We start from the raw sequence: 55,920 nt of genomic DNA, 5'->3' as shown, positions 1-55,920 counted from the left end.
CCTCATCACCGCCAATGATTTTGCCGGCGCCTGGGCTGTCGACGAGAATGGCGACCCGTTGCTGCCGACTGTGCCGTCGGACCCGATGCAGCGCATCTATGCGCTGCGCGCCGGCGTCAACATCATGATGTACATGCTGACCGGCAACTACAAATCCGACCAGGTGCACGTGCCGATCCTGCTCGAACGGTTGGGGCAGTGAGATCATGAACTGGTCGATCTCCTTCGAACCGCTGCTGTCTTGGCCGTTGCTGGCTTTGGTGCTCGTGCCGCTGCTGCTGCTCGCGGCTGTCGGCCTGTGGTTTCGCCAGCGCGGCGCGATCTTCCGCTTCGCCGCGCTGATTGCGCTGGGCGCCGCCTTGCTCAATCCGGTCTTCCTCGACGAGGAGCGCGAGGCGTTGAAGAGTGTGGTTGCCGTCATCGTCGACCGCAGCCAGAGCCAGGACATAGGCGACCGAACCAAACAGACAGACGAAGCGCTGGCCGGGTTGCAGCAGCGCCTTGGCCGCTTCAAGCAGTTCGACGTCCGCGTCGTCGAGGCCGGCAAATCGGAAGCCGCGGAGGAGCGCACCGAAACCAGGCTTTTTGCAGCCCTCGAAGGCGCTTTCCGCGACGTGCCGCCATCGCGCATCGGTGGCGCCATCATGATCACCGATGGTGAGGTGCATGACGCACCGCCCGCCGCCTCCGACTTCAACGCGCCGCTGCACGCGCTGATCACCGGCAATGAGCACGAGAAGGACCGCCGCATCCGCTTCGAGAACGCGCCGCGCTTCGGCCTGGTCGGCAAGCCTCTCGACATGACCTACCGTGTCATCGCCACCGACGGCGAAACCGGCCCGGTCGATGTGCGCGTCTCGGTCAATGGCGAGCAGGTGGCGGTCGAAGAGGCCACCATCGGCCAGGCCATGCCGCTGCAGGTGACCATTCCCGGCGCCGGCCGCAACATCGTCGAACTCTCCATCGACCGCGAGCCGGGCGAACTAACCGACGCCAACAACCGCGCCCTCGCGCTGATCGACGGCATCCGCGAGAATTTGCGCGTGCTGCTGGTCTCCGGCGAGCCGCATGCCGGCGAGCGCACCTGGCGCAATCTGCTGAAATCCGACGCTTCGGTCGATCTCGTCCACTTCACCATTCTGCGGCCGCCGGAAAAGCAGGACGGCACGCCGATCAACGAATTGTCGCTGATCGCCTTCCCGACGCGCGAATTGTTCGTCGAGAAGATCAAAGATTTCGATCTCATCATCTTCGATCGTTACCAGCACCGCGATGTGCTGCCGATCCTCTATTACGACTACATTTCTGAATATGTCGAAAAGGGCGGCGCGCTTTTGATCGCAGCCGGGCCGGAATATGCCGGCGACTCCTCGATTGCCCGCACACCGCTGATGTCGTCGCTGCCGGCGATGCCGACCGGCGAAGTCATCGACAAGGCCTTCTATCCGCGCCTCACCGATGTTGGCCAGCGCCATCCGGTGACGCGCGGCCTCGACGGTTCGGCCACAGAGCCGCCGCACTGGAGCCGCTGGTTCCGTACCATCGGCGTGCAGAACCCTGAAGGCGAAGTGGTGATGAAGGGCGCCGACAACCGTCCCCTGCTTTTGCTCGACCACAAGGGCGAAGGCCGCGTCGGCATGCTGCTGTCCGATCAGGGCTGGCTGTGGGCGCGCGGCTTCGAGGGCGGCGGCCCGCATGTCCAGCTCTATCGCCGCATCGCCCACTGGCTGATGAAGGAGCCAGAGCTCGAGGAAGAGCGGCTGACCGCCGACGGACGCGGCATGGTGCTTGAAATCCGCCGCCAGACAATGAGCGACGATCCCGGCCCGGCGCAGGTCATCACCCCATCTGGCAAGGCCCTGATCGTCAAGCTGGAGAAATCCGAACCTGGCGTTTTCCTGGGCAGCGTCGAGACCAAGGAGATCGGCCTCTACCAGATCGGCAATGGCGACCTGACCGCACTTGCCCATGTCGGTCCGGTCAACGCGCCGGAATTCTCCGACGTCATCTCCACCGAGAACCGGCTGAAGGCGCCGGCGGAAGCCACTGGCGGCAGCGTGCGCCGGCTGGCGGCGTCGTCGACCCTTGGCCAGCTTACCGGCAGTGTCGCCCTGCCCTCCATCGTCCCGGTCCGCGCCTCCGGCGCCGCCTCGGGCGCCGACTGGATCGGCCTGCGCACCACCGACGACAGCGTGCTGAAAGCCGTCTCGCGCGTGCCGCTGTTCGGCGGCTTCCTCGGCCTCGGCCTGCTGCTGCTCGCAATGGGCGCGATGTGGTATCGCGAGGGAAGGTAGCGCCACCTCTTCCTTCTCCCCCTGTGGGAGATGGTGTCGCCGAAGGCGACGGATGAGGGGGGGTTCCAGCGGAGTGAGACGTTGGCATTCCCTGGAACACCCCTCATCCGTCTCGGCGCTGCGCGCCGATCCACCTTCCCCCACAAGGGGGGGAAGGGAAAGGCTCCTACTCCTCCGGCTCCGTCGTAAACAGCAGCGGATAGCCCTTGGCCTTGCCGGCATCGGTGGCCCGCGTCGCCTTGGTCTCGGCGACGTCCCGGGTGAAGACCGCGACGACGCAGACGCCGCGCTGATGCGCGGTGATCATCACCCGGTGCGCCTGGTCTTCGCTGAGCTTGAACTCACCCTTCAGCACCGTCACCACGAATTCACGCGGCGTGAAATCGTCATTGATGAGGATGACCTTGTAGAGCTTCGGGCGCTCGGTCTGCGGCTTGGTCTTGGTGCGGGGCTTCGAGGTGATTTCAGGCATCGGGAACCGGCATTGCTAGTGCATGATGCCGAAAAGTGTGACGCGGTTTTCGGACGGCATCATGCTCTATTCCTTGATTTAGAGCCGGATTCAGATTTCAGGTCGAACAGATCTGAAATCATCCGGCTCTGGGTCGCTCTCACTTTGTCATGGGGGAAAGCGGTCGTCCATTTTGATCGGCGCGCGAAACCGGCCTCCCGGGAGTGCTACCGTTCACAAATTTAGGAACTGTCTGCTGCGGTTCAACGGCCCTGACGGTCGATGACGCGACGGGTATGGAATTGCCGGGCGGTGGATGCCGCATCCGGCCTGGATCCGGCCGCCTTGCGCTCCATCCAGGCGACCGCGAGCCAGCCGGCAAAACAGGCCAGCGCCGAGCCGGTGAGCACGGCAAGCAGCAGGCTCTGCCATGGTGCGATGTATTGCCAGTTGCTGGAGACGGCCGGCGCAAACAGCGAAGGCTCGGTGCGCCCGCTCACCGGATCGGGCACCGGGCTGGCGGAAAACTGAATCAGCACCCTGACCACAGCCGAGGCCACAAGGCCGCCAATGGCCATCGAGCGCAGAATGGATGAAAGCCGCTTCTTCATGCTGGCTGTCCTATCGGACCGGCATTGCAAACGGGTTAAAGGCGGTCGGACCCATCGATGCGAGAATCGCGCTCGCCGGATATGAGAAGGCCGCTCCAGCCGGGGGGACTGGAGCGGCCTTGTTATCAGATAGGGCTGTTGGCCCGCTCTGATCAGGCCTTCTTCGCGGCCTTCTTGGGGGCCTTCTTGACCGGGCACTGGTGCGTCTTGGTCACTTTGCAGGCCTTGACGACCTTCTTCATCGCGACCTTCTTCGGAGCAGCCTTCATCGGCGCGGCAGCCGGAGCGGTCGTGGCGGTCGTAGCAGCCGGAGCAGCGGTCGTGGTGGCAGCAGCGTTGCTGACAACCGGCATCGAGAAGGCCAGAGCGACTGCGAGACCGAGAGCGGAGAGGATGGACTTGTTCATGGCTTCGTTTCCTTTTTTGTGCGGGTCGGTTTGAGTGTCACTGAACCGGGTCGATCGGTGTCACTCCAAGCAGCTTCAAAGCGTTCGCGAGCATCCGGATACCCTGTGCCTGTTTCTTGTTGGCGCAGAACCGGTTTCCCTTTCTTTGCAGTGCTTTCGCCGCGGTGACCTGCGTTGCCGCGGCATGGGTTTCGAGGGCTTCGTCTACCTGGCGATTGAGATCGATGCAGCGCTCGCTCCTTGTGATCGGCGTCACCTTTGCGCTGGAGGCTGCGATCGCGGCCGTGACGAGCGAAATGCTGAATAGCGCACCCATCAAGCTGATCGTGAACCTGTGCATTGGTAATGTCCGTTACTCCGGAGACTAGCGTCGCAGCCGATGACCTGACCGCCACGGCACCCTTTATGCCTTTGATTTTTTTCGGAAGTTTTTCCGGAATATAGAATTTTGTTTCTGAATTGTTTCTGGCAAATCGGCTCTGCAGGCGATCGTCGCCGCTGGCCAACATGTGGCCAGAATTCTATCGTGTGGGTGACGTCGCTAAAGCAGACTCGAAGGGCGGCCCCCCGACTGGCCGCCAAGAATGACAGGATCGCCGTGAAATCCGATGCACACATACTGATCGTCGATGACGACAAGGGCATTCGCGACCTGCTTCAGGAATTTTTCCAGAAGCGCGGCCTGCGCACCACGGTTGCCGCCGACGGCATCGAGATGGAGGACGTACTGCGCCGCACGCAGGTCGACCTGATCGTTCTCGATGTGATGCTACCCGGGAAAAGCGGGCTGGAGCTCTGCCGCGACCTGCGCGCCAGCTACTCCACGCCCATCATCATGCTGACGGCAGTCACCGAGACCACCGACCGTGTGGTGGGGCTGGAGATGGGCGCCGACGATTATGTGCCGAAGCCCTTCGATCCGCGCGAGCTTCTGGCCCGCATCCGTGCCGTGTTGAGACGTAATGGTGCTGCCGAGCCGAAGCGCCCCACCACCAAGCAGATCTACCATTTCGCCGGCTGGACGATGGACTGTTCGCGCCGCCGGCTGATGGCGCCGGGCGACGTCAGGGTCGAGCTGACCATGGCTGAGTTCAACCTCTTGCAGACCTTCGTCAAAAGCGCGCAGCGCGTGCTTACGCGAGACCAGCTCATCGAACTTTCCGGCGGCGACAGCGACTATTCCTTCGACCGCAGCATCGACATTCTGGTCAGCCGTCTCAGGCGCAAGATGGAAGACGACCCCAAGACGCCCAAGCTGATCCTGACCGTGCGCAGCGGCGGCTACCAGTTCCTGCCCGAGACCACCTCCGAATGAGACGCCTGCTGCCGCAAACCCTGCCGGTCTGGGTTTTGCTCATTGTCATTGCCGGCCTGCTGATCAGCCAGGTCGCCACCCTCTATATCGTCTCGCGCGACCGTGCCGTCGCCAATGATGAGGTCGATCTCTACCGGCTGAACGACCGCGCCTATTCGCTGGTGCAGCTGATGCATGACGACACGCCAGAGCAGCGCAAGCTGACGGCATCCGGCTTGTTCAACGCCACCTATGCGCTCACCGTTTCGGACACGCCCGCCGTCACCTCATCGATCGCCGGCGACGACGAACTGGCCGAGCTCGAGGACATCCTGGTCGGGCGGCTGTCGAAATTCGGCATCACCGACGCACGCGTCCGGCGCGATCCGGCATCGCAGGCAGCCAGCGCGCCTGGCGGCGTGGTGCTCACCAAGGATGTCGGCGCGGTGGAGCGTGATCTCCTGGGACTGGCGGCAAGCTTTGCCCAGAGCGACAAGCTGACGGCATCGGTCCGCTTCGCCGACGGCCAATGGCTGAACTTCACCGAGCCCAACACGCCGGTCGGACCGATACTGAGCTTCGACAGCCTGCCGCTCTATTCGCTGATCGCCGGGCTGGTGGTGATCATGTCGATCTGGTCGCTGCGCCGGCTGACGGCGCCCTACCGGATGATGGAAACGGCGGTCAACCGGATCGGCACCGATCTGAAGAGCCCGCCGATAGCCGAGACCGGCAGCCGCGAAATCCGCGCCGCGGCCAAAGCCGTCAACGCCATGCAGGTCCGGCTGCGCGACTATGTCGAGGACCGCGAGCATCTTGCGGCGGCACTCGCCCACGATCTGCGCACGCCGCTGACCCGCATGCGGCTGCGCCTCGAACTCTTGCGTAAATCGACAGCGCGCGAGGCGCTGGCCCACGACCTCGCCGACATCGAGAGCATTGCCAGCTCGGTCATCGATTTCGCCACTTTCGAAGTCACCGAGGAAAAGAGCGAGCGGATCGATTTCTGGTCGCTGGTGGAATCGATCGCCGACGGTTTCGAGGACGTCTCGTTCGACCATGACGGCGCAAGGCCGCGTGGCATGATCTGCATGGCCCGGCCGGTGGCGCTCAAGCGCTGCGTCAACAATCTGGTCCAGAATGCCGTGACCTACGGCAAGAAGGCGCATCTGAGCCTGCGCCAGTCCGACGGCACGATCACGCTGGTCATCCGCGACGAGGGGCCGGGCATACCGCAGGCGCAGCTCGACCAGGTGTTCGGCTCCTTTGTGCGGCTGGAACAGTCGCGCAACCGGCAGACCGGCGGGCTTGGCCTTGGCCTGACCATTGCCCGCAACATTGCGCGTGCCGCCGGCGGCGAAGTCAACCTGTCCAACCACCCCGGCGGTGGCCTGCTGACGGAACTCAGCCTGCCGCTGGCGGCATAAGGCAACAGACTACCGTCTCGATAGGCACTGGGGCTGGATCAGCCAACCCAACCTTGCAATAGTGCGGCGGCTCGAACAGGAGGAGATCGCCGCATGTTTTACGCCATCCTGGCCTATCACGTCGAACAGACCATCCAGTCCCTGACGCCGCAGCAGGATGCGGCGCTGATGCACGACCTGCTCGAGGTCAATGCCAGGCTGACCCGCGAGGGCAAGCTTGGACCGGCGGCAAGGCTGGGCGCGACGGCTGACGCCGTGACGCTGCGCGGCCCGGGCGACGGCATGGTGATCGACGGTCCGTTTGCCGAGACCAAGGAGCAATTGCTGGGTCTTTATGTCCTCAATTGCGCCAGCCAGGACGAGGCCATCGCGGCTGCGCGCGACCTCAGGCGCGTCAACCCTTCAGCTGTCTACGAAATCCGCTCGATCACATTCTACCTTCCCGGCGTGACATTTCCCGTCGCGGAAGGATCAGGCAGGGGCGATGTCAAGGAGGCCGCCAGCGGCTGAGAGCCGCCTGGCCGACCCATGGCCGGTCAGGCAGAAGCGATCTCATTGCCCAGGCGAACCGTTGCGCCGACCAGAAGCTTGAGATCCTCGCGCCGGGTGCGATGGTTGTTGATCGCCACCCTGAGGCAATGCCGGCCCTGCACCGTCGTGTCGGAAATGGCGGCGATGCCGTCTTCCTGCAGCCGCAGCATGATCTCGGTGTTGAGCGCCTTCGAGCGCTCGCCATCGAGCCCTTCCGCGCGATAGCGGAAGCAGACGATGTTGATGCTGGTCGGCGCCGTCAGTTCCAGCGCCGGTTCGGCCTCGATCAGGCTCGAGAGGTAGTGCCCTTGCGCAATGTTCTGGTCGATCAGGCGGCCGAATTTCTCGACGCCATGTTCCCGCAGCGCCATCCACACTTTGAGCGCCTTGAAGCCGCGCGACGTCTGCAGGCCGTAGTCGTGCAGCCATTCTCCCGAGGCAAGGCCGCGCGGCGTCGATTCCAGAAATTCCGGCGTCACCGCGAAGGTCTTGCGATGCGCCGAAGCATCCCTTACCAGCGCGCAGCCGGCCTCGAACGGCGCATGCAGCCATTTGTGCGGATCGAGCGCGATAGAATCGGCCCATTCGAGGCCGCCGACGCGGTGGGCGTTCTCAGGCGCAATCGCGATCAACGCACCTATGCAGCCGTCGACGTGGAACCACATGTCTTCCTCATGCGCCAGCTTGGCCAGCGCCCGCAGATCGTCGATCGCGCCGGTGTTCACCGTGCCGGCATTGCCGATGACGCATGCCGGCTTGAACCCGGCCGCGCGGTCTTCGGCAATCGCCGCCCGCAATGCCCTAATGTCGATGCGCAGGCTGGCATCGCTGGCAATGCGGCGCAGCGCCTTGTTGCCGAGGCCGAGCGCTTCCATCCCCTTGCGATGACAGGAATGGATCTGGTCCGAGCCATAGAAGCGCAACGGCTTTTCGATGGCCGCAACGCCGTGCTCGCGCACGTCGATGCCGGCCTTGGTGTTGCGCGCCACGGTCAGCCCGATGATGTTGGCCATCGAGCCGCCGCTGACCAATGTGCCGCTGGCCGAGGCCGGCATGCCCGTCATCTGCTTGCACCAATCGACCACCTGGCTGTCCATCAGGGCGGCGGCATGGTTGCCGCCGCCGAGGTTGGAGCCCTGGATTGCCGCCAGGAAATCGCCGAGCGCGCCCGTAAAATTGCTCGACCCCATATACCAGGCCCAGAAGCGCGGATGGATGTTGCCCATCGGATAGGGCATCACCTTGTCCACGACATCGCCATAGATGTCGGCAAGCGGCGTCGGCGACTGCGGCAGGGAGCCGGTGAAGAAGTCCCTCACATCTCCGGGCATCTCCTGCCACACCGGCCGTTCCCTGACGTCGCGCAGGTAAGCGACGGCATCGTCAACGATCCGATGCGACAGGATCTGCACATCGGCCCAGTCCGAGGGGTCAAGCGTTTCCTCGGCAGCCGAGGTGAAAGGCATCGCATCCATGCAGATTGCTCCTGACGGGCCGTGATCATGCCGGGAACTGGCAGCCAGGCGTCGAGCGCGATAGAGCAAGCTCTTCCGCATTCATCTCGGCCTCGATGCCCTCGAACAGCGGCGTCGTCATGTAGCGTTCGCCGGTATCGGGAAGCATGCACAGGATCACCGAACCGGCCGGCGCCGTGCCGGCGATCTGGCGCGCGACGGCGAAAGCCGAGCCGCCGGAAATGCCGGTGAAGATGCCCTCCTGCTGCGCCAGCGCCTTGGCCCATTTCATGCCCTCCGGTCCGGCGATCGGCATCACCTCGTCATAGAAGTTGCCATCGATCGCTTCCTGCAGGACATCAGGGATGAAATCCGGCGTCCAGCCCTGGATCGGGTGCGGCTCGAAGGCCGGATGGCTGGCGGCCGGCGCACCGCCGGCGCCGCGCACCTGCGGCTTGCCGCTCCCGACAAGCTGCGCGTTGGCGGGCTCGGTGAGCACGATCTTGGTCTCAGGCCGCTCGCGGCGCAGCACACGCGCCACGCCGGCGACGGTGCCGCCGGTGCCATAACCGGTGACGAAATAGTCGAGCCGCGAGCCGGCGAAATCGTTGACGATCTCGCGTCCCGTCGTCGCTTCATGAATGTCGGCGTTGGCCTTGGTCTCGAACTGGCGGGCCAGGAACCAGCCATTGGCTTCGGCCAATTCCACCGCCTTCTTGTACATGCCGAAGCCTTTTTCGGCGCGCGGGGTCAGCACCACCTTGGCGCCCAGCATGCGCATCAGCTTGCGGCGCTCGACCGAAAAACTGTCGGCCATCGTCACCACCAGCGGATAACCCTTCTGCCCGCAGACCATGGCAAGGCCGATGCCGGTGTTGCCGCTGGTCGCCTCGATGACGGTCTGTCCCGGCTTGAGCGCGCCGGTGCGCTCGCCTTCCTCGATGATGTTGAGCGCCAGCCGGTCCTTCACCGACGACGCCGGATTGAAGAACTCGGCCTTGACGTAGATGGTGGCGTGCCCCGGGCCGAGATTGTTGACACGGATGACCGGCGTGTCGCCGACCGTGTCCAGAATGCTGTCGAACAGGCGGCCGCGGCCGGCCGTGGTTCTGATTTTCTGCTTGTGCAACATGGATGAACTCCTGGTTTGCTCACGGGCCGGTTACACACCGGCGGTTTGGGCGGCGAGGTTTCGACACCTTGCCGCACTACAGGTCTTTGACGTGCCGCAATGTGGTGAACCCCACATCCGGCGCGCAAATTTTGCAAGCCGGGTGCACTCTGTCGTGTTCGGTGATAAAGCAGGGGCCGGCGGGCCGGCGTGGGAGAAGGCGTGGTATCCGACGTGGAATCGACCGTGGAGAGCATCCGTCAAGGTCTTAGCGTGCGCCTGTTTGGGGCGCCGGCGATTGCGCGCGACGGCGTCCCGGTGGTCCTGCCGGCATCGCGCAAGCTGCGCGCGCTGCTGGCCTATCTGGTGCTGGCGCCCCACCCGGTCGGACGTGGCAAGCTGTGCGAATTGCTGTGGGATGTCCCAAATGACCCCAGAGGTGAGTTGCGCTGGTGCCTCAGCAAATTGCGGGCTGCTTTCGACGAGCCGGGGCGACGCACGATCGAAACCGCTGATGATACAATCGCGCTTGATCTCGACGGCATTTCGGTCGACGTGCTGGATGTCGCGGCGGGGACTGCCGCAGGCATAGAAACTCTCGACCCCGAGCGACTGCAGGCGCTGTCAAAGCTCTTCGTCGGTGATTTTCTGGAGGGGCTGGAGATCGACCGCAGCCCGCTCTTCAACAGCTGGCTGACCGCGCAACGCCGTCGTTTCGGATCCTGCCACGCAGCCATACTGGAACATCTGGTCAAGACGCTCCCGGCCGATTCCGAAGACGTCTCCTCTCATCTCGAAAAATGGCTGGAATTGACCCCGTTCGACAGCTGCGCCCACATCGCGCTTCTGGCAAGGTTGGCGCGGCGCGGCCAGTTCGGCGCCTGCGAGGACCATCTGGTAGCAGCAGCGCAGCTGTTTCAGTCGGAAGAGCTGGATTTCGGCCCGGTGCGCCAGGCGTGGCTGGCCATTCGCACGGAACGTCACTGCGCGACTCTGCCGGCACAGCCGGTAACGGCGCCGGCTGCGAAACCGGCGCCGATCATGCTTGCCGGTGCCGAGCCTTCGACACCGCACAAAGCTTCGCTTGCCGTGATGCCGTTCGCCGAAGACGCCGGCAGCGGCATTCGCGGGGGAATGGCCGACGGCTTTACCCACGACATCATCACCCGCCTGGCCAAGCTCCGGGATTTCTTCGTCATCGCCCGTGGCTCGGTCTTCGCGCTGGCCGAGAAAAACATCGCGCCGGAAGATGCCGGTCGCCGGCTGAATGTCGACTATGTCGCCACCGGTACGGTGCGCAGCGTGACAGGGCGCCTGATCGTCACCGTCGAGCTTGTCGAGGTGCGCACGGCCAGGATCGTCTGGGCCGAGACCTTCGAGCGCAGGCCCGACGACATCTTCGCGATCCTCGACGATATCGGCAACAGCATCGTGGCCTCGATCTCATCCGAGATCGAGACGGTCGAGCGCAACCGCGCCATGCTGAAGGCGCCCAATTCACTCAACGCCTGGGACGCCTACCACCGCGGCCTCTGGCACATGTATCGCTTCACCCGCAGCGAAAACGACCTCGCCCGGCATTTCTTCGATATAGCCATACGGCAGGATCCGACCTTCGCCCGCGCCTATGCCGGCCTGTCCTTCACCCATTGGCAGAGCGCTTTTCAGCGCTGGGGCGACCGCGACCAGGACAGCGCGCTTGCCTATGAAGCGGCCGGCCAGAGCCTGTTGGTCGACGACCACAATCCGGCCGCGCACTGGGCGATGGGTCGGGCGCTATGGCTGCGCGGCGAAGGCAATGCATCGCTTGTCGAGCTGGAAAGAGCTGTCGACCTCAGCCCCAATTTCGCGCTTGGCCACTATGCGCTGTCCTTCGTCCAGTCGCAGTCGGGCGACCCGCAAGCCGCGATCGGATCGTCGGATCACTCGCGCCATCTGTCGCCGTTCGATCCGTTGTTGTTCGGCATGCTGGGTGCACGCGCCATGGCCCATGTCCGCCTCGGCCAGTTCGATGATGCGGCGCATTGGGCGCTCAAGGCCGCGGCCCGCCCCAATGCCCATGTCATCATCCTGTCGATCGCCGCCCATTGCCTGGCGCTGGCCGGACGGCTCGACGAGGCCAAGACCTTCGCCGCCGCCATCCGCAAGGCGCTTCCGGACTATAGCACCGACGACTTCATCGGCACCTTCCGCTTCGACCCAGACGCGACAGCCCTCTACAAGCTCGGCGCCAAGCGCATCGGGCTTAGCTGAACCTGCAAAGCAGCCAGCTTGGCCGCCTTATCAGCCTGTCAAGGAACGGCAACAATCTTCCAGGCCAGCAAGGCGATGATGACAATTGCCGCGAACAGCGTTGCCCAGCGATGTTGTCCGAACGCATGCAAGGCAAGAGCAACAAGTGCGGCGATGGATGCAGCAAGCGAGCCTTCGATGTAAAAGACTTCCTCATTGCCCTGCGGCGACCCGGTCGCGCCTCCGAGGCGGAAGAACTCCAGGTTCGAGCGGATCGCAATCACGATCAGCAAACCGAGCGCCGCTTGCGCCGCCCGCGGCATCGACAGCCAGGTCAAAATCCGTTTCATCGGTGATGTTGCCGGCCTAACGCCGCAACACCGCGCTCAGCACGTCCCGTATGCCGATGGAGCCGACAAAGCGCGACTGGTCGTCGAACAGCGCCACCGGTGCCGTCTGCGAGCGGTGCATGGCCAGCATCACCGTCTTCAGCGACGTGCCGGGATTGGCCCAGAACACCTGCGCCGTCTCTTCCTTCTGCGCCTCGACATCGGCGCATGACACCCACACTGCCGGCTTGCCGTCGCGCTCGGCCGCCGTCACCAGCCCGTGCTCGTCGATCTTGAAGCGCGTCGTCTTGCGCCGGTCGAGCCACACCCAGCCGTTATCGCCGTGCTCGAGATCGCGACGGTCGCGCATGACATTCCAGGCGGTCAGCACCGACAACGGGTTCACATTGGCGATGAAGTCGCGGACGTAGTCGTTGGCGGGCCGCAGCACGATGTCTTCCGGCGCGCCGGTCTGCACGATGCGGCCACCCTCCATGATGGTGATGTGGCTGCCGATCTTCAGCGCCTCCTCCAGATCGTGGCTGACGAAGATGATGGTCTTCTTCAGCTCTGCCTGCAGCTGCAGCAACTCGTCCTGCAGCTTGGTGCGGATCAGCGGATCGAGCGCCGAGAACGGCTCGTCCATCAGCAGGATCGGCGCCTCGGTAGCGAAGGCGCGCGCCAGGCCGACACGCTGCTGCATGCCGCCGGACAGCTCATGCGCATATTTCTTCGCCCACTGGTCGAGATTGACCAGCTTGAGCTGGCGATGCACACGCTCCTTGCGCTCCTGCTCCGGCACGCCGGCGAGTTCGAGGCCGAGGCCGACATTCTCCTCCACCGTGCGCCATGGCAGCAGGCCGAACTGCTGGAATACCATCGCCACCTGCTTCTGGCGCAGCCGCCGCAGCGTCGCCTGATCGCAGGTTACGACATCGACAGTGTTGTCGCCGTCCTTGACCAGCACCTGGCCGCGCGACACCACGTTAAGCCGGTTGACGGCCCGCAGCAGGGTCGACTTGCCGGAGCCCGACAGGCCCATCAGGACAGATATCTCGCCCTCATGCACGGTCAGGCTGGCGCCCGCACAGCCCAGCACGTTGCCGGTCTTTTCGAGGATTTCGGCGCGCGTGGCGCCGCCGTCGATCAGTGCAAGCGAACCGGCTTGATCGGATCCGAAGACGATATCGATATTCCTAAAGTCAACGGCGACGGTCATTTCTTGCCTCCAACGCCGATACGCGTCATCCGGTCGAGCACGATGGCGAGCACGACGATCGCCAGGCCCGCCTCGAGCCCGAGGTCGATGCGGCGCGAGCCGAGCGCGCGGTTGATTTCAGTGCCGAGGCCGCCGGCGCCGATGAGTGCTGCAAACACCACCATCGACAGCGACAGCATGATCGACTGGGTAAGCCCGGCCATGATGGTCGGCAGCGCCGAGGGCAGCTCGACCTTCCACAGCAGCTGCTGCTTGGTGGCGCCGAAGGCCTCGCCCGCCTCGATGATCGACTTCGGCACCGAGACGACGCCGAGATGGGTGAGCCGCACCGCGGTCGGGATGACGAAGATGATGGTGACGATGAGGCCGGGCGCGTTGCCGAGGCCGAACAGTGTCAGCACCGGGATCAGGTAAACGAAGGTCGGCAGCGTCTGCATCAGGTCGAGCACCGGCAGCATGATGCGGTAGACCTTCGGCTTGTGCGCGGCCCAGATGCCGAGCGGCACGCCGATGGCCATCGCCATGGCTGCGGCGGCCACGACCAGCACCAGCGTCTGCACCGTCTGCTTCCAGAGGTTCTGGTTGATGATGAAGATCAGGCCGAGGAAGACGCCTATGGCGAGCGGCCGCGAGCGCTGCAGCAGCCAGGCGATGATGGCGACGACCAGCGCCAGCAGCACCGGCGGCACCACCAGCAGGATGTCGACCAGCCCGTCGAGCAGGAAATTGAGGCCGTTCGAAAAAGCCCTGAACACAGTGTCGAAATTATCGGTGAGGAAACCGAAGAACGCCTTTCCCCAGGCGCCGATCGGTATCTTGTGATCGACCATGAATTTCGAAATCGGATCCATATCGCCCCTCTCATGCGCGAGACCGCCTGCCCCCGGCCTCTGCTGTCGTTACGTCATCTTCTCACAGGATATGAAAAAGGGCAGCCCTTTCTAAATTGGCTGCCCTTCCTGGTTCGGCTTTGCCGAATTCAGTCGGCTCAGCTACCGAGCGCGGTCTTCACCGCTGCCGCTGCATCGCCGCCATCGAAGGTGGTGACGCCGGCAATCCACGGCGCGACCGCGTCAGGGTGCTTCTTCAGCCAGTCGGCTGCAACCGTGTTGGCGTCGCCGCCCTTCAGGATCGCGTCCATCATCTCGCCTTCCATGTCCAGGTTGAACTTCAGGTTGGCGATGAACTTGCCGGCATTCGGGCACTCGGTGGTGTAGCCCTTGCGCACATTGGTGTAGACGGTGGCGGCGCCGAAGCCGCTGTCGCCCATGCCGTCGAGATAGGTGATCTTCATGGCGCCCATGACCGGATGCGGCGTCCAGCCGAGGAAGGCGATCCACTCATTGTTCTTCATCGACTGCTCGGCCTGCGTCAGCATGCCGGCTTCCGAGGACTCGACCAGTTCGAAACCTTCGAGATTGTCCTTCGGGTTCTTGATCATGTCGAGGATGATGCGGTTGCCGTCATTGCCGGCCTCGATGCCGTAGATCTTGCCGTTGAACTTGTCCTTGAACTTGCCGATATCGGTCAGCGACTTGACGCCGGCGTCAGCGACATAAGTCGGCACGACGATGCCGTAGCCGGCGCCCGTCAGGTTGGTGCTGATCGTCTCGACCGAACCGTCGGCGGTGTAGTCCTTGATGTCGTTGGTCATCGACGGCATCCAGTTGCCGAGGAACACGTCTAGATCCTTGTTTTTCAGCGACGCCATGGTCACCGGCACCGAAAGCTGGATCGTCTGCGGCTCGTAGCCGAGCGCGGTGAGCAGCACCGAAGCGACGCCGGTCGTCGCCTGGATGTCGGTCCAGCCGACATCGGAAAGGCGCACCGTCTTGCAGCTCTCCGGATCGCCGGCGAGAGCAGCGCTCGTGGACAGGAAAGTCGCCAGACCGAGGCCGGCGACGAAGGTGTTCATACGCGACATTGGTAGTCTCCCATTGTGATTCTTTGGCGAAGCGTCGTTACGGTTCTCTGCCCGCCTTGTTTCGTCAGCCAAACACCATTCTGGTGTGGTTTCAAGCATTAAGGCAATCACGATCAACGGCGCGGACTGGCCAAACAGCGACACGCTTGCCGCTTTTTCGATGGCAGATGGCTTTTCCCGTGAAATGCTGAGGTGCCCCCCTCCCCGCGCTGCGCCAACTCGGCTTAAAAGAGCGGCATGGCCAAGCTTTACTTCCACTATGCGACGATGAATGCCGGCAAGACGACGATGCTCTTGCAGGCGTCCTATAACTATCGCGAACGCGGCATGACGACGATGCTGTTCGTCGCCGGCCATTACAGAAAGGGCGACACCGGGCTGATCTCCTCGCGCATCGGCCTGGAGACCGAGGCCGAGATGTTCCGCGACGGCGACGATCTCTACGCCCGCGTCGCCGAGCACCATGAGCACACGACCGTGCATTGCATCTTCGTCGACGAGGCGCAGTTCCTCGAGGAAGAGCAGGTCTGGCAGCTTGCCCGTATCGCCGACCGGCTGAACATCCCGGTCATGTGCTACGGCCTGCGCACCGATTTCCAGGGCAATCTGTTTTCCGGCTCGCGTGCCCTTCTGGCGATCGCCGACGACCTGCGCGAAGTGCGCACTATCTGCCGCTGCGGCCGCAAGGCGACGATGGTCGTGCGTCTCGGCCCTGACGGCAAGGTGGCCAGACAGGGCGAACAGGTGGCGATCGGCAAGGACGTCTATGTCTCGCTCTGCCGCCGCCATTGGGAAGAGGAAATGGGCCGCGCCGCGCCCGACGACTTCATCGGCTTCACCAGAGGCTGAACGGCCGGGGCAACATGAAAATTCTCCAGTTCGCAGTCGATTGCCCGTTTCCGCCGGTGTCAGGCGCCGAGATCAGGAACGCCGCCAACGCGCGTGCCTTGGCATTGATGGGCGAGGTCCTGACGGTAAGCCTAAGTGGCGCCCCGGCGCCTTCCACGCCGCCGAACATCCGTCACCGGATCATCGAGACCGCGCGTGGCCGGGATCCCTGGTACAGGCGTAGCCCCCACCCGACCATGCACATCATGCCGGACGACGAATTGGCCGAGGCCGATGCCCTGTGGCGGCAATTCGACCCCGACCTCGTGGTTGTCGAGGAGATCATGCTTGCGCAGTTGCTGACGCTGGCGCGGAAGCATCGCGCGCGCACCGTCCTTGACCTGCATAACATCGATTCGCGGACGGTGGCGGACCGGATCGCCGGGCTGACTCTGTGGCAGCAAATTCGAGGCTGGCGCCAAAACAGGCGCAAGAAAGCGCAGGCGCGCGACGCCGACAGGCGTGCGGCGGCCGCCGCCGATCAGGTCTGGGTCTGTTCGCGGACCGACGCGATGCTGCTGTCTGCTCTCGGCCCTGTCGACGACGTCAGGCTCATCGCCAACCCAGTTCCGGACGAGAGCGTTCTCTCCCTGCCGATTGGCCCCGAGCGGTACCGTGAGCTCAGCCTGTGCTTCATCGGCCATCTCGGCTATTTCCCCAACATCGACGCCGTCAAGCAGATCGGCCGTAGAATGGTGCCGCGCCTCGCCGCTTCCGGTCAGCCATGGTCGATCACCGTCGCCGGCAGGAACCCGGGCAATGTCTTGCGCCAGACTTGCGCGAAAAACGGGCTGAGGCTCATCGAAAACCCGCCCTGTCTACCGGACCTGCTCGGCGCCGCCGGCTATGCGCCGATCCCGCTGCGCTTCGGCGGCGGAACCCGCATCAAGGTGCTGGAGGCGATGGCAGCGGGCCTTGTCGTCGCCGCCACCGAAAAAGCCGTCGAAGGGCTCGGCCTGCAGGCGGGCGGGCATTTCCTGTCCGACAGCGATGCCGGCGAACTGGCGTCGAAAATCATCGATCTCGCGAAACACCCGCAAGCGGCGGCTGAGATGGCGGAGAGCGGCCGCACCTTCGTGCGCGATAACCACTCATCGGCGGCAATTGAAAAAGCGATCGGGCAGGCAATCGCGGAAATGCCGCTCCACCGGACGGGATAAGACCCGTCTTGCAATCCATCCACCGTGCGGCGTTTGTTAAGGCTCTGCGGCCTATTTTGCCCGCAGCCAGAGCCAGCCGGGGACCGCCATGCTTAGAGCCATTTCGTCAGCACTTGTCATTTACTTAGCCGGCATCATCGCCGCGCAGGCCGACGGCGACGCGACACTCGGCAAGAAAGTGTTCTACCGGTGCATGGCCTGCCACGAGGCGGCAACCGACCGCGACAAGGTCGGACCGCATCTCCTCGGTGTCGTCGGCCGCACCGCAGGCACAGCCGAGAATTTCAACTATTCGCAGGCCATGAAGGATGCCGGCGCCGCCGGCCTCGTCTGGGACGAAGCCAACCTCAAGGCCTATCTCAGCGCGCCCAAGCTGAAAGTACCCGGCAACAAGATGGCGTTCTCCGGCCTGACCAGCGACGACGACATCGCAAACGTCATCGCCTATCTGAAGGCCGATCCGAAGCCCTGAACGGCTGGATGCTTAGCGTGACGGCGATGGTTTTCGCCAGCTGTCTCTCGCCTGTAACCGGTTGAGTTCTCTGCCGAATTTCAGGGCATCGACGCCAGCGGAGATCGGTTGCGTTGCCAGCATCAAAGTTCAATGACAGTTGAACAATGTGTGGCCGGTCAATTAATCACGCCATGACCCCGCCTTCATTGACTTTCAAGACGATGACGGATTTTTTTGTTTTCGGGGCGGGTCTTGTCTTGCGTCTTTCAATCCCCGGATGCCCCACATATATTCGCCGCTGTTCGCAGCCAGCGACCGGAAGCCGAAGCGGGAGGCCCCTATGGCGACATTGCAGAATTTCGATGCCGAAATTGCCAAGACCAGGCAAGTCGTGCAGGACATGCGCACCAAGATCGAGCAGTCCGGCACCGTGCTTGACACGCTGGCCACCGCCGACAAGAAGATCGGTGACGCCAATTTCGACATCGAGAATGCCCGCATCGAGGACGTGCTGAAGCAGCAGAAGGTGATGGAAGGCAACATCGCCGACCTGATCATCGGGCTGGAAGACGCCACCAACGTCTTCGGCACCGAATTCGAGAGCATGAAGAACTACACCGGCTGGGAAAGCTTCGTCGGCGTCTTCTCCGCGCAACGCAAGCAGCGCATGCGCACCGACCGTGTCCGCAACATGTCGCTGGCCGGCAATCTGCAGGAGCTTCTGGTAAAATCCGACACCATCGTCGGCATCCTGAAGGCGCAGAAAGAGGTCCTCGACCAGCGCTACAAGACCTCCGAAGCCAGCCTGTCGCAGGTGATCGAGCGCCGCAAGGTGACGATGACCAACCTCGAAGCGGTGCAGAAGCGCATCGAGGAGGTCAACCCGCTGCTGCTCGACATCGAGAACAAGATCGCGGCGTCAACCAGCCAGAAGGAGCGCACGCAGCTTGAGGGCGAGCGCTCGAAACTGGCCACCGAATACAATGAAAAGCAGGCCAAGGAGCAGGAGCTGCTGGCCGAGAGCCAGACGCTGGAGCGCTACACCTCGATGTTCCAGACCTTCGTCGATTCGCTCAACAACCAGATTGCCGCGCAGTCTACGCTGATCAACAAGCTGACCATCGATACCGAACAGCGCATCGTGCTCTACAAGGCCCTGGAAGATTCTTTGAAGACCGCCGCCCAGCAGGACGTCGCCCACAAGATCAACACGCTGGGCAGCCAGGTCGACAACACCGCCGAAGAGACCATGGCCGGCATTGGCGCCGCCGCGCAAAAGCACATTGGCGATCTCCTCGAAATGCACGAGAAGAACATGGTCGCCAGCGCCGACATCCAGCGCCGCAAGAAGCTTGCCGACGATGCCTTCGCCCGCCGTTTCGACGACGTGATGAAGAAGCACAATTCGGCGAACTACGTGCAGTCGTAAGGAGCGGCTGCACGCGGGCACACCGGCATGACTCCCGAAAATGAAGCGGCGGCGCGCTATTTTTCCGCCATCACGGCCGCACTCAGCGGCCTTGAAGTGTTCATGCGCGACGACCGCTCGCCGCTTTACCGGCACGGCATCGTCGCCAAGATCGTCGCCGAATACATTGCCCGGCTGGACAAGTCGTTCTCCTGCTGGCGCAACCGTCTCGGCTTCATGGACACGTTCCGCATTTCGCGCGCCGACAGCGGCTATCCCGTCTTCCAGAACCTGCTCGAACTGGAAAACGATCGCCGCCAGGCCGACGCACGGCTGGCCAACATTCCGCTGGCCGGCGAATTGCGCGAGGAAATGGCCGACTTCATCCTGCGCCACAAGGAATTCCCCGAAGCGCTGCAGAAGTCGATGGCCGAGCGGCTCTATCTCGAGGACGTCAAGAGCGAGCAGACTTTTGGCCCGTTCTCGCTGGCGCAGACGGCCAAGGTCTCGGTCAATCCAAAAACCTTCCGGCCCTATTACCTCGTCCACTGGGCGACATTCGACGGCAGCGCCAACCTGCCGCTGGTCTATATGGTGACGGTGGAGGATTCCTCCGAAGCCATGATCAGCCAGCTTGTCGACAGCAACGGCAAGCTCAACGAACGGGTCGACATTCCGCTCCCCGTCGACGGCCTGCTCAATCCCGAGCTCGCTCACCGCTTCGACGATTTCACCGAGAAGAATTCCGCCTACACGCTGTCGCCTGCGACGATTGCGGTTAATCTCGACAAGGATTTCGAGCCGCTGCACCCCAAGCAGTTGCGTCGTGTCGTGCTTGGCCCTTTCTATTCCGCTGGTATCACCGACAACAATTCGACGGTGACCGAGGTGCTGGCCAAGGTGCGCAAGCCCGAAAATGCCTGGCTGCTCACCTGGACTATCCAGGAGGTCTATTCCAAGGGCGAGAAACCTGGACGCAAAGGCCTGTTTTCAAGCGAGAAGACGACGCAGGAATTCTTCATCAACACCGACGATCTCGAAGCCGCACGCCAGGGCGTGTCGAGCTATGAGAACCACGCGCTGATCCCGCACGAGGCCTATCAGGCACTCTACGCGGCGGGGGAGGCACAGAAGATCTTTTCCGGCTACAAGGTCCACATCCTGTCCAACGGGCAGGTCATCTCAGACGTCTGACCGTCACACCACGGAGCATCCTTCATGGACACCGGCCTGACCACCATCCCGGAAGCGGCGATCGAAAAGCACCGCGCCACGGCGCAGAGCTTCATCACCCGCGTCGTCGTTCTGGAAGACCCTTCGCGCGAATCCGGCACCGCCCTTGCCGGCACCAACCGCCGCTTCGTCTCGACCGTCTCGGTCGGCTCGGTGCGTCGCACGCGCGAGGTCGAACTGACCAAGACCGTCGCCGCCATTCATCCCGACGATCAGCTGATGAGCATCCCGCAGCACACGCTGCTGTTTCGCGCCCGGCGCGGCCTGGCCATTGCGCTCGCCATCTCCGACGTTTTTGCAGAGGGCTCAGACCTTGAAGGCCTGCAGGCCAAGAACACCCGCGCGCCGCTGGAAGGCGACGATGCCGCCACCTTCAAGAAGCTTCTGTCAGCATCGGCTTACGTTTCAGCCTTCAGCCTTGCCTCCTATCTGTTCCAGCTGATCGACAGCGATGGCGAGGCGCCCAACGACATCCCCGAGCCGGACTTCCTGTTCGACACACCTCAGGATGCGGTGAAGTCGATCGTCGCCGGTCTCGACAAGGCGATTGCGGGCTCCAAGGATGATGGCGACCTGACGACGCGGGCGCGTGCTTTCGCGCGCGTTGCCATAGACGGGCTGCTGGCGCGCAAAGGCCGCTTCGACGGCATCGGTCCGTTCGAGAACGCCCATATCCGCATCGACGCCGACGATTTCACCCTCGACGGCTTCGACGTCGCGCCCGGCAAGCGCTCCAAGCCGCTGGTGATGACCTTCAAGAAGCCTGAAGAGGTCGTCGGCAACCACATTGCCAAATACCAGTCGGTCAAGCTCGCCAAGATGCTGATGGCCTATGATTTCGAGCGCGAGCTGAACCCGTTTGTCGAGCTCGGCGGATTCCTCTTCACCTTCATCGGCGACGGCGCGCCCGGCACCGGCAAGACGACGCTGATCCAGATGATCGCCGGCCTCGTCAACGGCTATTGCCAGGTCGCCGGCTATCCTTTCGCCTATGAGAATTTCGGCGTCGACCAGATCTCGTCCTACCAGGGCAAATCCGGCCAGAACTGCCGCCAGTTCATCAACAATGTCTTGAACCCGCGCGTCATCGGTTTCGGCACCGTCGACGATATCGACCAGGTGGCGGCACGCCGCTCCGACGACCGCGCTTCGGCCGGCCAGCAGGAAATCACCGGCGTGTTGATGGATGCCTTTGCTGGAGCCGGCACGGTGGTGCGCGGCAACTGCTCCTTCGGCATGTTTTCCAACTATCCCGAAAATGTCGACGACGCGCTGCGCCAGCGCGCCGGCGCCCGCTGGCTGGTCGACGGGCCGCAGAGCCGTGACGACTATGTCGACATCTTCGTGCTGCTCGCGGGCAAGAACCACAAGATCCCGCTTGGCGACCACAAGCTTTACGCCGCGCAGGAAATCCAGCGCGCCGTGACCGAAGCCTATGAGGAGCATGAGAAGCCGCAGGAAGACGGGCTGATGAAGGTCTATGAGCGCTACATGAAGGAAAATGGCGCGCCGAAATCGATGGCCGACATCGGCACCTATCTGCACCTGATCAAGGATGCCGAACCGCGCTTCACCGGCCGCGCCATCAAGAACGTCACCGACGCCATCAAGATGCGCGCCATGGACATCGAGCTTCCCGACGACTGGTTCGAGAAACCGGAAGCCTTCATGCACAAGGGCTACGATGAAAAGAAAGCCATGATCGAAGAACTGCGCGGGCCGTTCTCGATGGACATGGTGATGCAGGAGATCAACCGCTACGCCGATTCCGAGTTCCGCTATTCCGACAAGTCAGACGACGCCGCAGTGGAAAAACTGCTGCGCGACGCGAGGCTGCGTGAACGCGCAGGTCGTGAGATGGAGGAGATGAAGAAGAAGGGGCTCTGGAATGCGTGAGTTGCGCCGGCCTCCCCTTCTCCCCTTGTGGGAGAAGGTGGATCGGCGCGATAGCGCCGAGACGGATGAGGGGTGTTCCAGCGGAGTGAGACGCTGGCGTTCCCTGGAACACCCCTCATCCGTCGCCTTCGGCGACACCTTCTCCCACAAGGGGAGAAGGGAAGGCCGCGCTGCCCCTCATCCGCCCTTCGGGCACCTTCTCCCCGTGAACGGGGAGAAGGATAAGTGAGCGCCAAGAAACCCGACCTCCTGCGCGACAACGAGCTGATCTATGGCCGGCTGTTGACGGTCGACGAATCGCACCTCATCCAGCGCTACAACAAGGCGCTTCTCGCCTTCGGATTGAAGCCGACCAAGCTGAAGAGCTTCCAGATCGACCGCACCGGCTTCTCGCCCGAGATCGCCGAGGAATGCGGCGACTATAACTACCTCGATCCCAATGAGGTCAACCGCCGCTTCATCATCCTGACGCCGTCGCAGATCGACCTGCCGGTGGTGCACACCGCATTCTCCAACACCTCGCAGCTGATGTTCGAGTTCATGTCCAAGAACCAGCGCGCCATCGACGCGCTGACCATCAAGGACGTCATCTACGGCGAGATCGAGGATTCCGTTCCGCTGGTCAACGACATCGAGGACCTTCTCTCGATCAGCCAGGTCGAGTTCAAGGTGTTGTCGGCCGAGGATGTGCTGGGAAAGGCCGCCGAACTCGGCAAGCTCGTCGACCGGCTGAAGCAGGAGCCGGACGCCTGGCGCGACAATGCCATGCTGACCCGTATGGTCGATCTCGCCAAGGTCTGCGGCGACATCAGAGAGAACGCGCTGGTTCCCGACCAGGTGATCTTCCGCCACAACGCCTTCTGGACCAGCCATTTCGGCGGCGTCTACGTCTTCGTCGATTCCGAAATGACGACGGTCATCGGCGACCCGGCCGCACCCGGCTTTCGCCGCTCGCGGCCCTGGCAGGTCAGCTACCTCTCGATCAACGATGCCGACAAGGTGTTCAAGTTCCTGGCCTCGACCGGCCGCATCGAACTGCCGCGCGCGTCATGGGTCGAAAGCTCGGGCTATCTCGAGCATCGCGCCGAGATGGTGGTGCGATCGCTGATCCGCGACACCGAGCCGAACCGCAATCTGACCGACGTGGACAAGGTCTGGCTGCAGACCTGGATCCACGGCCATGCCGACCTGATCACCAGCGATGGCAATTTCCCCTTCCTCAACGCCGCCAAGCGCGAGATCGCCCAGCTCGGCCATCTCAAGATCGAGGATGTCGCGCCGCGCCAGCGCTTCCTGGTCGTGCGCGGCAAGCCCGACCATCCCGATGCATGGCTGACCAACCAGCTGATCTCGGATTTCGTGCCGCAGGACTTCGTCTCGCGCTACGTCTTCAACAAGCCCGGCTTCTACAAGGACTATGACGGCTACAGCGATGCCTGGCGATCGCATGTTGTGGACGTTCTGAAAACCACATATTTGAAGGACAAGGTGGCGTTTCGCACGCGCCTTTATGGCCTGACTGATTGAGGGGTGAAAACAGCCATGCTTGATCCGATCGTGAATTTCTTCACCCGCATCTTCCAATGGATCGGCCGCGGCATCGGCCTCGCCATCGGCGTGGTCCTGTGGCCGTTCATGTGGGCCGGGCGCTGGTACACGCAGCGCGGCTGGATCCTGAAGGCGGTGGTCGGCCTGGCTTTGCTTGTGCTGATCGGCCTCTACGCCAACTTCTTCTACGCCACCCAGTGGTGGAACAAGTTCGACCCCAACTACGTCGACAAATACACCTTCGAGAACCGCAACATTTCCGCCGGCGAACAGGTCGCGGCCGGCGCCGGCACCGACACCGCCAAGACCTGCGGCAATTCGGGCATCGCCCAGGTGGCGGCCGACCTCACTGACTTCAACGTCAACCAGAATGCCTGGGTCTCGTCGATGATCCTCTACAAGCTCGGGCTGTTCGGCGTCGACTGGGATCACACGCCGTTCATGGACAACAAGGCCTCGTTCCAGCGCGGCGTCAACCAGGCGGTGCGGCGCACCGCCACCGAGCTTGCCGACAATCTCGGTCGCGTGCGCACGACATCGCAGATCGACGCCGATCTGCAGGATGCGCGCGGCAATCTGCAGTTCGATGAGGAAACCTGGTATTTCGGCCTGAACCCGTTCGGACCGAAGACGCCGACGCCGAGCTACTATCGCGATGCCGTCAACAAGCTGCGCTCCTTCAACGCCCGCCTGGCCACCTGCCAGGCGACGTTCGACGCCCGTGCCGACAATCTGAAGCAGTATATAGACCGCATCTCCTCCGACATCGGTTCGACCTCGGCGATCCTCAAGGAGCGCGCCGAAAACCACAACAATGGCTGGTTCGACTTCCGCGCCGACGACCGCTTCTGGTTCGCCTATGGCCAGCTCTATGCCTATTACGGCCTGATGAAGGGCGCCCAGGCCGACTTCGAGGACGTGATCAAGGAAAAGCATCTCGGCAATCTGTGGGACACGATGGACGCCCAATTCGTCTCGGCGCTGCGCATCCAGCCCTTCATCATCGCCAATGGCCGCGAGGATGGCTGGATCATGCCGACCCATCTGACTACGATGGGTTTCTACGTGCTTCGCGTGCGCTCCAACATGGTCGAGATCAGCAACGTTCTGACCCAGTAGCGCTTATCGCAACGCCAGCAGCGATGGCAAATTTGCGTCGTCGCCTCTGTCGCATTCCGTGCATTGCGCGGCTGTTTTGAGACGGCGCAATGCCGCGTCCTCTGGCTTCTATACGGCGCGGCAACGGAGCCAGGAAGAACCGGCGACAGGTCGGCCCGGCCGCGGAGACACTTTCTTCATAGGAAACATAGTTGCATGCAAGTTGACGCCGCGGCAGCGACAGGGTTAAAACATGCCCGCGCCCGGGTTCAACATGCCTGCGAGTGATATCAAACCCGTCCCCTCCACCGTCCAATCCGAAGGAAAGCCGTCATGGCCGAAGTGAAGTCCGACATCGAGATCGCGCGTGGCGCCAAGAAAAAGCAGATCCAGGAGATCGGCCAGAAGATCGGCATCCCGACCGAGCATCTGCTGCCTTACGGCCACGACAAGGCGAAAATCTCGGCCGAGTTCATCAAGTCGGTGAAGGGCAACAAGGACGGCAGGCTGATCCTGGTGACCGCCATCAACCCGACGCCGGCCGGCGAAGGCAAGACGACGACCACCGTCGGCCTCGGCGATGGCTTGAACCGCATCGGCAAGAAGGCGATCGTCTGCATCCGCGAGGCTTCGCTCGGTCCGAATTTCGGCGTCAAGGGCGGCGCGGCCGGCGGCGGCTATGCGCAGGTCGTGCCGATGGAGGACATGAACCTCCACTTCACCGGCGACTTCCACGCCATCACCACGGCGCACAATCTTTTGTCGGCGCTGATCGACAACCACATCTACTGGGGCAATGAGCTCGGCATCGACACCCGCCGCGTCGTCTGGCGCCGCGTCATGGACATGAACGACCGCGCTCTGCGCGAAATCATCGCCTCGCTTGGCGGCGTCGCCAACGGTTTCCCGCGCGAGGCCGGCTTCGACATCACCGTCGCTTCCGAAGTCATGGCGATCCTGTGCCTCTCCAACGACCTGAAGGATCTTGAAAAGCGCCTCGGCGACATCATCGTCGCCTACCGCCGCGACAAGACGCCGGTCTATGCCCGCGACCTCAAGGCCGACGGCGCCATGGCGGTGCTGCTCAAGGACGCCATGCAGCCGAACCTGGTGCAGACGCTGGAGAACAACCCGGCCTTCGTGCATGGCGGCCCGTTCGCCAACATCGCGCATGGCTGCAACTCCGTGGTCGCAACCACAACGGCGCTGAAGCTCGCCGACTATGTCGTCACCGAAGCCGGCTTTGGCGCTGACTTGGGCGCCGAAAAATTCTTCGACATCAAGTGCCGCAAGGCGGGCCTCAAGCCGGCAGCGGCGGTTATCGTCGCCACCGTGCGCGCCATGAAGATGAATGGCGGCGTCAAGAAGGAAGACCTCGGCAAGGAAAACATCGAGGCGGTGAAGAAGGGCTGCGCCAACCTCGGACGCCACATCGAGAACATCAGGCAGTTCGGCGTGCCGGCGGTGGTTGCCATCAACCACTTCTATTCCGACACCGACGCCGAGATCCAGGCGATGAAGGACTATGTCGCCTCGATGGGAGAGGAAGCGATCCTGTGCAAGCACTGGGCCCATGGCTCCGCCGGCATCGAGGATCTCGCCAACAAAGTGGTGGCGCTGGCCGAATCCGGCGCCTCGCAGTTCGCCCCGCTCTATCCCGACGCCATGCCGCTGTTCGAGAAGATCAACACCATCGTCCAACGCATCTATCGCGGCTCGGAAGCGATTGCCGACAAGTCGGTGCGCGACCAACTGCATGCCTGGGAGCAGGCCGGCTATGGCCACCTGCCGGTCTGCATGGCCAAGACTCAATATTCCTTCTCGACCGACCCGAACCTGCGCGGCGCGCCGACCGGCCACACCGTGCCGGTGCGCGAGGTCAGGCTTTCGGCCGGCGCCGGCTTCGTCGTCGTCATCTGCGGCGAGGTCATGACCATGCCCGGCCTGCCCAAAGCGCCATCCTCGGAAAAGATCCTCCTCAACGAAGCCGGCCAGATCGAAGGCCTGTTCTAAGATCTTTCATCTCGACAATCAAAAGGCGCCGCAGCGATGCGGCGCCTTTTTGCTTCCTGAGAACTAAGCCGCATTACGCGCCAGCGCCCGCTGGTTGGACGCGTAGGGCGTGTCACGTTCGGACAGGGCACCTGTCTTCAGGCAATCGATCCATTCGGCGGTCTTGAGCACGGCCGCGAAGCGTGATTGCAGAATGATGCTTACCACGCGGTGGATCTCTTCGGCCGAGGCATAACCGGCGCTGTTGGCATAGGGCAGCGAGCCGGTGGCGTCGGACAGGAATTCCACCGCGAAGCCCATATGCACGGCGTGGATCACGGTAGACAGGTCGCAATTATGCGTCATGTAGCCGACAACGGTGATCATATCGATGGCGTTGGCGCGCAGCCAGATTTCAAGATCCGTACCGGTAAAGGCGCTTGGCAGGGTCTTTTCGACATAGTGGTCGCGCTTACGCCTGGCGATTTCGGGATGCAATTCGGCGCCATGGCTGCCCTTGGCGAAGACGGGCGAGGTCTCGGGCGCCATCTGCTTGATCACCACCACCTTCACGCCGGCGGCAGTAGCGGCGTCCATGGCCCGCGTCACATTGACGACGCTGTCGCGGAACGGCGGATACTGGATGGCGAGGTTGCCGCCATCATAATCATTCTGGACATCGATGACGATGAGTGCGCGGCGCAGCGTGGTGTTGGCGGACATGGTGTTTTCCTTTCGGGCTTGAATGGGACAGGTCGAAAATAGGCCGATCGCCCGGCTGTCAAAAGTGGCCCGATTGACATCATTCGAAAGAATTGGGACAATCCGGTTTCGCTTTGCTGGAAACGCCCATGACTGATCCGATCATTGCCGTCCTCGCCTTTGACGGCATCAGCCCGTTCCACCTCTCCGTGCCGTGCGTGGTTTTCGGCACCGACCGCACCAAGCTCGGCCTGCCGCGTTTCGACTTTCGCGTCTGCGCGCTCGACGATGGGCCCATCCACACCGATGCCGGGCTGACGATCGCGGTGCCGCATGGGCTCCCCGCGTTCGACGATGCCGACATCGTCATCATTCCGAGCTGGAAAGATCTCGACGCCCCGCTTCCCACCCCGCTCCTCGAAGCGCTTACGCGCGCAAACCGACGCGGCGCGCTGATCGTTGGCCTCTGTCTCGGCACCTTCGCCATCGCCGCCGCTGGGCTGCTCGCCGGCCGGCGGGCGGCGACGCATTGGTTCTCCACCGACCGGTTGCAGGCGTTGCATCCCGACATCGAAGTCGACGCCGACGTGCTCTATGTCGACGATGGCGACATCGTCACCTCGGCCGGTGTCGCCGCTGGGCTCGACTGCTGCCTGCACATCGTGCGCGCCCGCTATGGCGCGGAGATAGCGCTGCGGCTGGCCAGGCACATCGTGCTGTCGCCGCACCGGCAGGGCGGGCAGGCCCAGTTCATCGAGCGCCCGATGGCGAAGACCCCGGCAACCGACCGCTTCACCCAGGCGCTCGACACGGTGCGGGCAACGCTCGGCCAAACACACAGCCTCGACCGTGTCGCCGAGGCCGCCGGCCTGACCCGGCGCACCTTCACCCGCCGTTTCCAGAAATCGATCGGCACCAGCTTTGGCGAGTGGCTGGCCGGCCAGCGCATCCAACTCGCGCAACGGCTGCTGGAGGCGACGGAAAAATCGATGGACATGGTGGCTTTCGAGGCCGGCTTCGGCAGCGCCACCTCGCTGCGCCAGCATTTTTCAGCGCGGCTCAAGACGTCACCGGCGCAATACCGGCGTGAATTCTCGCGGCGAGCCGGTAGGGATGAAAGTGTGGCGCGCGTGGCTTCGCATTGACCGCCCTGCGAAGGATTCAGCCGCGCTTGACCGCCCGCGCCGGATTGCCAACCACCGTGGTATTTGCCGGCACGTCGCGCGTCACCACCGCGCCGGCGCCGACGATGGCGCCATCGCCGATGCTGATGCCGCCGAGGATGATGGCGCTGCCGCCAATCCAGGCGTTGCCGCCGATGGTGACCGGCCTGGCGATCTCCAGCCCCGCCTGCCGGCCCGCAGCCTCCTTATGGTGCTCGGCGCAGTAGATCTGCACATGAGGTCCAAGCAGCGTCCGCTTGCCGATGTGCACCGGCGCAGTGTCGAGGATGGTGCAGCCGGCATTGAGAAAGGTGCCTGCGCCGAGATGGATGTTGAGCCCGTAGGCGCAGTGGAAGGGCGCCTCTATGCGGGCGCCCTCGCCCACGCCGCCGAGCAGCGCCGATAGCGCTGGACCGATGTTGCCGCGCTGCCGGGGCGGCAGCGAATTGTGCTCGAACACCGCATCGCGCGCGACCACCCGCAGCGCCTCGAGTTCGTCATCGATGCAGGTGTACCATTGGCCTGCAATCATCTTCGCGCGTTCGCTTGCGGACATGGCCACGCCTCCGATTTGATCTCCTGCCAAAGCACAATCCTCATCCGGGGAAAAGCCCGCTGTCCAAATCCCCGGCCTATGCTAGCTTGCCGCGCGGACCGTCCGAGGTTCCGCACTGAGGGGATCGACCATGCTCTATCTGCTTGCACTTCTGATCGGCATCATTGCCGGTCTTCGCGCCATGACCGCGCCGGCTGCGGTCGCCTGGGGCGCTTATCTCGGCTGGCTCCCGGTCGCCGGCACCTGGGCAAGTTTCATGGGCCACTGGGCCGCCGTCGGCATCTTCACCATCCTCGCCATCGTTGAACTCATCACCGACCAGCTGCCCTCGACGCCGAGCCGCAAAGTGCCGCAGCAATTCGGCGCACGCATCATCATGGGCGCCTTCACCGGTGCGGTGATCGGCGCGACCGCCGGTTCCACCATTGGCGGCCTGATTGCCGGCGCCATCGGCGCCGTCATCGGCACGTATGGCGGCGCCGAGACGCGCGGCCGTTTGGCGGCCGCCTTCGGCAAGGATTTGCCTGCCGCCCTCATCGAGGACGCAGTCGCGATCATCGGAGGCCTGTTGATCGTGGCGGCTGTGGCATGACGGCAAAGACCTTCGACGCCATCGTCATCGGCGCCGGACAGGCCGGCACTCCGCTCGCAGGCCGGCTGAACGCGGCTGGCATGAAGGTGGCGCTGATCGAGCGCAAGCTCATCGGCGGTACCTGCGTCAACACCGGCTGCATTCCGACCAAAACGATGGTGGCAAGCGCCTATGCCGCGCATCTCGCTCGCCGCGCCGCCGACTATGGCGTGACGCTCGGTGGGCCCGTCGCCGTCGACTACAAAGCGATCAAGGCGCGCAAGGATAAGGTGTCGGGCGCCTCCCGCAGCGGGCTGGAAGACTGGATCGCCGGCATGGACAATTGCACGCTCTATCGGGGCCATGCTCGTTTCGAATCCGCCTACACGGTGCGCGTCGGCGACGAGCTTTTGACCGCCGAGAAAATCTTTCTCAACACCGGCGGCCGTGCCTCGGTGCCGGATCTACCCGGCATCCACGACGTCGACTACCTCACCAACTCCTCGATGATGGATCTGGACGTACTGCCGCGCCATCTCGTCGTCGTCGGCGGCAGCTACATCTCGCTCGAATTCGCGCAGATGTTTCGCCGCTTCGGCTCCGAAGTCACCGTCATCGAAAAGAGCCCGCGCCTCACAGGCCGCGAGGACGAGGATGTGTCGGCCGCCATCCTGTCGATCCTCGAGAACGAAGACATAACGGTCCATGTCGGTGCCGACGACATCCGTTTCGCCAAACAGGGCAACGACATCGCCGTGACCTTCTCCGCCGGCAAGCCGCCGGCCGTCGGATCGCATGTGCTTCTGGCGCTGGGTCGCACTCCCAACACCGACGATCTCGGCCTCGACAAGGCCGGCGTCGCGATCGATCTGCGCGGCTTCGTCACTGTCGACGATCAGTTGCGCACCAGCGTGCCCGGCATCTGGGCGATGGGCGACTGCAACGGCAAGGGCGCCTTCACCCACACCTCCTACAATGATTATGAGATCGTCGCCGCCAACTTGCTCGACAACGACCCGCGCAAGGTCAGCGACCGCATCGAGGCCTATGCGCTCTACATTGATCCGCCGCTCGGCCGCTGCGGCATGACCGAGGCTGCGGTGAAGAAATCCGGACGCAAGGCCCTGGTCGGCCAGCGGCCGATGACCCGCGTCGGCCGCGCCGTCGAGAAAGGCGAGACGCAGGGCTTCATGAAGATCCTGGTCGATGCCGACACCAGGGAGATCCTTGGTTGCTCGGTGCTTGGCCCCGGCGGCGACGAGGCGGTACACTGCGTGCTCGACCTGATGTACGCCAAGGCGCCTGTCGACACGTTAGCTCGCGCCATGCACATCCATCCCAACGTCTCGGAGCTGTTGCCAACCATCGCCCAGGAGCTGAAGCCACTCGTCTGAGGCCCGGCTGCGTCAAGCTCAGCGCTTTCTGCATTGGTGCATTGGAGCGATGTTCATTGCGCCCGACATGGCTTCTCAGGCGCTCGAACGGTCAGCCCCTGCAGCGACCGTTCCGGCTAACGCTAAATGATCGCATTGCGCCCATAGCGGCGTAGTCTGGACCAATCGACAGCCCTTCGGCAAAGGTGCATGTGTTCCGCCTCTTGTCCTGGAGGCATCCCATGCAGAAATCGATCGAACGCATCGTCGGCGACACCGAAGGCGTTTCCTACGAATTTCCGGTGTTCCGCTTTGCCGGCGCCGACAAGGCCGCACCTTCGGCCTATCTGCAGGCGGCACTCCACGCCGGTGAATTGCCGGGCGTCGTCGCCATCGACGCGTTGATGCCGGCGCTGGACAAGGCCGAAGCTGAAGGCCGCATCAAGGGCAACATCACGATCGTGCCCTGGGCCAACCCGATCGGCCGCGCGCAATATCATTTCGGCGAGCATCAGGGCCGCTTCAATCTCGGCACCCGCAACAATTTCAACCGCGGCTTTCCACTGCTCGCCGCGCCCGACGTGACGCTGTTACCGGACACCACCCTCGGCACCGCCGACCAGCAGTTGAAGACGCGGTTGATACAGCTTTCGATCGGCCACGACATCGTGCTCGACCTGCATTGCGACGATGAAGGACTGGCCTATCTCTACGTCCACAGCAGCCTGTGGCCGGCGATGGCCGATTGCGCTGCCGCCATGGGCATCGATGCGGTGGTGCTGTGGAGCGAAGATACTGACGGCACCTTCGAGGGCGCCACGATCATGCCATACCAGAACGTCCCCGCCGGCGTGGCGAAGCTCGATCGCCGCGTCGCCACCACGGTCGAATATCGCGGCATGCTCGACGTCGACGGCGCGCTCGCCGCATCCGATGCCGAAGGGCTTTACCGGCTGCTGGTGGCGCGCGGCGTGATCGCCGATCCTGCCCTGCCCGTGCCGGGCAGCTTCGCCGGCTTCGTCGCGCCGCTGGAAAACATCGACATGATGCCGGCGCCCCGGGCGGGTGCGATCCTCTACGACGTCAAGCCCGGCGACCGCGTCGCCAAGGGCGCGCGCCTCGCCACCATCGTCCATACACCCGGCGAGACCGGCGGTCGCACCGAAGTGTTGGCGCCGCAGGACGGCGTCATCCTGACCCGCCGTTCGCGCCGCATCATCCGCGCCGGCGAGGATCTCTTGAAGCTGGTCGGCGACAAGAAGAGCGCCGACGCAAGGTCCGGGACGCTGGAAGACTGACCTAACCAGAAATAGCCTGCCGCGCCTTGGCCTCCAGCCATTCGGCCATCTGCCGGTAAGGCACAGGCCCGTGGCTGATGCGGGAAACGCCGAGCTCGGCCAGCCGCTGGCGAGGCGGCACATGCGCCAGCGCGATGATGTTGACCGGCAGCGCCGTCGCTTTGCAGAGCGCCTCGATCAACCCTTCGTCGCCGAGGCCCGGCGCAAAGAAGCCGCTCGCGCCGGCCTTTTCATAGGCCTTCGCCCGCTCGATCGCCTGGTCGAGAAGACCCTTGTCATGCACATCCGGCTTCGCCTTGAGGAAGATGTCGGTGCGGGCATTGATATAGGCCGGAATGCCAGACGCTTTGACCGCCGCCGCTGCCGCCTCGATCCGCTTCACCTGTACGGTGATGTCGTGCAGGCCGGCGCCGCCGACGATCTGGTCTTCGAAATTGAAGCCGATGGCGCCGGCCTGCAGGGCACGTGTCACGGTCTGGGCGACAGCCTCCGGCTCGATGCCATAGCCGCCTTCAAGGTCCATGGTCACCGGCAGGTCGACCGCAGCCACGATGCGCTTGATGTTGTCCAGCGCCAGTTCCAGCGGGATTTTCTCGCCATCGGCATAGCCGAAGGCGGCCGCCACCGGCCAGCTTCCCGTGGCGATGGCCTTGGCGCCCGCCTTCTCGACGATCTTGGCCGAGCCCGGATCCCAGGCATTGTAGAGAACGATGGGGTTTCCCTTGACATGGAGGGCATGGAACGTGCGTGCGCGCTCGATCTGGTCGGTCATTGCTGTCTTTCCCGTCTTTCTCGATGTTGGACGAATAGTCTAGGCAGGACCACCAGCTCTGGCGATGTGCCATGGGTCGCGGAAGCGGCGGCCACGAACAGGCGTTTCAAACCTGTTGCGCATCCGGCTTTTCGCCGCTATGGATTTCGCCCATGAACATGCGTTCGATCAAGACCGTTTGGTGGTGGGCTCGCTGACAGCGGCCTGTTCGAACGCGTGCGCGTGAAAATAGAAGGTGGCCGCAACGGAATGTCCGGGCGGCCATTTGTTTTTTCAAAGCCAGTTCCGGGTCCGTTGCCCAACAAGCCAGATGGAGACGGCAATGACGACGATAAAGGTTCTGGAAAACGGCGCTGAACGCTTCGTGACCGGGGGTGGCGTCACCATCACCCGCGAGCGCCACGACAAGCCCTATGCCGGCGCGATCGACGCCTATGTCGACGGGCTGAATTCGCGCCGCGGTGCTGTGTTTTCCTCGAATTATGAGTATCCCGGCCGCTACACGCGCTGGGATACGGCCATCATCGACCCGCCGCTGGTGATCTCGGCGCGCGGCCGCGCCATGCGCATCGAGGCGCTGAACAGCCGAGGCGAGGTGCTGTTGCCGCTGATCGGCAAGGTGCTCGCCAGCTTGAGCGAAGTCACTATCACCGAAAGCTCGAAAAAGCTGATCCGCCTCGACGTCGCCAAGCCCGGCCGGGTCTTCACCGAGGAAGAGCGCAGCCGCGTTCCCTCCGTCTTCACCGTGCTGCGCGCCATCACCGCTCTGTTCAAGACCGAGGAAGACGCCAATCTCGGCCTTTACGGCGCCTTCGGCTACGACCTCGCCTTCCAGTTCGATCCGGTCGACTACAAGCTGGACCGCAAGCAGAGCCAGCGCGACCTCGTGCTGTTCCTGCCCGACGAGATCCTGGTCGTCGACCATTATTCGACCAAGGCCTGGACCGATCGCTACGACTATTCCGGCGAGGGTTTTTCGACAGAGGGACTGCCGCGCGACGAAATCGCCGAGCCGTTCAAGACCGCTGACCGCATCCCACCGCGCGGCGACCATGAGCCGGGCGAATATGCCAATCTGGTGCGCAAGGCGATGGACTCCTTCAAGCGCGGCGACCTGTTCGAGGTCGTGCCCGGGCAGATGTTCTACGAGCGCTGCGAGACGCAGCCTTCGGAGATTTCGCGCAAGCTGAAGTCGATCAACCCGTCGCCCTATTCCTTCTTCATCAATCTCGGCGAAAACGAGTATCTGATCGGTGCCTCACCCGAAATGTTCGTGCGCGTCAACGGCCGTCGCGTCGAGACCTGCCCAATCTCCGGAACCATCAAGCGCGGCGACGACGCCATTTCCGACAGTGAGCAGATCCTGAAACTGCTCAACTCCAAGAAGGACGAATCCGAGCTGACCATGTGCTCGGACGTCGACCGCAACGACAAGTCGCGTGTCTGCGATCCGGGCTCGGTGCGCGTTATCGGCCGCCGCCAGATCGAGATGTATTCGCGCCTGATCCACACGGTGGATCACATTGAAGGCCGTTTGCGTGAGGGCATGGACGCCTTCGACGCCTTCCTGTCGCATGCCTGGGCGGTCACCGTCACTGGCGCGCCGAAACTGTGGGCCATGCGCTTCATCGAGCAGAACGAGAAGAGCCCGCGCGCCTGGTATGGCGGCGCCATCGGCATGGTCAATTTCAACGGCGACATGAACACCGGCCTCACCTTGCGCACGATCCGCATCAAGGACGGCATCGCCGAGGTGCGCGCCGGCGCCACGCTGCTCTTCGACAGCATCCCCGAGGAAGAAGAAGCCGAAACCGAACTGAAGGCATCCGCCATGCTCTCCGCCATCCGCGACGCCAAATCAGGCAATGCCGCCGGCACCGAACGCGCCACCGCGCGCGTCGGCGACGGCGTCAACATCCTGCTCGTCGACCACGAGGACTCCTTCGTCCACACGCTGGCCAACTATTTCCGCCAGACCGGCGCCAATGTCTCGACCGTGCGCACGCCAGTGCCGGAGGAAGTGTTCGAGCGGCTGAAGCCGGATCTCGTCGTGCTGTCGCCCGGCCCGGGCACACCGAAGGATTTCGATTGCGCCGCGACCATCAAGAAGGCCAGGGCCCGCGACCTGCCGATCTTCGGCGTCTGCCTCGGTCTGCAGGCGCTGGCCGAGGCCTATGGCGGGGAACTGAGGCAGTTGCATGTGCCGATGCACGGCAAGCCGTCGCGAATCCGCGTCTCCAAGCCCGGCATCATCTTCTCCGGCCTGCCCAAGGAAGTCACCGTCGGCCGCTACCACTCGATCTTTGCCGATCCGGTACGGCTGCCCGACGGCTTCGTTGTCACCGCCGAGACAGAGGACGGTGTCATCATGGCCTTCGAGCACCGCAAGGAGCCCATCGCCGCCGTGCAGTTCCACCCGGAATCGATCATGACGCTCGGCCACAATGCCGGCATGCGCATCATCGAGAACATCGTCGCCCATCTGCCGCGCAAGGCCAAGGAAAAGGCCGCTTAGCTCCGATGGCGGCAACGGACAACATGGCGGCGATCGCAGCTAAGGCAGCGGCCAGGCAAAGGATCGCCAGCCTTGCCTTCTGGTCGATCATTGTTGCCTTTGTCGTCCTCGCGCTCAAGCTTGCCGCCTGGTACATCACCGGCTCGGTCGCACTCTATTCGGACGCACTGGAATCGATCGTCAACGTCATTGCCTCGGCCGCCGCCTATTGGGCGATCCAGGTCAGCTACAAGCCGGCCGACCAGGACCATCCGTTCGGCCACCACAAGGCCGAGTATTTCTCGGCTGTGCTGGAAGGCGTGCTGATCGTGCTTGCAGCACTGTTGATCCTCAACGAGGTCTGGCGCTCCTGGCAGACGCCGGCGCCACTCGAACAGCCTTGGGAAGGCCTTGCGATCAACGGCGTTGCCACCGTCATCAACGCCTTCTGGGCCTGGACGCTGATCCGCGCCGGCAGGGCTGCGAAATCACCGGCGCTGGTTGCCGACGGCAAGCACATCATGACCGATGTGGTGACCTCGATCGGCGTGTTCGGCGGCCTCGTCGGGGCAATCCTGACCGGCTGGCAGATCCTCGACCCAGCACTTGCCGTCCTCGTTGCGCTCAACATCCTGTGGCAGGGCTGGCACGTCATCGGCTCGTCGATGAACGGGCTGATGGACAGAGCCGTCGATCAGAAGGAGCACATGCACATCCGCGACATCATCTCGGCCAACTGCAAGGGCGCGCTGGAGGTTCACGACCTCAAGACCCGCATCGCCGGCCGCGCCACTTTCATCGAGTTCCATCTGGTCGTAGACGCCGACATGACGGTCGGCGCCAGCCACGTCATCTGCGACCGCATCGAGGACGCGCTGAAAGCCGAAATCCCGTCCGTGCGCGTCACCATCCATGTCGAACCGGACGACGAGGCGAAGCTGCCGAAGGGCACGACGGCGGGGCCGTTCGCATAAGGTGACTTCCTGCACGACTTGGAAAATTAGCCGAAGCCCACACAACTGCGTCATTCTAGGGCGAGGCAGGAGCGAAGCTCCGTCGCGGAGACCTAGAATCCATGCCATGACCTCAGCCGAATGGTGCAGCGGCGCTGAATTCTGCACCGCAGCAGTGCTCATGCGTCACGGCATGGATTCTACGGTCTGCGCTGCGTCGCTTCGCTCCTTGCTCCGCCATAGAATGACGAAGCGCGGTTTATGGTGAACAAGCCGACTGCGGCATGGCCTCCAGCCGGTAGACCTTGTCGTCCGACTTCGTCTTGCCGTCCGCCGCCTTCGAGCACAGATCGACAATCGCCAGGCTGCTGTTGGGGTTCGCCAGCATCATGGTGCCGTTAGCGCCGCGCTTGAGGAAGATTTCCTTCTGCGCGATATCGCAAGCAAAATTGCTCATCTTCGCGCTGGCCGCGCAGCGCCATTGGTCCGCTTCGCCCTGGCAGGAATAGGTCTGCGTGACCCTGGCCCCGTTCTTCCTGGTCGTCACCGTAACGGCGATGTCGGCGCCGTCCGGCCAGTTGGTGACATCGCCGCCCGCAGCGAAGAACGCCAGTTCGACCGGCCCGCGGAAGACGCGGATCGACTGCGTCACCTGATCGGGATGCGAAGAGAGATGCGCGGCATCGTAGTCGCGCCCGAAGCAGAAGGGCTGGTCCGGCTTCAGCCGTTCGCGCAACGGAGCGCCGAGCGCCGGATCGATCGGGTCAATACGCGCGAACTCGGCCTTGCAGGTCGCGACCGGCATCGGGTCGAGGCGGAAATTGTCGTCTTCTGAGCCCAGCGCCTGCCTGTCATATTCAGCCTCGCCCAGTTCGTCTTCCGATCCTGCATCGAGATAAAGATCGGAAGACACATCGGTGAGGATCAGGCGGCCTTTGTCGTCGAGCTTCAGCGAGGCCATGGTGCGGTCGCAGTCCATGCCGCAGCGGATCGGGCCTGATTTGCCGTCCTCCGACTCATGATTGCACCAGCCGCCGGCCCATTGCGGCGTCTTGGCGCCGCGCACGGTGGTGGTGAGAAAACCATTGTAGGAGGTATCGGCGTTTGCCGTCGGCTCCTCATTCGGACGGCTCACCGGATCATGGCCATACAGGAAGAATATCCGCGCCACCTTCTGCTTCGGATGTGCCTTGAGGTGGGCTGCGTCATAGACCCGGCCGAAACAGGCATCGGCGCCGTTCGGGCTGAGTTCAGCCAGTTTTAGCGCGTCGTCGGCGACGGCGGTGCCGGCCAGCAAACCGAGCAGCGCAATTCCAAATCCGGTGCCGACAAATCTCTTCCCTTCCCCTACCCTGAATGCCATTGGACCCCCTCCTCGCATCGACAGGACGTAACGTCAATTTATGCTAGTATCGTGGCCACAGCCACGCAATTTGCGGTGAGCGTCAAGCGGGGGAGAATGCCATGCGCCGACGCGACATGTTCCGGGCCAGCCTTGCCGGCGCTGCCGGCCTGTTCGGGTTGAACCAGGCGGCAGCAGCCGAAGAAAAGCCAAAGGTGGCCTATCACCTCAGCGACGTCGACAAGGTCAATTTTGTGCTCGGCAACATCAAGAACCACTATGATGGCACCGGCGGCAATGTGGAAATCGTGCTGGTCGTGCATGGCCCTGCCCTTGCCGCCTTCAAGTCGAAGGGCATATCGGCGGCGATTTCGGGCCGCTTCGCCGGCCTTGTCGGCCAAGGGCTCGAGCCGCATGCTTGCGGCAACACCATGAAAGGCATGGAGATCACCCTTGCCGACCTGCTCGACGGCTTCCACGCCGCTGACAAGGGCGGCGTCGTCAAGCTCGCCGAACTGCAACGTCAGGGCTACGCCTATCTCAGGCCCTGAGCCGCCACGGGCTTGAACGTGAAGGCCATGAGAGCCTACGAAGGGAGGCCTGACATCCCGAAGGAAAAGTGCTCATGACCGCGGCCACCCTCGTCATCCCCGATCTTGCCGGCAAGGCGGTGCTGGTCACCGGCGCCTCGACCGGCATAGGCGCTGCCCTGGCACTTGCCTATGCCGCGCAAAAGAGCCGTGTCGCGCTGCACTATAACTCGAGCCGCGAGGCGGCCGAGAAGCTGGCCAAGACCATCCGCGACGGCGGCGGCGAGGTGTTCCTGACACAGGGCGATTTCTCAGCTGCCCCCGATGTCGAGCGCGTCGTAGAGGAGAGCGCTGAGCATTTCGGCCGGCTCGACGGGCTGGTCAACAATGCCGGCGGCATGCTTGGCCGCGTGCCCTATGCCGAGCAGACCGAGGCGCATTACGACGCGGTGATGGATCTCAACGCCCGCTCGGTGCTGACGGCGTCACGCAAGGCGATGCCGTGGCTGAAGAAACAGGGCGGCTTCATCGTCAACACCTCGTCGATCGCCGCGCGCAATGGCGCTGGTGGCGGCGCTGGTCTCTATGGCTCGGCCAAGGCCTTCGTCTCCAACGTCACCCGCGGCATGGCCAAGGAGCTGATCTCTTTCGGCATCCGCGTCAACGCGGTGGCGCCCGGCACGATCGCGACGCCCTTCCACGAGCGCTATTCCACCGACGAACAGATGAAGGGCATGGTCGCCACCATTCCGCAAGGACGCGCCGGCACCGCTGAAGACTGCGTCGGCGCCTATCTCTTCCTGTCTTCCGATCTCCTGAGCGGCTACATCACCGGCCAGGTGATCGAGGTGAACGGTGGCCAGTTGATGCCTTGACCGGGCAATTGCATACTGCGTCTCGCAACCTATGCATGTCGTGTGGAAATTTGCTGAGGTTTGAAGGGGAGACGTAAGGCAATGTACGGACTGATCGGCAAGATGCGGGCGGCGCGCGGCCAGCGCGACGCGATGATGGGCGTTTTGCGCGAGAGCACCGGCGCCCTCCCCGGCTGCCTGAGCTACATCATCGCCACCGACCCGGCCGACGCCGACGCGATCTGGGTCACCGAAGTGTGGACCGATCAGGCCAGCCACAAGGCATCGCTGCAACTGCCCGAAGTCCAGGCGGCGATCGCCAAGGCGCGGCCTTTCATCTCCGGCTTCGAGTTCCAGATCGAGACCCATCCGGTCGGGGGTTTCGGCCTGCCCGCCGTCAAGAACGAGTGATGTTCGAAAGCAAACGCGGTTTTCGAGTTTTCCTCGGCGGGCTTCGCATCATTCTTCTCCAAGTCTAAGACCTGAAATGGATTCCTCGCCAGAACAGCCGGCCATCGAACGCATGACGCGCATGCGTCCGCTTCGGCAGTGGCTGGTGTTGCTGATCTTCTCGCTGCTGTTCGCTGGCGCGCTGGAATACGCCGCACTGCCCGCCGCCCTGCTGATCGGCCCGATGCTGGCGGCGATCCTTGCCGGCACCAATGGCGCCACCGTGCGCGTGCCGCGCCCCGTCTTTGCCTCCGCCCAGGCCGTGGTCGGCTGCCTGGTCGCGGCGTCGATCTCGGCCGACATCTTTTCGGTCTTCTACAAGGAATGGCCGCTGTTCCTCATCGTGGTGCTGGCTACCCTTGCGGCGTCCAGCCTGCTCGGCTGGCTGATCAGCCGCTGGCGCGTGCTGCCCGGCACGACAGCGGTCTGGGGCTCGTCGCCGGGTGCGGCCACCGCCATGGTGCTGATGGCCGGCGCTTTCGGCGCCGACCAGCGCCTCGTCGCCTTCATGCAGTATTTGCGCGTCATCTTCGTCTCGATGACGGCAGCCCTGGTCGCCAAGATGTGGGTCGACACGTCTGGCATCGAGGTGCCCGCCATCGTCTGGTTCCCGGCTATCGAACCCACGGCCTTTGCCGCCACGCTCGGCGTGGCGCTCGTCGGTGCTCTGGCCGGCCGGCTTTGCCGGCTGCCCTCACCCTTCTTCCTCGGCACCTTCATTTTCGGCACCATCGTCCATCTCGGCTTTGGCGTGACGATGCAGCTGCCGCAATGGTTGCTGGCGCTGAGTTACGGCATGGTCGGCTGGTCGATCGGCCTGAACTTCACTCGGGCGATCCTGCGCCATGCCACACGGGCGCTACCGCAGATCGTCGCCTCAATTGTCGTGCTGATAGCCTTCTGCGGCGGGATGGCCTGGCTGATCAGCCATGTCCTCGGCATCGATCCGCTGACCGCTTATCTCGCAACCAGCCCCGGCGGCATGGACAGCGTCGCCATCATCGCCGCCGCCGCGCAGAACGTCGACATCTCCTTCGTCATGGCGCTGCAGTCGGCCCGCTTCCTGGTCGTGCTCATCGCCGGGCCGAGCATAGCGCGGCTGGTGGCGAGCGCCGTCAGGGACTGAATACGAATTCAAAGATCCGGGAAGAGGAAATTGCCCATGAACCGTCGCATGAATGCCGTCGATCTCTCAGGCCGTGTCGCGGTGGTGACCGGGGGCGCGCAAGGCATCGGCCTCGCGGTCGCGCGACGCCTGTTGTCGTCGGGCGCCAGCGTCGCCATCTGGGATGTCGACCAGGCTGCGATGAAGAACGCCGTCGCCGAACTCGGCCCGCTCGGTCGGATTGAGGCTTTGCTGTGCGATCAATCGTTGATCGAGGCCGTCGATCGCGCCGCGACCGAAACCGAGCGCTTGCTCGGCCCCGCCGACCTGCTCGTCAACAATGCCGGCATCGCCGGGCCGGCGGCGACCGTGGTGGATTATGATCCCGCCGCCTGGCGCGAGATCATCGACATCGACCTCAACGGCGTTTTCTACTGCTGCAAGCGCCTGGTGCCCGGCATGATCGCGCGCAATTACGGCCGCATCGTCAACGTCGCCTCGGTGGCCGGCAAGGAAGGCAATCCCAACGCCGCCGCCTATTCCGCCGCCAAGGCGGGCGTGCTTGCGCTGACCAAATCGCTCGGCAAGGAACTGGCCGGCCACGACATCGCCGTCAACGCGCTGACGCCGTCGCCGGCCCGCACCCGCATCCTCGAACAGCTGACCGAGGCCCAGGTCACCTACATGCTGGGCAAGGTGCCGCGTGGCCGCTTCGTCGAAGTCGAAGAGGCGGCCGCCATGATCGCCTTCATGCTGTCGGACGAAAATTCCTTCACCACTGGCGCGACGTTCGACCTGTCCGGCGGCCGCGCCACTTACTGATAGCAGCGGTATTCCTCGCTATCTTTCGTCGTCGCCATCGGCGCTGCGAAGGACTACGAGCCGCTCAGCGTCGCGGCAAGCCGGTCGGGGAGGAAATCGACGAACGCACGAACCTTCGGCGACAAATGGCGGTTGGACGGCCACAGCAAGCGGAACTGGCCGCGGCCGTCGACATGGTCATCGAGAACAGTCAGCAGCTTGCCGTCGCGAAGCGCTTCGCGAACCAGGAAATCGGGCATCGAGCTGATGCCGAGGCCGGCCATCGTGGCGCCCTTCAGCGCCTCGGTATTGTTGCAGGTCAGCATCGAACGGACCTGCGGCTCGGCACTGCCGCCAATGAACGGCCAGCCTTGTAGCTTGCCGCTGTTGGGAAACCGGAAGCGTATGCCGTAGTGGTTCATCAGATCGTCCGGTCCGCTCGGGGTGCCGTGCTGTTCGATATAGGAAGGTGCCGCGCACAACAGCAGCCGGAAAGGCGCAAGCGGCCGCGCTACCAGACGGGAATCCGGCAGCTCGCCGCTGCGGATCGCGATGTCGACGCCTTCGTCGATGAGGTCGACGATGCGGTCGTTGAAGTCGATGTCGAGTTCGATTTCGGGATAGAGCGCCATGAACTCCGACAGCACCGGCAACAGCAGGTGATAGGTCACGATCGGCGTCGAAACACGCAGCCGCCCATGCGGCGTTTCCCGCGTTCGCGACAGCATGGCCTCGGCATCGTCGATGTCGTCGAGGATGCGCCGCACCCGCTCATTGAACAGCTTTCCCTCCTCGGTCAGCCCGACACGGCGCGTGCTGCGCTGTAGCAGCCGCACGCCGAGGTCCTGCTCGAGCCTGGCGACGCTCTTGCCGACGGCCGATGCCGAGATACCGAGCGTTCGGCCGGCAGCGATGAAGCTGCCGAACTCGGCCGTGCGAGCAAAGGCCAGAAGGCTGTTGAGGCGTTCCATCGCGCTTCCCAATTCGAGCGTTTTAGTCCGATATACATGGAGATTAAATACTATTCTTCTGGAAATGTCGCCGGCCTATCTTCTCCTCACGACCGGCGCCGCGCTCCCAGCGGCAGGCCGGCGGATCCTGCTTCAGATAGGAAAACCCATGACTTCCAAGACCAAAAACGGCGCAGCCGCGCCATGGCTCGTCCTGCTGTCGGTATGCCTTGCCGCCATGACCATGCCCTTGACCTTCACCGGCCCGGCCGTCGCACTTTCGCGAATTGCGGCCGATCTCGGCGGCAGCCCGATCACCCTCAACTGGGTGACGAACGCCTTCATGCTGACCTTCGGCGCCACCCTGATGGCGCTAGGCGCGCTCGCCGACAGTCACGGCCGCAAGCGGATGTTCATTGTTGGCCTCGGCCTTTATGTCCTGGCCACGCTGGGCGCGATGCTGGCGCCTGACATCGTCTGGTTCGACACACTTCGGGCCGCCCAAGGGCTGGGCAGTGCCGCTGCCTTCGCTGGCGGCGCCTCGGCGCTTGCCCAGGAATTCGAGGGGCAATTGCGGCTGCGCGCCTTCTCCTTCCTCGGCACCAGTTTCGGCATCGGCCTCGCCTTCGGACCGATCGCGTCGGGCCTGCTGATCGATGCCTTCGGCTGGCGGTCGATCTTCCTTCTGGTTACAGCGCTTGCGATTGCAGCTGCCCTGCTCGGCCTTCGCAGCATCAAGGAATCACGCGACCCGGATGCGACCGGCCTCGACTGGCCGGGAGCCGGCACCTTCACGATCGCGCTGGCATCGCTGACCGATGGCATGTTACAGGCGCCGCAGAGCGGCTGGACCGATCCGCTCGTCATCGGGCTGCTTGGCGTGGCCGCCCTCTTCTTTACCGCCTTCGTCATCATCGAGCGGCGCGTGCGCCGGCCGATGCTCGATCTCTCGCTGTTCCGCTTTCCCCGCTTCGTCGGCGTGCAGTTCCTCGCGGCGGCACCAGCCTATGGCTTCGTCGTCCTGCTCGTTCTGTTGCCGATCCGCTTCATCGGCATCGAAGGGATGAGCGAGATCAAGGCCGGGCAATTGATGATCTGCCTGTCGGGACCGTTGCTGATCCTGCCTCTGCTCGCCGGTCAACTCGCACGCCGGGTCGCGCCGGCGACGATCTGCGGCGTGGGCCTGCTGATTGCCGCCGCCGGCCTTGTCTGGCTGAGCCTGATACCGCCGGTCGCCATCGCGCTGGTGGCGCCGCTTATGCTGATCGGCGTCGGCATCGCCCTGCCCTGGGGGCTGATGGACGGGCTTGCCGTCAGCGTCGTGCCAAAGGAGCGCGCCGGCATGGCGGTCGGCATCTTCAACACCACCCGCGTCGCCTGCGAGGGCGTGGCGCTGGCCATCGTCATGGCTGTCCTGTCGGGTTTCACTGCAGCGCAACTGGCGGCCCAGGGAACAGCGTCTTCCCTCAGTGCAACCGCCCCCGCGCAGCTGCTGGTGACCGGCAATGTCGGCGAAGCGGCAGCCCGCTTGCCGGGAGCCGGAGCCACGACCCTGATCCAGGCCTACGAGACGGCCTTCGACAGGCTGCTGATTGTGCTGGCGGCAATCACCATCGTCACTGCCCTTGTTGTCTTCCTCGGCCTGCGCCGCGGATCGACGGTAGAGCACGAAACCGTTCCGCTGCCGGTATGCCAGGAAGGATAGGCGAACTCAGCTGATGACGAGACTCGCTATACGGTCGCCGTCCAGCGTGAAGACCATGTCCCCCTCGCCGTTGAAGCCCTCGCCTTTGACGGCGATGCGGACATGATAGCTGCCTTGCGCCTCGGCGATACGGACAATGCGGAGATTGGACTTCACGCCGATATTGTCCGACTGGTTCCAGCGCGCAATCTGCTCGCGGCCATGGAATGATCTACCCCAGTCGATCAGGGAGGCATCTGCTGCGAACGTGTCGAGAAACGCTTCGGTGTCACCTTTATTGGTGGCCTCGACGAAGCGGCGGATGGGATCGGGTGTGGTCATCAATCCAATCTATGCATCAGATCCTCATCCAGCCAGCGACCGAAGAAATAGACCAGTTGCTTGTGCCACCACGGCCAGTCATGGCTGACGTCGCCACCCCAATAATCGACCCAGGCGGGAATCGATTTGTCGCGCAGGATCTGTTCCAGCCTGCGCGTCTCGACCAGCATCCGCTCCTCCCAGGCGCCCTGCCCGCAACAGAAGATCAGCCTGAGCGCCTTCAGCCGGGCAAGCAGTTTCGGATCGACGATGCCGGGCAGATAGTCGAGCGGCGAGTTGTAGAAGATGTCGCCTTCCAGCGCCTTGCCGAAGAAGTCGCGCGCCGAATAGACGCCCGACAGCGCGATGACGCCGCTGGCGAGTTCGGGAAAACGAAAGACGAAATTCGAGGAATGGTAGCCGCCCATCGAGCAGCCGGTGAACAGCGGCTTCAATTTGCGCCCGCCATTGGCTTGCTCGGCGGTGGCCAGAAACTCCGGCAGCGCCTCCTCGCGGACATAGCGGAAATAGGCCTCGTGGCGACCAATGCGGTGGGCAGCGTCGGCGTGCTTGTTGAAGAAGGATTCCGAATCGATACCGTCGACCGCGAACAGCTGGATGCGGCCGGTGTCGATGAATTCGGAGAGCGCACCCACCCCGCCGGAATCCTCGAACTGATAGAACCGCCCCTGCGAGGTCGGGAACACCACCACCGGCCGGCCGGCATGGCCGTAGCGCTTGTATTCCATGTCGCGGCCGAGATTGCGGGCGAAATGCTTGTGATAGGAAATGTCCATCGCGTTCACGCCTTTTCCGCGTGGATGTAGGCGACGGCCTCGCGTAGCGCTCTCTCGTCCTTCGAGCGCATCTGGTAGGCGTAATTTCCCATGGCGCGGCTGAAAACCTTTTCTATCGGCGAATGGTGGACGATCTTGTCGCGATGCGCGGCTAGCACGTCCTCATGGCTGTGCAAATAGTGGAGGTGCTGCTTGCGGCTGGCATAGGCGGTGAAATACTTGCCCTCATAGGGTCCGCCCGCGGCATCCTTGACCACCATGTCGGCCCACGCCGCATAGACATCGATGTCGAACGTGTAGTTGATCGCATCGGTCATCCAGGCGCCCGGCGGGCGCATATTGACCTCCAGCGCGATGACGCGGTCCTTGGTTTCGAACAGCTCGATGTGGAAGAAGCGCTCGCGCACGTCGAACGCCTTCAGGATTTTCCGGCCTGCCTCCTCCACCGCTGGACTGATCCTGGGAAAGCAGGTGTAGCTCATGTGGCGGTCCTTGTTGACCACCTCCATGACGCTCTGGTCGTAGCGGTGGCTGGCCGCAAGCACCACCTCGCCGTCCCGGTTGACCAGCCCGTCGAAGGTGACCACCAGGCCCTCGATGAACTGTTCCATGACGAAGGTCACATCCTCGGGCTTGTCCCGGAAGAACTGGTCGAGCTCTTTGGCGTTGGAAATCTTGAAGGTGTTCGAGGCACCGGACCCGGAATCGGGCTTCACCACCACGGGATAGCCGACGCGACGGATGAAGGTCATGGCGCCTGCCCGATCGGAGCATTTGCGCTGCGCTATTGTGTCGACGCCGCTCTTGCGGAAGAAGGCGCGCATGCGGCTCTTGCGCTTCAGATTCTTCACGAAATCGAGCTTGGTGCCGTAGATGTTGAAGTCGGTGCGGATGTTGGCCTCGAGTTCCAGCCAGTGCTCGTTGAGCGACTCGAAGCGGTCGATGCGGCCCCATTTGTGGATGAAATGGCCCATCGCCCGGAACACCGGATCATAATCCTCCATGTCGGCAATGCGGTAATATTCCGACAGTGCCGCCTTCAGCTTTCCGTCCAGCGCATCGAAGGGCGCATCGCCAATGCCCAGCACCGTGGCGCCGGCCTTCTTCAGCCGGTCGCAGAAATCGGCGCCGTTGGCGGGAAAATGCGGCGAGAAGAAAACGAAATTCATGGATGACCCCTCTCGACAGCGAAGCATTGCGACCTCGGCGACACACAAGTTTGGCGCATTTGCCGCGCATGGGGAAGACCGCTCGGGTGCGGTGGAAATGGCAGCCACTTGCCTGTCCATGGCCGCTCCTGTATGAAATCCGCCATGAACACGCGCCAGACCTCCGTCGCCTCCCGTCCGACCGGCTTTGCCGGCGAGACCGTTCGCGCGCTGGCATCGACCCTGCTTCTTCTCGGCCTTATCGGCGATCGCCGGGTTCGCTGAAGGAGCGCCCGGCGGTCGAACCGCCGCTTACGCGCACGCTCCTTGGCCAGTTTCAAATTGGCACTTCACATCAAGCGAACGAAAATCTGGTAAGGCGCTGCTCGCCACCAATCCGTCCGAAGACCGATCCGCGAGCCGCCGGGAGAAACGACGATGAACGCACGAGAAGAAATCCGATCCGGCGAAGCCGAAAGCGCAAAACGCGCGGCGGGCCACATGGCGGACGCCGCCCGCAAATACCAACCCTATCCGACCGTCGGCCTCACCGACCGCACATGGCCCAACAAGGTCATCGACAAGGCGCCGATCTGGTGCTCTGTCGATTTGCGCGACGGCAACCAGGCGCTGATCGATCCGATGGGCCATGAGCGCAAGGCGCGCATGTTCGCGCTGCTGCTCGACATGGGCTTCAAGGAGATCGAGATCGGCTTCCCCTCGGCCTCGCAGACCGACTTCGATTTCGCCCGTTGGTGCATCGAACAAGGCAATGTGCCGGCCGATGTCTCGCTGCAGGTGCTGGTGCAGTGCCGTCCCGAACTCATCACCCGCACCTTCGAGGCGCTGAAGGGCGCCACCAATCCGATTGTGCATTTCTATAATTCGACCAGCGAGTTGCAGCGCCGCGTCGTCTTCGAGAAAGACGTCGGCGGCATCAAGCGCATCGCCACCGACGCGGCCAAGATGATCACCGACATGGCGGCCAAGGCCGGCGGCGGCTACCGCTTCGAATACTCGCCCGAGAGCTTTACCGGCACCGAACTCGAAGTCGCGCTGGAGATCTGCAACGCCGTCACCGAGATCGTGAGGCCGACGCCCGACAACAAGCTGATCATCAACCTGCCGTCGACGGTCGAAATGTCGACGCCCAACATCTATGCCGACCGCATCGAATGGATGTGCCGCAACCTCGACAATCGCGATAACCTGTTGATTTCGCTGCACCCGCACAATGATCGCGGCACCGGCATCGCCACCACCGAGCTCGGCCTGATGGCGGGTGCGGACCGCGTCGAAGGTACGCTGTTCGGCAATGGCGAGCGCACCGGCAATGTCGACATCGTCACCCTGGCGCTCAACATGTACACGCAAGGCGTCGATCCCCATCTGGATTGCTCCGACATCAACCGGATGAAGGACGTCTACGAATATTCCAACCAGCTGAAGATCCCCGAGCGCCATCCCTATGTCGGCGAACTGGTCTACACCGCCTTTTCCGGCTCACACCAGGACGCCATCAACAAGGGCATGAAGGCGCTGAAGAAGGCCAACACGCCGGTATGGGAAGTGCCCTATCTGCCGATCGATCCGGCCGATGTCGGGCGCAGCTACGAGGCGATCATCCGCATCAACTCGCAGTCAGGCAAGGGCGGCATCGCCTATGTGCTGCAGGCCGATTACGGCCTCAATCTGCCACGCAACCTGCAGATCGAGTTCAGCCAGGAGATCCAGGCGATCACAGACGCGGAAGGCAAGGAAGTGCCGGCAAAGCGCATCCATGATCGCTTCCTCGAGACCTATGTCGACCAGCCTGGCGCGCGGCTGAAATTCATCGACCACCACACCTATCCCGACACCGAGAAAAAGGGCCGGCGCGTGGTCGAGGCGCTGATCCTCGACAACGGCAAGGAGACGACCATCACCGGCTCCGGCACCGGCCCGATCGACGGCTTCGTCGATGCGCTGTCGCGCCATGTCGGCGTCGACATGTCAGTGCTTGATTATTCCGAGCATTCGCTCCAGCGCGGTTCGAACGCCTCGGCAATCTCCTATGTCGAGATGGAATATCCCGGCGGCAAACTGTTCGGCGCCGGCATCAATACCAACATTGTCGCCGCCTCTCTGGAAGCCGTTGTTTCGGCTGCCAACCGTATCATCGGGCGCAAGGCTGGCTGATTTTCCCGCCGGGCGCCGTATCCGCGGCGCCCGGAAATCCCCCATTTGCCGGGGAAATACCGGTTTTCTCGTGTTAACCATCAGCAATTATCCGGTGCGGTACGCGATCGCATAACATAAGCAAGCTTGTATGGAAGTGCAGGCTCTATATGATTGCGCCTCAACCTGTGCCGACTTCGAGAGGATCGACACTTGCAGCATGCCACGCCTGCCGCCCCCGCAGTGCGCGAGACACTGGAGCGACTACTCGCCAGCGAAACGTTCGGACGTTCCGAGCGCGCACGCAAGTTGCTGCGCTATCTTGTGGAGCGCGAGCAAGCCGGCGAAGCCGACAGGCTCAAGGGTTTCTCCATCGCCATGGATGTCTTCGGCAAGGACGGCGATTTTGATTCGTCGACCGATGCCGTGGTCCGAGTGCAGGCAGGCAGGCTTCGCGAACTCCTCCAGCATTATTTCGCCAATGAAGGCGTAGCCGAACCGGTCCGCATTGCCATTCCGCGCGGTGGCTACGTGCCGTCCTATGAACTCAACGCCATACGCCTGCCGGTTGGGCACGAGCCGGTGGCGCTGGCGCAGGCGGTAGCCGCCTTGCCCGGGTCGCCTGACCAGGCCTCTCGTGCCGCGCTCCCAACGACGGCCTCGGCGATCACAGAGCCGGGGCCTTCACTAGCCCGCCACCTCCAGTTCTTCTGGGTCGCCATGACACTGGTCATCCTCATGCTGGGCGTGCTCATCCTGCGCCAGGGTAGCGGCGCACTGCTTGCCGGCAGCGATCCGGCGGCGGCGGTCGAGACCGCGGGCGCAACGAGCAGCATCGCATCGCCGCCGATGGAGGCGCTGCCCCTCGTCTACATCGCCGTGAAGGCCACCGGCCCCGAAGCTGGCCGCGTCGCCGCCTCGCTGCGCGCCGGTCTTGCCGGTTTCGACACCATCGACTTCATCGGCCGCGACGCCGACAGCAAGCGCGATCCAAGCACCGACCCGACCAGCTTCGTTTTCGATGTCCTGCCCGGGCCCATGGCAGGTGACGTGACGCTCGAACTGCAGAGCGTGGCAACCGGTCGTGTGCTTTTGTCCCGCAATCTGACGTCGGCCGACAGCGCACCTGGCGCCGTCGAGGATCGGATCGCTGCCATCCTCAGCTCGACCATTCCCGCCTCCGGCCCGCTCTACGGCTACATCGAACAGAACGGCGTCCAGACAGGTCTGACGAGCTGCCTGATCCTCAACGACAGGTACTATCTCGACCAGAGCACCAAGACTCACGAGGCCGCCTATCGCTGCCTGGAAAACCTTGCAAGCCAGGGCGCGAAATCGTCGCTCGTGTATTCGGAACTGGCATCGCTCCATCTCGAGGCTGCGACCGATCACTACGCCTATCCGCCTGGCGCGACGGTCGAACAGGCGATGTCTTTTGCACATCGCGCCATCCAGATGGGGCCGACCAGCCCCTATGCGCACCGCGCGTACGGCTACCTTTACTCACGCCTTGGCAACACCGAGGAAGCAATCCGCTGGATGCGCAAGGCTTATCAGCTCAACCCATACGACCTCAGCATGGCTGCCGCTTACGGTTATGGTCTGATCTTTGCCGGCAATTATGCCGAGGGAACACCGATCCTGGCTCATGCCGTCGAGACGTTCAGTGGCCATCCGACATGGTGGGATTACGGTCTCTTCGCCGGACAATTCATGCTGGGCGACATGAACAAGGCCGCGATCGCCAGCGAGTCGCTGCGCACGACGGCGATGAAATCGCATTATCTGGCGGCGCGGCTGATCGGCGCCAAGGCGGCCGGCCGCGAGCAGCTGGCGGCCAAGCTTCTGGATGAGCTGAACACCAAATTCCCGAAATTCGCCGCTGACCCGCGTGCGGCTTTCGCCGAACGGAAATATCCCGGCGATCTGACAGACCGGCTGGTCGAGGCGTTGCACGCCGCGGGCCTCGGCAACGCCAGCTGATATCGGATCGCGAAAATTTTACTGGCCATCGGTCTGGACTGGGAGCAATCCAGCCCCAATCCAGCATTTCCTGTCCTACCTAGCAACAATCATACATTTTTCATGGTCTCATCCCTCTATGTTGCCGAGCGGGGCGCAGGGCCGAAGACGGTCGTCCTGCTGCATGGCTTCGGCGGTTGCCATGACATCTGGCGCGAGGTGACCGCGACGCTGGCGCCCGGCATCAGAACACTGGCCTACGATCTTCCGGGACACGGACTGTCGCTCGATTTCCCCGGCGGCGGTCCGGCCAAGACGGCGGCGCGAGCAGTTCTGGCCGATCTGGCCGAGCGCGGGATAGGACGGGTGCATGTCATCGGTCATTCGATGGGTGGTGCGGTAGCTGCCCTGATGGCATTGGCCGAGCCCGAGACAATGGCCTCGCTGACCCTTCTGGCGCCGGGCGGTGTTGGCCCGGAGATCAACGGACCGCTGTTGCGCCGCTACGCCGCGGCGGCCGACACACGGGAAATCCGCGCCTGCCTTGCCGCGATGTCGGGGCCGCAAAGCCTGCCGCCCGAACGCATCGTTGGCGTCCTGGCGGAAGTACGCCGTCGCCCCGGCCAGTTGCGCAAGCTGGTCGAGATCGCCGCCGGCATGATCAGGGACGAGTGTCAGGGCGTCATCCCCCGCGAACAGCTCGACACACTCGACATGCCGGTGATGGTGGTTTGGGGGACGGACGATCCGGTGCTGCCCTTTACTCAGGCTGATGGCCTGCCGACGCATTTTCACATCCATCACGTGCTCGATGCCGGCCATATGCTGGTTGAAGAAGTGCCTGAGGTGGTCGCCCAGGCCGTGCGCCGGAACATGGCACGCCGCGGCAGGCGTGTGCGTCCGAGACTCGGCGCCGCGGCGAGCTGAACCTCACTGGCTCCGGCATCTCGCCAGTGCATTTTGCCGGCGGCTGTGTTAACTCGCTATTAATCATATTAGCGAGGGATAATGAAGGACTCCGACGAGCAATTCACCTCTTTAACCCCGTCGCGCAAACTGTCCGATGCCGTTCGCGACGTAAAGAACGCCTTTGCCGATCGCGACGATATCGTTGTCGACATGCGCGATGCGCACCGCATGCGGCTGGATCTGCTTGCCGCCGAACTTGCCCCGGTCTTTGCCGACGTGCCCGCTGATATGGACAATTTCGACTTCGTTGTTTCGTCGGGCCTGCAGCCGAGGCTGTGGATCGACGCCGTCAGCCATGTTGCCATGGGGCGCGACCGCCGCACCTACCGCTTCCTCAGGGATACCCGGATCGGCCGCGTGGTGCTTGCCGAATCGACCGATATGAAACCGGTTGCCGATCAGGTCACGCGCTATGTGGCGGAGCGCATCGTCGAGCGCCAGCGCATGATGGAAGGCGGGGTCGAGCCCGCCGTCGCCGGCCTGAACCGCGCTGCCGTCCGGGAAGCCGAACCACCCTTGCAAGCAATCGCGCCCGGCAAGCGCTGGTCGACCTTCCTGTCCGGCCTCGGCGTGATCGCGGCCGGCGCGCTGGTCGGCCTTGCGGTGGCGGCCGCGCTGTTCTGGGATCGCCTGATGGCGATGAAGATCAGCTTCTGATCAGCGATTTCGATGCTTCGGCATCGACGCCGAGTTCCACCACCTGCAGGTCCGACGGCGGCGTCGCGGGCCCCGTCAGGCCACGCCGCGTCAGCCGGATCCGCCAGTTGCCCTTTTCGCCGTCGATATCGAGCAGATTGTACTGCGCCGCCGGGTTCTTGCTGCCTGGCGACTGGCCGGCAGCGGCGACGCCGACAACCGGAATCCTGGTGCCGCGTCCGCCGATGAAGAACAGCGACGGCAGGTGCGAATGGCCATGCAGCACCAGCTCGGCGCCATGCCGGTGAACGGTCTTGTGGAAGCGCGAGATGCCGAACAGGCGCTTTTGTTGGGTGACGGCGCCGCGCACCGGCGGATGATGGATCATGATCACCCGCAACAGCCCGCGTTTGGCCGTGGCGTCGAGCACCGAGGCCAGCCTTTGCGCCTGGCCTTCGAGGAAGAAGCCGTTGGCCATGAAGGGTGCTGTGGCGCGCGCCGTCGAGACCCCGATCAGCGCGACGTTGCCGCGCACGCGCAGATAGGGAAATGTGTTGCGGTCGATCGGCGCGGTGACGTCGTCGCCGCTCATCCACGCCGCCCAGGAGCGGCAGACCTTGTCGAAGGCGCCCGGCACATAGGCGTCGTGATTGCCCGGCACCACCGAGACATCCTCCGGAGGGCCCAGCGTCTCCAGCCAGTGCTTGGCCATCTCGATCTCGCCGTCGAGCGCCAGATTGACCAAATCGCCGGTGACGGCGAGGTGGTCGGGACCGCTCGCCTTCATATCTGCCACAATGGTGTCGATGACGGCGTCGTGCATATGGCGGCGGCGGTTGCGCTGCCAGTTGACGTAGCCGACCACGCGCTTGGACGCGAGTTCGCGATAGGTTACACCGGGAAGCGGCCCCAGATGGACATCGGAAATATGCGCCAGCCTGAACATCCTTCCTTCATAGGCGACGCGCCCCGCGCTTTCCACTCACTGTTTCCTGTCCGCTTACAGTTTCGCCGATGATGGCGACATCGGACCCGATGCAGGCCTTTCGCCAGACTGGCTGGCCCGGCCTCAGGGCAAGGCTGTTCCATCTCTATTTCCTGCTGCGGCGGCCGATGACGCTTGGCGTGCGCGGCTTGATCCACGACCGCGCTTCGAACTCCGTCTTCCTCATCCGCCATACCTATGTTCCCGGCTGGCAATTGCCGGGCGGTGGTGTCGAGGTCGGCGAGACGCTTGGCGAAGCGCTGACGCGCGAATTGGCAGAGGAAGGTAACATCGTGCTGACAGCCCCGCCGGTGCTGACATCGATGCATTTCAACCGCCGCGCCAGCCGCCGCGACCATGTCGGTCTCTACCTGATCCAAAGCTTCAGCCAGACGGCGCCGAAACTGCCGGACCACGAGATCGCCGAAGCCGGCTTCTTCCCGCTCGACCGTTTGCCCCAAGGCACGACGCCGGCGACGTTGCGGCGGATCGCCGAGGTTTTCGGGGGCGAGCCGGTATCGCCGTACTGGTAGCCTGTCAGTTCCGATGCTCACGCCGCCTTCCTGAACCGCGCCCGGTCATGCGGCGCGGCATAATCGAGTTCCGGCCCGACCGGCACGATGCGCGTCGGGTTGATGCTCTCGTGGCTGCCGTAATAATGCGTCTTGATGTGGTGCAGGTTGACCGTGCCGGCGACGCCGGGCACCTGGTAGAGATCGCGCAGATAGTTCGACAGGTTGGGGTAGTCGGCGACGCGGCGCAGATTGCATTTGAAATGGCCGACATAGACCGGGTCGAAACGCACCAGCGTCGTGAACAGCCGCCAATCCGCCTCGGTGATACGGCCGCCGGTGAGATAGCGTTGGTTTGACAGCCTCTCCTCCAACGTGTCGAGTGCCGAGAACAGCTCTCCAAACGCTTCCTCATAGGCCACTTGCGTGGTGGCAAAGCCGGCCCGGTAGACGCCATTGTTGATGGCCGGATAGACCAGCGCATTGACCTTGTCGATCTCGCCGCGCAGCGCCGGCGGGTAGAAATCGACGCTGGCATCGCCCCATTCGTCGAAGGCGGAATTGAGCATGCGGATGATCTCGGCGGATTCGTTGGAAACGATGGTCTCTTGCTTTTTGTCCCACAACACCGGCACCGACACCCGGCCGGAATAGGCGGGATCGGCCTTGGTGTAGATCTGATGCAGGAAATCGAGGCCGTAGAGCGTGTCGCCGGTGGCCCCGTCCTCAGCCAGAAAAGTCCAGCCGTCGGCGCCGAGGAAATGATGCACGACCGAAACCGAGATGATGTCTTCGAGCTTCTTCAGCGCGCGAAAGATCAGCGTGCGATGCGCCCACGGACAGGCGAGCGAGACATAAAGATGATAGCGGCCGGGTTCGGCCTTGAAACCGCGCCTGCGGCCTTGCGCCGGCATGCCGTCGCGCGTGATCCAGTCGCGCCATTGCGCCTCGGCGCGGATGAACCTGCCGCCGCTATCGACCTTGGCCGGGCGGTCCTGCCATTTGCCTTCGACCAGCAATCCCATGCGAAATCTCCTTGCGTGCGTTTCGCCAATGTAGGCGTAACGCGGCAATGTCGAAGACATTATCTGCTGAACAGAGCGTCACTCGCCGGGAACGGCTTATGAAAACAGCCGATTGCAGCCGCCGGAAATTGATGCTAGCGGACACTCCGCATGTTCGACTTTGCCTCGATACGGTTTGACCGACGACGAAAGGGCGCCCGCGCTTAGAAAGCGCTGACTGGCGAACGCTGCCGCTTGCAGCAACCTTCCTCGTATATCGGACCGCGAAGACCATGAGCCTTGCCGACGTGAAATACCTGCCGGAAACCCCGGCGCATGACCCCGAAATCGAAGCCATCAACGACGAAGCCTTCGGCCCCGGCCGCTTTGTGCTGGCCGCCTACAAGATTCGCGAGGCCGGCGGCCATGAGCGCGCGCTGTCCTTTGTCGCCGTCGATGGCGACATCGTCGTTGCATCGGTGCGCATGACCCGCATTGCGGCCGGCGCCGGCCGCGCGCTGATGCTCGGGCCGCTTGCCGTGCGGCCCGCCTTCAAGAATCTCGGCATCGGCCGCCGGCTGGTGGCGATCGCGCTGGAAGCGGCCGCCAAGGCCGGCGCGCCCGCGGTGATCCTGGTCGGCGACGAGCCCTATTATGGCCCGCTCGGCTTCAGGAAGATCCCGCGCGGCCAGATCTCCATGCCGCGCCCGGTCGACCTCGACCGGCTGCTTTCGCACGAAATCGTGCCTGGTGCGGTGGTGCGGCTCTCCGGTGAGGTCTGCCATGCCAGTGTCGCCAGGATTGCCGAGCCCGCGCCGGTGATGGCCTGATCGCCCGGCCGATCGAGGCCCCTCGGTTGAGCTGGTCAGG

The 55,920-nt window shown here is 63.4% G+C and carries 53 protein-coding genes (1 of these 53 only partly in view); 33 read left to right on the top strand and 20 right to left on the bottom strand.

Going from position 1 to position 55,920, the window contains the following annotated elements; all coding sequences use genetic code 11:
* Together ACWGTO_RS23950 and ACWGTO_RS23945 are read left to right on the top strand one after the other, a co-directional pair.
* A protein-coding gene (locus ACWGTO_RS23950; RefSeq protein WP_454577260.1) for a DUF4159 domain-containing protein crosses the window boundary here: on the top strand, positions 1-202 show its 3' end. 2,624 nt of this gene lie to the left of the window's left edge; 202 of the gene's 2,826 nt are visible here — the last part of the coding sequence; the start codon falls outside the window, past its left edge; the stop codon is at positions 200-202.
* Positions 203-206: 4 nt separating this feature from the next.
* On the top strand, positions 207-2,294 hold the full coding sequence (locus ACWGTO_RS23945) for a hypothetical protein (RefSeq protein ID WP_454577259.1): 2,088 nt from the start codon (positions 207-209) through the stop codon (positions 2,292-2,294).
* Positions 2,295-2,460: 166 nt separating this feature from the next.
* Here ACWGTO_RS23945 and clpS read toward each other — a convergent pair whose 3' ends face one another.
* The 4 genes from clpS to ACWGTO_RS23925 all read right to left on the bottom strand — a co-directional run bounded on the left by clpS (position 2,461) and on the right by ACWGTO_RS23925 (position 4,103).
* On the bottom strand, positions 2,461-2,766 hold the full coding sequence (gene clpS, locus ACWGTO_RS23940; protein ID WP_181061326.1) for an ATP-dependent Clp protease adapter ClpS: 306 nt from the start codon (positions 2,764-2,766) through the stop codon (positions 2,461-2,463).
* Between the two features lie 242 nt (positions 2,767-3,008).
* Positions 3,009-3,356 carry a hypothetical protein gene (locus ACWGTO_RS23935; protein ID WP_454577258.1) on the bottom strand — a complete coding sequence of 116 codons (348 nt, stop codon included), beginning with the start codon at positions 3,354-3,356 and terminating at the stop codon, positions 3,009-3,011.
* A 152-nt stretch (positions 3,357-3,508) separates the two neighbouring features.
* A complete protein-coding gene (locus ACWGTO_RS23930; protein WP_454577257.1) occupies positions 3,509-3,763 on the bottom strand; it encodes a hypothetical protein in 255 nt (84 codons plus the stop codon).
* Between the two features lie 37 nt (positions 3,764-3,800).
* On the bottom strand, positions 3,801-4,103 hold the full coding sequence (locus ACWGTO_RS23925) for a hypothetical protein (protein WP_454577256.1): 303 nt from the start codon (positions 4,101-4,103) through the stop codon (positions 3,801-3,803).
* A 258-nt stretch (positions 4,104-4,361) separates the two neighbouring features.
* On the opposite strand from ACWGTO_RS23925, the gene ACWGTO_RS23920 reads away from it, so the two are divergent.
* The 3 genes from ACWGTO_RS23920 to ACWGTO_RS23910 all read left to right on the top strand — a co-directional run bounded on the left by ACWGTO_RS23920 (position 4,362) and on the right by ACWGTO_RS23910 (position 6,994).
* Positions 4,362-5,078 carry a response regulator gene (locus ACWGTO_RS23920; protein ID WP_454577255.1) on the top strand — a complete coding sequence of 239 codons (717 nt, stop codon included), beginning with the start codon at positions 4,362-4,364 and terminating at the stop codon, positions 5,076-5,078.
* Positions 5,075-6,484, top strand: a complete 1,410-nt coding sequence (locus tag ACWGTO_RS23915; RefSeq protein ID WP_454577254.1) for an ATP-binding protein — start codon at positions 5,075-5,077, stop codon at positions 6,482-6,484. The genes ACWGTO_RS23920 and ACWGTO_RS23915 overlap by 4 nt, the downstream gene beginning before the upstream one ends.
* A 93-nt stretch (positions 6,485-6,577) precedes the next feature.
* Positions 6,578-6,994: a YciI family protein gene (locus ACWGTO_RS23910; protein WP_454577253.1), complete on the top strand. Its 417-nt coding sequence runs from the start codon at positions 6,578-6,580 to the stop codon at positions 6,992-6,994.
* A 26-nt stretch (positions 6,995-7,020) separates the two neighbouring features.
* Here the strand turns inward: ACWGTO_RS23910 and ACWGTO_RS23905 are convergent, their stop codons facing one another.
* Positions 7,021-8,490 (bottom strand): pyridoxal phosphate-dependent decarboxylase family protein, encoded by a 1,470-nt coding sequence (locus ACWGTO_RS23905; RefSeq protein WP_454577252.1) that lies wholly within the window; start codon positions 8,488-8,490, stop codon positions 7,021-7,023.
* Positions 8,491-8,515: 25 nt separating this feature from the next.
* Positions 8,516-9,601 carry a PLP-dependent cysteine synthase family protein gene (locus tag ACWGTO_RS23900; protein WP_454577251.1) on the bottom strand — a complete coding sequence of 362 codons (1,086 nt, stop codon included), beginning with the start codon at positions 9,599-9,601 and terminating at the stop codon, positions 8,516-8,518.
* Between the two features lie 201 nt (positions 9,602-9,802).
* On the opposite strand from ACWGTO_RS23900, the gene ACWGTO_RS23895 reads away from it, so the two are divergent.
* Positions 9,803-11,833 carry a transcriptional regulator gene (locus ACWGTO_RS23895; RefSeq protein WP_454577250.1) on the top strand — a complete coding sequence of 677 codons (2,031 nt, stop codon included), beginning with the start codon at positions 9,803-9,805 and terminating at the stop codon, positions 11,831-11,833.
* A gap of 38 nt (positions 11,834-11,871) precedes the next feature.
* Here the strand turns inward: ACWGTO_RS23895 and ACWGTO_RS23890 are convergent, their stop codons facing one another.
* From ACWGTO_RS23890 to ACWGTO_RS23875, 4 genes are all read right to left on the bottom strand, one after another.
* Positions 11,872-12,162, bottom strand: a complete 291-nt coding sequence (locus ACWGTO_RS23890) for a hypothetical protein (protein WP_454577249.1) — start codon at positions 12,160-12,162, stop codon at positions 11,872-11,874.
* Positions 12,163-12,178: 16 nt separating this feature from the next.
* Positions 12,179-13,360: a choline ABC transporter ATP-binding protein gene (gene choV, locus ACWGTO_RS23885; protein WP_454577248.1), complete on the bottom strand. Its 1,182-nt coding sequence runs from the start codon at positions 13,358-13,360 to the stop codon at positions 12,179-12,181.
* Entirely contained in the window at positions 13,357-14,211 is an 855-nt protein-coding gene (choW, locus tag ACWGTO_RS23880; protein WP_454577247.1) for a choline ABC transporter permease subunit, read from the bottom strand. The genes choV and choW overlap by 4 nt, the downstream gene beginning before the upstream one ends.
* Positions 14,212-14,348: 137 nt before the next feature.
* Positions 14,349-15,284: a choline ABC transporter substrate-binding protein gene (locus ACWGTO_RS23875; protein ID WP_454577246.1), complete on the bottom strand. Its 936-nt coding sequence runs from the start codon at positions 15,282-15,284 to the stop codon at positions 14,349-14,351.
* A gap of 237 nt (positions 15,285-15,521) precedes the next feature.
* Between ACWGTO_RS23875 and ACWGTO_RS23870 the strand changes: the two genes are divergently transcribed.
* From ACWGTO_RS23870 to ACWGTO_RS23830, 9 genes are all read left to right on the top strand, one after another.
* Complete coding sequence (locus tag ACWGTO_RS23870) at positions 15,522-16,133, top strand: thymidine kinase (protein WP_112561118.1); 612 nt, start codon at positions 15,522-15,524, stop codon at positions 16,131-16,133.
* Positions 16,134-16,147: 14 nt separating this feature from the next.
* On the top strand, positions 16,148-17,332 hold the full coding sequence (locus tag ACWGTO_RS23865) for a glycosyltransferase (RefSeq protein WP_454577245.1): 1,185 nt from the start codon (positions 16,148-16,150) through the stop codon (positions 17,330-17,332).
* An 88-nt stretch (positions 17,333-17,420) separates the two neighbouring features.
* Complete coding sequence (locus ACWGTO_RS23860) at positions 17,421-17,804, top strand: c-type cytochrome (RefSeq protein ID WP_454577244.1); 384 nt, start codon at positions 17,421-17,423, stop codon at positions 17,802-17,804.
* 322 nt (positions 17,805-18,126) lie between these two features.
* A complete protein-coding gene (locus ACWGTO_RS23855) occupies positions 18,127-19,215 on the top strand; it encodes a hypothetical protein (protein ID WP_454577243.1) in 1,089 nt (362 codons plus the stop codon).
* A 27-nt stretch (positions 19,216-19,242) separates the two neighbouring features.
* Positions 19,243-20,388, top strand: coding sequence for a hypothetical protein (locus ACWGTO_RS23850; protein ID WP_454577242.1), 1,146 nt, complete (start codon positions 19,243-19,245; stop codon positions 20,386-20,388).
* A gap of 24 nt (positions 20,389-20,412) precedes the next feature.
* Positions 20,413-22,323, top strand: a complete 1,911-nt coding sequence (locus ACWGTO_RS23845; RefSeq protein ID WP_454577241.1) for an ATP-binding protein — start codon at positions 20,413-20,415, stop codon at positions 22,321-22,323.
* Positions 22,324-22,548: 225 nt separating this feature from the next.
* Positions 22,549-23,850: a DUF6638 family protein gene (locus ACWGTO_RS23840; RefSeq protein ID WP_454577240.1), complete on the top strand. Its 1,302-nt coding sequence runs from the start codon at positions 22,549-22,551 to the stop codon at positions 23,848-23,850.
* A 15-nt stretch (positions 23,851-23,865) separates the two neighbouring features.
* On the top strand, positions 23,866-24,990 hold the full coding sequence (locus ACWGTO_RS23835; RefSeq protein ID WP_454577239.1) for a DUF2333 family protein: 1,125 nt from the start codon (positions 23,866-23,868) through the stop codon (positions 24,988-24,990).
* Between the two features lie 312 nt (positions 24,991-25,302).
* Positions 25,303-26,982 (top strand): formate--tetrahydrofolate ligase, encoded by a 1,680-nt coding sequence (locus ACWGTO_RS23830; RefSeq protein ID WP_454577238.1) that lies wholly within the window; start codon positions 25,303-25,305, stop codon positions 26,980-26,982.
* A 63-nt stretch (positions 26,983-27,045) separates the two neighbouring features.
* Here ACWGTO_RS23830 and ACWGTO_RS23825 read toward each other — a convergent pair whose 3' ends face one another.
* Positions 27,046-27,684, bottom strand: a complete 639-nt coding sequence (locus tag ACWGTO_RS23825) for a cysteine hydrolase family protein (RefSeq protein WP_454577237.1) — start codon at positions 27,682-27,684, stop codon at positions 27,046-27,048.
* A 128-nt stretch (positions 27,685-27,812) separates the two neighbouring features.
* Here ACWGTO_RS23825 and ACWGTO_RS23820 point away from each other — a divergent pair, with 128 nt between their 5' ends.
* Positions 27,813-28,808: a helix-turn-helix domain-containing protein gene (locus ACWGTO_RS23820; RefSeq protein ID WP_454577236.1), complete on the top strand. Its 996-nt coding sequence runs from the start codon at positions 27,813-27,815 to the stop codon at positions 28,806-28,808.
* Between the two features lie 16 nt (positions 28,809-28,824).
* Here ACWGTO_RS23820 and ACWGTO_RS23815 read toward each other — a convergent pair whose 3' ends face one another.
* A complete protein-coding gene (locus ACWGTO_RS23815; RefSeq protein ID WP_454577235.1) occupies positions 28,825-29,382 on the bottom strand; it encodes a sugar O-acetyltransferase in 558 nt (185 codons plus the stop codon).
* A gap of 130 nt (positions 29,383-29,512) precedes the next feature.
* On the opposite strand from ACWGTO_RS23815, the gene ACWGTO_RS23810 reads away from it, so the two are divergent.
* From ACWGTO_RS23810 to ACWGTO_RS23800, 3 genes are all read left to right on the top strand, one after another.
* Positions 29,513-29,974: a DUF4126 domain-containing protein gene (locus tag ACWGTO_RS23810; protein ID WP_454577234.1), complete on the top strand. Its 462-nt coding sequence runs from the start codon at positions 29,513-29,515 to the stop codon at positions 29,972-29,974.
* Positions 29,971-31,347: an FAD-containing oxidoreductase gene (locus ACWGTO_RS23805; RefSeq protein WP_454577233.1), complete on the top strand. Its 1,377-nt coding sequence runs from the start codon at positions 29,971-29,973 to the stop codon at positions 31,345-31,347. The genes ACWGTO_RS23810 and ACWGTO_RS23805 overlap by 4 nt, the downstream gene beginning before the upstream one ends.
* Before the next feature lie 221 nt (positions 31,348-31,568).
* Positions 31,569-32,624 carry a peptidase M14 gene (locus ACWGTO_RS23800; RefSeq protein ID WP_454577232.1) on the top strand — a complete coding sequence of 352 codons (1,056 nt, stop codon included), beginning with the start codon at positions 31,569-31,571 and terminating at the stop codon, positions 32,622-32,624.
* 1 nt (position 32,625) lies between these two features.
* On the opposite strand, the gene ACWGTO_RS23795 is transcribed toward ACWGTO_RS23800, so the two are convergent.
* Complete coding sequence (locus tag ACWGTO_RS23795; protein WP_454577231.1) at positions 32,626-33,396, bottom strand: isocitrate lyase/PEP mutase family protein; 771 nt, start codon at positions 33,394-33,396, stop codon at positions 32,626-32,628.
* A gap of 310 nt (positions 33,397-33,706) precedes the next feature.
* On the opposite strand from ACWGTO_RS23795, the gene ACWGTO_RS23790 reads away from it, so the two are divergent.
* Positions 33,707-35,911, top strand: a complete 2,205-nt coding sequence (locus ACWGTO_RS23790) for an anthranilate synthase (protein ID WP_454577230.1) — start codon at positions 33,707-33,709, stop codon at positions 35,909-35,911.
* Between the two features lie 5 nt (positions 35,912-35,916).
* A complete protein-coding gene (locus ACWGTO_RS23785; protein WP_454577229.1) occupies positions 35,917-36,864 on the top strand; it encodes a cation diffusion facilitator family transporter in 948 nt (315 codons plus the stop codon).
* A 238-nt stretch (positions 36,865-37,102) separates the two neighbouring features.
* Here the strand turns inward: ACWGTO_RS23785 and ACWGTO_RS23780 are convergent, their stop codons facing one another.
* Entirely contained in the window at positions 37,103-38,206 is a 1,104-nt protein-coding gene (locus ACWGTO_RS23780; protein WP_454577228.1) for a hypothetical protein, read from the bottom strand.
* Between the two features lie 101 nt (positions 38,207-38,307).
* On the opposite strand from ACWGTO_RS23780, the gene ACWGTO_RS23775 reads away from it, so the two are divergent.
* The 5 genes from ACWGTO_RS23775 to ACWGTO_RS23755 all read left to right on the top strand — a co-directional run bounded on the left by ACWGTO_RS23775 (position 38,308) and on the right by ACWGTO_RS23755 (position 41,946).
* Entirely contained in the window at positions 38,308-38,736 is a 429-nt protein-coding gene (locus ACWGTO_RS23775; RefSeq protein ID WP_454577227.1) for a DsrE family protein, read from the top strand.
* 74 nt (positions 38,737-38,810) lie between these two features.
* Positions 38,811-39,590, top strand: coding sequence for an SDR family NAD(P)-dependent oxidoreductase (locus ACWGTO_RS23770; RefSeq protein WP_454577226.1), 780 nt, complete (start codon positions 38,811-38,813; stop codon positions 39,588-39,590).
* A gap of 81 nt (positions 39,591-39,671) precedes the next feature.
* A complete protein-coding gene (locus tag ACWGTO_RS23765) occupies positions 39,672-39,980 on the top strand; it encodes a putative quinol monooxygenase (protein ID WP_454577225.1) in 309 nt (102 codons plus the stop codon).
* A 76-nt stretch (positions 39,981-40,056) separates the two neighbouring features.
* A complete protein-coding gene (locus ACWGTO_RS23760) occupies positions 40,057-41,145 on the top strand; it encodes an AbrB family transcriptional regulator (RefSeq protein ID WP_454577224.1) in 1,089 nt (362 codons plus the stop codon).
* Between the two features lie 48 nt (positions 41,146-41,193).
* Positions 41,194-41,946, top strand: a complete 753-nt coding sequence (locus ACWGTO_RS23755) for an SDR family NAD(P)-dependent oxidoreductase (protein ID WP_454577294.1) — start codon at positions 41,194-41,196, stop codon at positions 41,944-41,946.
* A 53-nt stretch (positions 41,947-41,999) separates the two neighbouring features.
* On the opposite strand, the gene ACWGTO_RS23750 is transcribed toward ACWGTO_RS23755, so the two are convergent.
* On the bottom strand, positions 42,000-42,896 hold the full coding sequence (locus ACWGTO_RS23750; protein ID WP_454577223.1) for a LysR family transcriptional regulator: 897 nt from the start codon (positions 42,894-42,896) through the stop codon (positions 42,000-42,002).
* Positions 42,897-43,044: 148 nt separating this feature from the next.
* On the opposite strand from ACWGTO_RS23750, the gene ACWGTO_RS23745 reads away from it, so the two are divergent.
* The gene (locus tag ACWGTO_RS23745) at positions 43,045-44,580 is read left to right on the top strand and encodes an MFS transporter (protein ID WP_454577222.1); all 1,536 of its coding nucleotides are present in this window, start codon (positions 43,045-43,047) and stop codon (positions 44,578-44,580) included.
* Positions 44,581-44,586: 6 nt separating this feature from the next.
* On the opposite strand, the gene ACWGTO_RS23740 is transcribed toward ACWGTO_RS23745, so the two are convergent.
* Genes ACWGTO_RS23740 through ACWGTO_RS23730 form a run of 3 tightly spaced genes read right to left on the bottom strand, consistent with a single transcriptional unit; the run spans position 44,587 to position 46,846 of the window.
* A complete protein-coding gene (locus tag ACWGTO_RS23740) occupies positions 44,587-44,901 on the bottom strand; it encodes a nuclear transport factor 2 family protein (RefSeq protein WP_454577221.1) in 315 nt (104 codons plus the stop codon).
* Positions 44,901-45,677 (bottom strand): esterase family protein, encoded by a 777-nt coding sequence (locus tag ACWGTO_RS23735; protein WP_454577293.1) that lies wholly within the window; start codon positions 45,675-45,677, stop codon positions 44,901-44,903. Before ACWGTO_RS23735 ends, ACWGTO_RS23740 begins: the two co-directional genes overlap by 1 nt.
* A 5-nt stretch (positions 45,678-45,682) precedes the next feature.
* Positions 45,683-46,846, bottom strand: a complete 1,164-nt coding sequence (locus ACWGTO_RS23730; protein ID WP_454577220.1) for an ATP-grasp domain-containing protein — start codon at positions 46,844-46,846, stop codon at positions 45,683-45,685.
* A 417-nt stretch (positions 46,847-47,263) separates the two neighbouring features.
* Between ACWGTO_RS23730 and leuA the strand changes: the two genes are divergently transcribed.
* The 4 genes from leuA to ACWGTO_RS23710 all read left to right on the top strand — a co-directional run bounded on the left by leuA (position 47,264) and on the right by ACWGTO_RS23710 (position 52,570).
* The gene (gene leuA, locus ACWGTO_RS23725) at positions 47,264-49,003 is read left to right on the top strand and encodes a 2-isopropylmalate synthase (RefSeq protein ID WP_454577219.1); all 1,740 of its coding nucleotides are present in this window, start codon (positions 47,264-47,266) and stop codon (positions 49,001-49,003) included.
* A gap of 192 nt (positions 49,004-49,195) precedes the next feature.
* Positions 49,196-50,965 (top strand): tetratricopeptide repeat protein, encoded by a 1,770-nt coding sequence (locus tag ACWGTO_RS23720; RefSeq protein ID WP_454577218.1) that lies wholly within the window; start codon positions 49,196-49,198, stop codon positions 50,963-50,965.
* A 102-nt stretch (positions 50,966-51,067) separates the two neighbouring features.
* Positions 51,068-51,871, top strand: a complete 804-nt coding sequence (locus tag ACWGTO_RS23715; protein ID WP_454577217.1) for an alpha/beta fold hydrolase — start codon at positions 51,068-51,070, stop codon at positions 51,869-51,871.
* 81 nt (positions 51,872-51,952) lie between these two features.
* Complete coding sequence (locus ACWGTO_RS23710) at positions 51,953-52,570, top strand: hypothetical protein (protein WP_454577216.1); 618 nt, start codon at positions 51,953-51,955, stop codon at positions 52,568-52,570.
* Here the strand turns inward: ACWGTO_RS23710 and ACWGTO_RS23705 are convergent.
* A complete protein-coding gene (locus ACWGTO_RS23705; RefSeq protein ID WP_454577292.1) occupies positions 52,560-53,495 on the bottom strand; it encodes a metallophosphoesterase family protein in 936 nt (311 codons plus the stop codon). The two genes, ACWGTO_RS23710 and ACWGTO_RS23705, sit on opposite strands and share 11 nt — an antisense overlap.
* Before the next feature lie 71 nt (positions 53,496-53,566).
* Between ACWGTO_RS23705 and ACWGTO_RS23700 the strand changes: the two genes are divergently transcribed.
* Positions 53,567-54,067 (top strand): NUDIX domain-containing protein, encoded by a 501-nt coding sequence (locus tag ACWGTO_RS23700; RefSeq protein ID WP_454577291.1) that lies wholly within the window; start codon positions 53,567-53,569, stop codon positions 54,065-54,067.
* Between the two features lie 17 nt (positions 54,068-54,084).
* On the opposite strand, the gene ACWGTO_RS23695 is transcribed toward ACWGTO_RS23700, so the two are convergent.
* On the bottom strand, positions 54,085-55,071 hold the full coding sequence (locus ACWGTO_RS23695; RefSeq protein ID WP_454577215.1) for a glutathione S-transferase family protein: 987 nt from the start codon (positions 55,069-55,071) through the stop codon (positions 54,085-54,087).
* A 272-nt stretch (positions 55,072-55,343) separates the two neighbouring features.
* On the opposite strand from ACWGTO_RS23695, the gene ACWGTO_RS23690 reads away from it, so the two are divergent.
* On the top strand, positions 55,344-55,880 hold the full coding sequence (locus ACWGTO_RS23690; RefSeq protein ID WP_454577214.1) for a GNAT family N-acetyltransferase: 537 nt from the start codon (positions 55,344-55,346) through the stop codon (positions 55,878-55,880).
* Positions 55,881-55,920 lie beyond the last annotated feature (40 nt).

The sequence above is a fragment of the Mesorhizobium sp. PL10 genome (assembly GCF_053714315.1).
Note: the sequence above shows the minus strand (reverse complement) of the source record. Positions and strands in the feature narration are given on the sequence as shown.

What these genes read in the sequence shown, in the direction of transcription:
- ACWGTO_RS23945 (WP_454577259.1), top strand. Translation starts at nt 207, where the DNA reads ATGAACTGGTCGATCTCCTTCGAACCGCTGCTGTCTTGGCCGTTGCTG.
- clpS (WP_181061326.1), bottom strand. Translation starts at nt 2,766, where the DNA reads ATGCCTGAAATCACCTCGAAGCCCCGCACCAAGACCAAGCCGCAGACC.
- ACWGTO_RS23935 (WP_454577258.1), bottom strand. Translation starts at nt 3,356, where the DNA reads ATGAAGAAGCGGCTTTCATCCATTCTGCGCTCGATGGCCATTGGCGGC.
- ACWGTO_RS23930 (WP_454577257.1), bottom strand. Translation starts at nt 3,763, where the DNA reads ATGAACAAGTCCATCCTCTCCGCTCTCGGTCTCGCAGTCGCTCTGGCC.
- ACWGTO_RS23925 (WP_454577256.1), bottom strand. Translation starts at nt 4,103, where the DNA reads ATGCACAGGTTCACGATCAGCTTGATGGGTGCGCTATTCAGCATTTCG.
- ACWGTO_RS23915 (WP_454577254.1), top strand. Translation starts at nt 5,075, where the DNA reads ATGAGACGCCTGCTGCCGCAAACCCTGCCGGTCTGGGTTTTGCTCATT.
- ACWGTO_RS23910 (WP_454577253.1), top strand. Translation starts at nt 6,578, where the DNA reads ATGTTTTACGCCATCCTGGCCTATCACGTCGAACAGACCATCCAGTCC.
- ACWGTO_RS23905 (WP_454577252.1), bottom strand. Translation starts at nt 8,490, where the DNA reads ATGGATGCGATGCCTTTCACCTCGGCTGCCGAGGAAACGCTTGACCCC.
- ACWGTO_RS23900 (WP_454577251.1), bottom strand. Translation starts at nt 9,601, where the DNA reads ATGTTGCACAAGCAGAAAATCAGAACCACGGCCGGCCGCGGCCGCCTG.
- ACWGTO_RS23890 (WP_454577249.1), bottom strand. Translation starts at nt 12,162, where the DNA reads ATGAAACGGATTTTGACCTGGCTGTCGATGCCGCGGGCGGCGCAAGCG.
- choV (WP_454577248.1), bottom strand. Translation starts at nt 13,360, where the DNA reads ATGACCGTCGCCGTTGACTTTAGGAATATCGATATCGTCTTCGGATCC.
- choW (WP_454577247.1), bottom strand. Translation starts at nt 14,211, where the DNA reads ATGGATCCGATTTCGAAATTCATGGTCGATCACAAGATACCGATCGGC.
- ACWGTO_RS23875 (WP_454577246.1), bottom strand. Translation starts at nt 15,284, where the DNA reads ATGTCGCGTATGAACACCTTCGTCGCCGGCCTCGGTCTGGCGACTTTC.
- ACWGTO_RS23870 (WP_112561118.1), top strand. Translation starts at nt 15,522, where the DNA reads ATGGCCAAGCTTTACTTCCACTATGCGACGATGAATGCCGGCAAGACG.
- ACWGTO_RS23865 (WP_454577245.1), top strand. Translation starts at nt 16,148, where the DNA reads ATGAAAATTCTCCAGTTCGCAGTCGATTGCCCGTTTCCGCCGGTGTCA.
- ACWGTO_RS23860 (WP_454577244.1), top strand. Translation starts at nt 17,421, where the DNA reads ATGCTTAGAGCCATTTCGTCAGCACTTGTCATTTACTTAGCCGGCATC.
- ACWGTO_RS23855 (WP_454577243.1), top strand. Translation starts at nt 18,127, where the DNA reads ATGGCGACATTGCAGAATTTCGATGCCGAAATTGCCAAGACCAGGCAA.
- ACWGTO_RS23850 (WP_454577242.1), top strand. Translation starts at nt 19,243, where the DNA reads ATGACTCCCGAAAATGAAGCGGCGGCGCGCTATTTTTCCGCCATCACG.
- ACWGTO_RS23845 (WP_454577241.1), top strand. Translation starts at nt 20,413, where the DNA reads ATGGACACCGGCCTGACCACCATCCCGGAAGCGGCGATCGAAAAGCAC.
- ACWGTO_RS23835 (WP_454577239.1), top strand. Translation starts at nt 23,866, where the DNA reads ATGCTTGATCCGATCGTGAATTTCTTCACCCGCATCTTCCAATGGATC.
- ACWGTO_RS23830 (WP_454577238.1), top strand. Translation starts at nt 25,303, where the DNA reads ATGGCCGAAGTGAAGTCCGACATCGAGATCGCGCGTGGCGCCAAGAAA.
- ACWGTO_RS23825 (WP_454577237.1), bottom strand. Translation starts at nt 27,684, where the DNA reads ATGTCCGCCAACACCACGCTGCGCCGCGCACTCATCGTCATCGATGTC.
- ACWGTO_RS23820 (WP_454577236.1), top strand. Translation starts at nt 27,813, where the DNA reads ATGACTGATCCGATCATTGCCGTCCTCGCCTTTGACGGCATCAGCCCG.
- ACWGTO_RS23815 (WP_454577235.1), bottom strand. Translation starts at nt 29,382, where the DNA reads ATGTCCGCAAGCGAACGCGCGAAGATGATTGCAGGCCAATGGTACACC.
- ACWGTO_RS23810 (WP_454577234.1), top strand. Translation starts at nt 29,513, where the DNA reads ATGCTCTATCTGCTTGCACTTCTGATCGGCATCATTGCCGGTCTTCGC.
- ACWGTO_RS23805 (WP_454577233.1), top strand. Translation starts at nt 29,971, where the DNA reads ATGACGGCAAAGACCTTCGACGCCATCGTCATCGGCGCCGGACAGGCC.
- ACWGTO_RS23800 (WP_454577232.1), top strand. Translation starts at nt 31,569, where the DNA reads ATGCAGAAATCGATCGAACGCATCGTCGGCGACACCGAAGGCGTTTCC.
- ACWGTO_RS23795 (WP_454577231.1), bottom strand. Translation starts at nt 33,396, where the DNA reads ATGACCGACCAGATCGAGCGCGCACGCACGTTCCATGCCCTCCATGTC.
- ACWGTO_RS23790 (WP_454577230.1), top strand. Translation starts at nt 33,707, where the DNA reads ATGGAGACGGCAATGACGACGATAAAGGTTCTGGAAAACGGCGCTGAA.
- ACWGTO_RS23785 (WP_454577229.1), top strand. Translation starts at nt 35,917, where the DNA reads ATGGCGGCAACGGACAACATGGCGGCGATCGCAGCTAAGGCAGCGGCC.
- ACWGTO_RS23780 (WP_454577228.1), bottom strand. Translation starts at nt 38,206, where the DNA reads ATGGCATTCAGGGTAGGGGAAGGGAAGAGATTTGTCGGCACCGGATTT.
- ACWGTO_RS23775 (WP_454577227.1), top strand. Translation starts at nt 38,308, where the DNA reads ATGCGCCGACGCGACATGTTCCGGGCCAGCCTTGCCGGCGCTGCCGGC.
- ACWGTO_RS23770 (WP_454577226.1), top strand. Translation starts at nt 38,811, where the DNA reads ATGACCGCGGCCACCCTCGTCATCCCCGATCTTGCCGGCAAGGCGGTG.
- ACWGTO_RS23765 (WP_454577225.1), top strand. Translation starts at nt 39,672, where the DNA reads ATGTACGGACTGATCGGCAAGATGCGGGCGGCGCGCGGCCAGCGCGAC.
- ACWGTO_RS23760 (WP_454577224.1), top strand. Translation starts at nt 40,057, where the DNA reads ATGGATTCCTCGCCAGAACAGCCGGCCATCGAACGCATGACGCGCATG.
- ACWGTO_RS23755 (WP_454577294.1), top strand. Translation starts at nt 41,194, where the DNA reads ATGAATGCCGTCGATCTCTCAGGCCGTGTCGCGGTGGTGACCGGGGGC.
- ACWGTO_RS23750 (WP_454577223.1), bottom strand. Translation starts at nt 42,896, where the DNA reads ATGGAACGCCTCAACAGCCTTCTGGCCTTTGCTCGCACGGCCGAGTTC.
- ACWGTO_RS23745 (WP_454577222.1), top strand. Translation starts at nt 43,045, where the DNA reads ATGACTTCCAAGACCAAAAACGGCGCAGCCGCGCCATGGCTCGTCCTG.
- ACWGTO_RS23740 (WP_454577221.1), bottom strand. Translation starts at nt 44,901, where the DNA reads ATGACCACACCCGATCCCATCCGCCGCTTCGTCGAGGCCACCAATAAA.
- ACWGTO_RS23735 (WP_454577293.1), bottom strand. Translation starts at nt 45,677, where the DNA reads ATGGACATTTCCTATCACAAGCATTTCGCCCGCAATCTCGGCCGCGAC.
- ACWGTO_RS23730 (WP_454577220.1), bottom strand. Translation starts at nt 46,846, where the DNA reads ATGAATTTCGTTTTCTTCTCGCCGCATTTTCCCGCCAACGGCGCCGAT.
- leuA (WP_454577219.1), top strand. Translation starts at nt 47,264, where the DNA reads ATGAACGCACGAGAAGAAATCCGATCCGGCGAAGCCGAAAGCGCAAAA.
- ACWGTO_RS23715 (WP_454577217.1), top strand. Translation starts at nt 51,068, where the DNA reads ATGGTCTCATCCCTCTATGTTGCCGAGCGGGGCGCAGGGCCGAAGACG.
- ACWGTO_RS23710 (WP_454577216.1), top strand. Translation starts at nt 51,953, where the DNA reads ATGAAGGACTCCGACGAGCAATTCACCTCTTTAACCCCGTCGCGCAAA.
- ACWGTO_RS23705 (WP_454577292.1), bottom strand. Translation starts at nt 53,495, where the DNA reads ATGTTCAGGCTGGCGCATATTTCCGATGTCCATCTGGGGCCGCTTCCC.
- ACWGTO_RS23700 (WP_454577291.1), top strand. Translation starts at nt 53,567, where the DNA reads ATGGCGACATCGGACCCGATGCAGGCCTTTCGCCAGACTGGCTGGCCC.
- ACWGTO_RS23695 (WP_454577215.1), bottom strand. Translation starts at nt 55,071, where the DNA reads ATGGGATTGCTGGTCGAAGGCAAATGGCAGGACCGCCCGGCCAAGGTC.
- ACWGTO_RS23690 (WP_454577214.1), top strand. Translation starts at nt 55,344, where the DNA reads ATGAGCCTTGCCGACGTGAAATACCTGCCGGAAACCCCGGCGCATGAC.